We start from the raw sequence: 55,067 nt of genomic DNA, 5'->3' as shown, positions 1-55,067 counted from the left end.
CGATCGCGGCCGACCCCAGCATGCGGATCCGCTGGACGCCGGCCGCGAACCGCTCGGCCAGGGACACGCGGAACCGGTTCTTGGCCGCCGCGTCTTCGTCCACCGAGTAGTCCCCCATCGAAATGACGGCCTCTTTGAGATCGGTGGTCGCGCTCGCGTGAATGCGACGGTCTCCGACATGGGCACCGGCACCCTCCGCCGCGTGATACCGCGTCCCCAGGAACGGCAGGTCGATGACCCCCACGACGGGCCGTCCCCGCCGGAGAAGCCCCAGCGAGAAACCGCAGAGCGGGATGCCCCGGGCGAAGTTCGCCGTCCCGTCCACAGGATCGACCGCCCAGACCAACTCGCTCCCGGCATCACCGGTCATCCCCTCCTCTTCCCCGAGAATGGCGATGTCGGGCGTACTCTCGCGCAGGTGCTCGCGCACCGCACGCTCCACTGCGTAGTCGACCTCGGTCGCCATGTCGCGGTCCCCCTTGACCGTGACCAGGCCGGGCGCGCGGGTGCGCATGAGATCACCCGCGATACCCGCCGCCCGCAGCGCGACAGGCAGCAGCGATTCGGACACATCAGACATAGGGACCACCCCATCGCCGGGAGAAGCAAGATCCCCTCGACGGTGCCACACCCCGTCCCCCGACCACGCCACCGGACCCCGCCACCACGCCGGCCCGTGCAGCCCCCTCGGCTCTAGCGTGTCTCACGTGGATCTGAGGACATCGGTATGAGCAGCCGAACGATGTTGGTGATCGTCCTGCTGGCGGTGTGTGTGCTGGCCGTGCTCGGGGCGTTGGGCTTGTGGTTGTTGTGGTCGTGGTTCGACTACGACATGCGAAATCCGCAGGAGTCGGGCTGGATGGACTAGATCCGCGGAGAAGCTCTGGGCGGACGTGGAGCTTTCCAGCCAGGGTGCGAGCCGCCAGGCGAGCCCCTGGGCCGGGGTTGCAATGAACACAGTCTGCCGCAACCGTCACGGCTCGCGCCCGATGCCACCAGAGCCGGAGTGCCTAGCTGGAGATTCGTACCCCTCAGATGCATGTCGATCCTCGTTGTCCTCGCACGGTCATGTTCAAGGCCTCGAAACAAGAGGCGTCAAAGCAAGGCAACGAAGGAGGGACCGAGATGTTGGGACTCGGGTACTTCGAGAAACTGTTCACCTTTCTGGCATTCTTCGGAATCTATTGGGTGATGCGGAAAACGGCCAAGAGGGTCGGCCACCTGAGGTGGGCGTCCTGTGAGGCCCTTGTGAACAAGGGCCGGAACGGAAACGGCTACCTGAAGGTAGGAGACACCAAGCGCGCCTTGGCCTGGCACGTGACGCTGTACACCGCTTGCACGGCTGCCGTCGTCTACGTGGTGGGGAACCTGGTTGGTGCCCCCCTGGGCATCAGCTTCAACCTGGCCGGCATCCTGCTGAGCCAAATGGTCATCGCTGGCGGGCTGCACTACTGGGTGGACCACCGCGCGACCTTCAAGGTGGACCTCCGTGGGACCCTCGACGACAAGAGCCCGTGGAAGCCCTCAAAGGAGACCCCGAACTGGAGCACGACCCCGGACGGGAAAAAGTACAAATCGGTGACGAAGGAGTGGACCAGGGAGGGCCCGTCTGGGCTCACCTTGCACGGCGTCGAGACCGTCATCATGGCCCCGGACGGGAGCATGATGCACAAATCGTGGTGGCACGAGTACATCGCCGAGGGGCCGTACGGTCTCACAAAGTGCAGCTGGACCACCACCTGGGGCCCGGACGGGATCCCGCACACATCACCAGGGTCGTGGGAGGTCATCGAGATCTCCATCGACCCCAAGAAGCACCAGAGCTGGCTCAAGCTCGTGGCCTGGGTGGCCGCGTTCTTCACCGTGAAGATCTGATCCATGCGGCCCAGCTGAGCAACTGTTCGGCTGGCGCTCCAAGACTGAGTGATCGAGCGATCGCTCGAACAGGGAGGTCCGGTCTCGTACCGGACCTCCTTCCCTTTGGAAGCTCATGTCCGGGCGGTTCAGGGCGCTGACACTACCTCGCAACTGCGGGGGGCGGCGGGGCAGGCTGGGACGCACCCCTGACCTGCTGGCTCACGCTGGGGTGTCTGGTCCAGATGCGGCAGAAAGAACCGGTCATGGCGTTGATGTGCTGCGGCCGGTCTACGCCAAGCGGTCGTGAATAGGCGGATCGACGCGATCCTCATCCCGCGGGCAGCGGTGTGAGCCGGGGAGATGCTGGTCGGCGGAGGCTGTGGGATTCGAACCCACGGAACCGGGGTTACCGGCTCTACGGTTTTCAAGACCGTTGCACTCGTCCACTATGCGAAGCCTCCTGGAGCAGCCCCCACGATAGCGGGTCTGGACGGGAGGGTTCACCGGGCTTTTGCCAGGGGGAACCCCAGGATGGGGCGTACTGCCTGAGCCGGGACGAACGCATCCGTTACCCTCGTCCGCATGTCTGATACGCCCAATGACCCGGCCGGGACGACCCACCAGTTCCAGAACTTCGCCGCGCAGCAGCCGGCCGCCGAGAAGCCCAAGCAGGTGAACACCGGGCTCATCATCGGGATCGTCGCCGTCGTGGCTCTCGTCGTGATCGTGGCGCTCGGCGTGGCGATGTCGATCTGAGCCCGGCTCAGCGGCCCGAGCTGGAGAAGTGCTGGTAGTCCCAGGGGCCGCCCCACTCGCCACCCCAGCCCCAGCCGATCGAGGCGAAGGCCTTGACGACGCGGTCGCCGGCGTGGATGACGCCGGGATCGCGGCGCTTGCGGTTCTTGAACTTGACGCAGTCCTTGTGCGCCACCGTGCCGTCGGCCGACACGTAGGGGTTTTCGCAAGGGTTGAGGTCGATCGCCAGGCCGAAGGCGTGCTGCGACCAGTTGCCGGAGCCGGTGGCGCTGCGGCAGTTGAACGCCGAGGTGTTGTTGGCCTCGATCGAGTCGAAGTCGCTGCCCTTGTAGACGTCCACGGGCTCCATGCGCTCGATCGGGTAGCGCATGTCGTAGAGCTTGCGGAACACCTTGACCAGGTCCTTGGCCGCGTCGGCGTTGACGACCAGGCGCCCGTTGGCGTGCGGCTTCTTGTCCATCCCCCAGTACGTCATCTCGATCATCCGCAGCCCGGACGGCGCAACCGGGCAGCCCCGGCGCCAGGAGTGCTTGAGGTCGGACGCGGTGACCTTCTTGATCTGCGCCTCGAACTCCTGCCGGGTCGGCGCGGGCGAAGCCGCGGGCGCGGTTCCGGCGGCGGTCGGCGGCGCGGCCCCGCCCGTGGGCCGGCCCGTGTCGTCGGAGCCGCGGCCACATCCGGACACGCCGACGGCCAGGGCGGTCACCAGTACCGCTGTGCTCGTTAGGCGACTACCAGGCATAACACCAGGATGACATGCCGCGGCGTCTTCGCGTGGGACCCGTCGTTCGCTACGGTGCGTCTAAGGGCGTGCCCGTCGTTACAGGGGACGGGGGCGAGCACGCCGCGCCGATTCGTTCACCCCCGGCCGGGGGCAACCCCGGCGTCCCCCGGCCAGGGAGCCGGCATGGGCGAGCCGCAAGAACGGGACCCGCGAGCGACCGCGGGCGAGGACGCCAGCCTGGAGGACGAGATCTTCGCGGTGGCGGCCAATGTGGAGGTCGAGGACGCCGAGCGGGCCGAGCCGCTGCTGCGGTTGCCCAAGCGGAGTCCGGTGGTGGCGCCGCCGCGGCGCGAGGGCGTCGCCGGTTTCCTCACGTTCTTGTTCGTGGACGCGGTGATGATGTACGCCCCGCTGATGAACAGCAAGCGGCCGAGCACGCTGCCGCAGATGGTGACGCTGCTGGTGCTGGCGTTCGGACTCGGCGGCCTGCTGGCGTGGCACGTGCGTGGCGCGTGGCGGCCGTTCGGGTTCGGGATGATGCTGGGTTGGGTGTTCCTGACTCTGGTGTCGGTCGGTTTCCTGACCGGTCTGCCCCTTTAGCGGGCGTCGCCGATCCGGTCGACCACGGCGGCGAAGGCCCGTCCGATGGCCGCCAGGTCCGCGGGGTCGATCACGTCGATGAAGTAGGTGCGGACGGTCTCGACATGGTCGCGGGCGGCGCGTTCCAGCGTGGCGAAGCCCTCGTCGGTGAGATGGGCGAAGACTCCGCGCTTGTCGTTGGGGCAGTTGTCCCGCTTGACGAGGCCCTTGGCCTCCAGGCGGGAGCAGGTGTGGGACAGTCGGCTGCGGGACTGGCTGGCGTGCTCGGCCAGTTCGGCCATCCGCAGACGGCGGTCGGGCGCCTCCGAGAGCCGGACTAGGATCTCGTACTCCGAGACCGATAGGCCGTGCCTGCTCTTCAGGTCGCGGTCCATCATCTCGGTGAGCCTGATGCTGCCGTCCACGTAGGCCCGCCAGTGCTGCTGCTGGGTGGCGTCGAGCCATCGTGGTTCGCTCATGTGCCCAGTATACGGCCAGTTGAATCTTCAATCACTTCGGCGGAATAGTTTATCTTTCAACTAGGTTCTACGGGGCACCTGCGAGTGAAAGAGGAGAGTCCCATGCCAGCCGTCATGGCCGACCCGCTCACGCTGCCCCGCCTGCCCCGGCTCCCCGAGGCCGGCACCGACTGGCGGCGCGTGGCCAAGGTCGTCACCGCCCAGCGCCATCTCGAGGGCGAGGGCTTCCAGGTCCGGCGCCCGTTCCCGGGCGTGGACCTGCCGATGGCCGACCCCTTCCTGCTGCTCGACCACATGGGAGCGGTGGACTACGGACCGGGAGAGGCGAAAGGCACCCCCTGGCACCCGCACCGGGGGTTCGAGACCGTCACCTACATCATCGACGGCGCGTTCCAGCACCAGGACACCACCGGCGGAGGCGGGCTCATCTCGGACGGCGCCACCCAGTGGATGACGGCCGCCTCCGGCATCCAGCACATCGAGCAGCCGCCGCCCGAACTGGTCGCCAAGGGCGGGCTGTTCCACGGCGTCCAACTGTGGGTGAACCTGCCCCGCGCCCAGAAGTGGGTCAAGCCGCGCTACCAGGACATCGAGGCGCGCGACGTGAAGCTGCTCGCCGCCGACGACGGCTCCTCCCTGGTACGGGTGATCGCCGGCTCGCTGGCCGGGTACGACGGGCCCGGCGTGACGTACACGCCGATCAACTACCTGCACGCGACCGTGGCGCCCGGGGCGCGGCTCGCCCTGCCGTGGCCGCGCGAGTTCAACGCGCTGGTGTACTCGCTGTCCGGGCGCGGCACCGCCGGGGTGGAGGAGGCCGCGGTCGACGAAGGGCAGCTCGCCGCCTTCGCCGGATCCCACCACAAGGGGGACGGCGACGGGCTGCTGCTGCGGGCCGCCGCGAGCCAGCCCGCCGCGAGCCCGAACGGCTGGGAGGTCCTGGTGCTGGGCGGGCTGCCGATCCGCGAACCCGTCGCACGGTACGGGCCGTTCGTGATGAACACCCGTGAGGAGATCGTCCAGGCGTTCGAGGACTTCCAGGCGGGACGGATGGGGACGGTCCCGGCCGAACGCGTCCCGCACCAGTCGAGCGCGGACGAATCCATGGCCTGACCTGCGCTTCCGGAGGCGTACCCAGGAAGAGGGCGCGCGGCCGTTCGTCGCGTTCCGGGTGACGGACGGGGCCTCATGCGCTACTGTGTTCGAACAGTCGAACAGAGGTTCGACCAGCTCGTTCGCACGCACGCGCGCCCGGGGAGGTGGCACATGGCGGCGACGGTGACCCCGATCGGCCGGGACGCGGCGGCGCGCTGCGCGCGGCGGCGGGACTCCCACGCGACACGCCGTACGGGTTTCTACGCAAATCTACGTCCTCAGCTATATCGGCTCATAGAGTCCGAGAGCGTGGACCCCGTGCGCAATCCCTATGCCCCGGGCGCCGGGCAGCGCCCACCGGAGCTGGCCGGCCGCGACCGCGAGCTGCAGCAGTTCGAGGTGGTCCTCGAACGGGTGGCGCGCGGCCGTCCCGAGCGCAGCATGGTCGTCACCGGGCTGCGCGGCGTGGGCAAGACCGTGCTGCTCAACGCGTTCCGCTCGATGGCCATCCAGCGGCTGTGGGGCACCGGCAAGATCGAGGCCCGTCCCGACCAGTCGATCCGGCGGCCGGTGGCCTCCGCCCTCCACATGGCGGTGCGCGAACTGGCCCCGCGGCACCGCGCGCCCGACCGGATCGCCGAGTTCCTCGGCGTGCTCAAGGCGTTCGCGCAGGCCGGCGAGGAGACCGGCGGCACCGGGCGGGGCAAGGCCCGCGCGCACCGCTGGCAACCCGGCATCGACGTGCCCGCCGCCCGCGGCCGCGCCGACTCCGGCGACCTGGAGATCGACCTCACCGAGCTGTTCGTCGACGCCGCCTCGGTGGCCACCGACGTCGGCGTCGGCATCGCGCTGTTCGTGGACGAGATGCAGGACATCCCCGCCGACGACGTCTCCGCGCTGTGCGCCGCCTGCCACGAACTCTCCCAGGTCGGCGGCCCCCTCATCGTGGTCGGAGCGGGCCTGCCCCACCTGCCCGCCGTGCTGTCGGCCAGCAAGTCCTACTCCGAGCGCCTCTTCCGGTACGCCCGCATCGACCGGCTCGACCGGGAGTCGGCCGACTTCGCACTGATGGCCCCGGCCGAGCGCGAGCACGTCACCTTCACGCCCGAGGCCCTCGACGAGCTGTACGGCGCCGCCGACGGCTACCCCTACTTCGTCCAGGCGTACGCCAAGGTCGTCTGGGACGTCGCACCCGACACCCCCATCACCGCCGATGACATCAAGGTCGCGGCCCCGGAGGCGGAGAGCGAGCTGGCGGTCGGCTTCTTCGGCAGCCGGTACGACCGGGCCACCCCCGCCGAACGCGACTACATGCGGGCGATGGCGATGCTGGGCGACGACCCGGTGCCCACGGCCGCGGTCGCCGAGGAACTGGGCCGCAAGCCCTCCAGCCTGTCACCCGCCCGCGACGGCCTGATCAAGAAGGGCCTCATCTACAGCGCCGAGCGCGGCCTGGTCGCGTTCACCGTCCCGCACTTCGGCAAGTTCCTGCGCGCCCAACCCGCCTGACCCGAGGAATCTCTAAGGCTTTCTAGCATGCGAGCTAGAAAGCCTTACAAAGCTGCATCGAGGGGACCCGTAGGTCTCTCTAAGGCTTTCTAGGTTCAATCTTAGAGAGGCCTATATTTTCCAATGCCCGTCGTCTGCCACTTTCTAGTCGTCTCTAGCAGCACACCTAGATGGGCCTAGAGACTCATAGCGACGATCAGTATGCTTACTCTGCGAATTTAGGGTATGACGCTGGGTGTTTGCGCCAAAGATGGCGCACTGTCCATGTCAGGGGGAGACATGAGCAAGCAAGAGGGCCGGCAGAACAAGCAGCGGACCGCGGGCCAGTACGCGTCCGGCCGGCAGGACGCCGCGCGCCGCGCCTCGGCCGCCCAGAACAAGGTCTCGCCGGAGCACGACGGCCAGAGCCGGCGCAGGTCTTCCCGCGAGAGCAAGGACCAGGTCTCCGCCAGCCGCAACGACCAGCGCTCCCACGAGCGTGACGAGGAGCGCATGACGAGCTCCGAAGGGGGCAACTCGTAAGGCAAGCAGCAGCGACCGAGGGCCGCATCCGAACCCATCCACCGGATGCGGCCCTCGATTCCCCCCCCCGGATCCCCCCGGACCTTGGCTTGTGAGGTGCGGGTTATCTATGAGGTTCTAGCGAACACCCAAGAGAGAGCTAGAGAACCTCAGAGAGAGGTGGAGAGCGCCGTCGGACAGGCCTCCAAGGCAGAAAGCGGGCTGACTCCCTCAGCAGCAGCCACCTTCAACGACTCGATAGCAGCCCCAGCAGAAGACGCTCCCCCAGCGTGCAGAGGGTCCGTCGTAGCAGGTGGGTCTGAAGTGGTGAGGGGGCCCTGAGCAGCGGACTTGCGGGTTTTAGTGGCGGCAGGCGCGCCCGGCGGGGCGGGGGTGGAAGTCGGGGTTGATGTGGTTTGCGGGGCTGAAGGTGCCGCTTGGGTGGGAGAGGCAGGCGGGAAGTGAGCGGCCTTTACGGTTCGGTCTCGTTCGGCCGTGGAGACGGCGAAGACCAGTTCGGTGTCGCGGCCGTCCAGCCGTGCCGGGAACACCACGAACCGCCAGCAGCCCTCCCGCCACACGTCCAGCGGGACGGCGCTGGAGACCGAGTTCTCCGCGTCCAGCCAGGCTCGGCTCTCGTACAGGGTCGTGTACGTCTCGGCCAGTGGGCTTCGGCGGCGCTCGCACGGTGTCGTGGGACGGCGTCGCAGCCGGCCCCGTCCGGCGAGTACCGACAGTTCGGGCGAGAGTGCGGCGAACAGGGCCAGCTCGACCGCGAACACCAGCGCCACCTGGGCCGGGACCTCGCGGAGCACCTCGACGCCCGCGAGCGGCGCGCCCAGTGACAGGACGGCCGCCGCGGTGAACAGCATCGCGCGCAGCACGCTGCGGCGGCGGACGCGTTCGGTGCTCAGCCCGCCGAAGCACCCGCAGCCCGCGTCCGGGCGATGCACCCGCAGCTCCCCCACCGCCCAGGTGGCGGCGGCGAACGCGACGGTCGTGGCGACCCGGACGGACATGTGCGAGGTGACCAGCAGTGCCAGGGCCAGCGTGCCTTCGGTCAGTCCGAGCCCGACGCTCACCCGGCGGCTCTGCCGCAGCGCGGTGACCCGCCAGGGCACGCCGTGCACCTGCTCGGCCGCCGCGGCGACGGGCCGGCGGACGATGAGCTTGGCCAGGCAGGCCGCGAACAGGACGGTGGCGAGCAGCAGTACCTGCGTGTTCTGGATGTCGTGCAGCATCGGTCAGCCTCCCGGCGCGCAGTGGCGCAGGACGGTGTTGAAGCAGCCCGCGTCCAGTTCGCCACCCAGGCTCACGAACGCGGCGGGGGTGAGTTCGACCAGGCGCCCGCGCGGGGAGGTGCCGCATTCGACGCACCGGTCGCAGTAGCCGGCCGCGACGCAGCCGCATTCGATCACCGGGAGCGTGCCGGTGAGGCCGGTGCATTCGTTCCGGACGACCAGTTCGCTGCCGAGCGAGAGGTACGGGAGCGGCGCGCAGCCGGGCGGGGGCGCCTCGGGGCAGCCGCCGCCCGCGCCTTCGGGGTCCAGCGCGGGGTAGGCGACGCCCGGCAGCCCGCCGGTGAGGCGGTACGCCGGGCCTGCCGCGCGCGGGTCCGGCCGTTCGGGGGTGCCGGCGGCCGGGGCGGGACGTGTCGTCGTGCGGCGCTTGCGGGTGGGGGCGGCGTGCCGGGGAGCCGGGCACTGGACTTTGCCCGGGGGGCCGGTGTCGATGCGGGGGAGGGCCGCGGCGTCCGGGCCCGGCTGGACGAGTGGCCGCCGGACGGGTTCCGGGGCGCCGCCGGTCTCGTGTGTCGCGCCGCCGAACCAGGTGGCCGTCCCCTGGACGGCTTCGGGTACCGGGGCGTCCGGCGCGGGCGGGGCGAGGTCGGCGGCGCGGTGGCCCGGCTGGGACGTGCCCGGCCGGACGGCCTGCGGCCCGAGCGGTGACCGCACGCAGATGACGTCGATGAGGTAGCCGGGTTCGAGCCGCGGGTGGCGGACCAGGACGCGGCCGAGGGCGTGCGGGGGGATCACCACACGGGTGTGTCCGCGATGCGGGCCCATGTCGACTTCTACGGTGTCCCCGCCGCACGCCAGGATCGTGCCGGTCACGCGGCCGATGTCGACCCAGATCCGGTCGGCGCCCAGGCCGTCGGGGGTCGGCCGCACGATCACCTCCCGGCCCGGTCGCAGCGCGGCGAGGCCCCCGCGCCCGCCATGCCAGACCGTGGTGGAGGAGGTCAGTGGCAGCCTCGTCTCGGCGTCGGCGCCGCCGGGTTCGGCTGCGCCGCGCAGCACCAGCAGGTGCGGGCTGGCGTCGAGAATGGACCCTGCCAGAACGCGCGGGGGACAACGCTCCGCCGCGGAGGGGTCCGGGGGAGCGAACTCCCCCAGGACGACCTCCCGGTATCGGCGGCGTTTTCCTCCACGGCATCGGGGTGGAAACGGCATGGCGGTACTCCGGCGTCGATCTTCCTTCAGCTCGTGGCCACGGCTGTTAGGACAGCGTGTCAAGATTCACCGGCGCCCACGCGGCTGTCGACGGATTTGTCGCGATAAATCGACCAAGGGTTGGTGTTCTTTTTACCCGGGTTGAATATTCTCCTCCGGTTGACCCGAATATGTCTTTTCTGATGACCCAGAATTACGATCTCCGTGCCATCGTCGAGGCAGCGGGATCGCGCGTTCGATACCGCTCGAGAACAGCCCTTCGCTCGGGTCGACAGAAGGCTCCCAACCCCTGGCTCGGTGGTGACGTGAACAGCACGCGGCACGAGGAGTTCCGCGACTACGTCGCGGCTCGCGGGCCGGCGTTGCTGCGCGTGGCGATGCAGCTCACCGGTGATCGCGCGGAGGCCGAGGACCTGCTCCAGGCCGCCCTGGCCAAGACCTACCTGGCCTGGGACCGCATCGTCGACCGCGGCTCGATCGACGGCTACGTGCGGCGCGCCATGGTCAACACCCAGATCTCCTGGTGGCGCCGGCGCAAGCTGGAGATCTACCCGACCGACGAACTTCCGGACCAGCCGGTAGATGATCATACGCGGCGGAGCGAATTGCACGACGCGCTCGGCCGCGCGCTCGATCGGCTCCCCGAGCGCCAGCGCCTGGCGGTGATGCTCCGCTACTACGAGGACATGCCCGAGGCCGAAATCGCCGAAGTCCTCGGAGTCAGCATCGGAACGGTCAAGAGCACTGTTTCCCGAGCCATGGCCAAACTCCGGGACGACGCGGGCCTGGAGGCCGACTTCCCCGACATTCCGTCCCAGAACGCCGACAAGCGCCCCCAGGACGACCCGAACGACCCGAGCGATCCGGACGACACCCCTCCGAAGGACCGCTGACGCGCCCCCCCGAGCCGCCGGCGCCCCGCTCGTGACCGCTCACGCCCCGCCCCGGGCGGATCGGGCGAGAAAACGGCGACCGAGTACTGACATCGCCGGCGAGTCGGGCAAGAATCCGGTTTTGGGATCCACCGAGCTGGAGGTGCGCCGTGTGGAGCACGATGCAGGATTTCCCGCTGACCATCACCACGATCATGCGCTTCGCCGGCCGCGTCTTCGGCGAGAGCGAGGTGATCACCTGGACCGGTGACGGGGCGCCCCGGCGGCAGGACTGGACACGGCTCGGCGAGCGCGCGGCACGGCTCGCGGGAGCGCTGCGCGGGCTCGGCGTGGACGGCGACCAGCGGGTGGCCACCTTCATGTGGAACAACGCCGAGCACCTGGAGGCCTACCTGGCCGTCCCGTCCATGGGCGCCGTGCTGCACACCCTCAACCTCCGGCTCTTCCCCGACCAGCTGGTCTACATCGCGAACCACGCCGAGGACCGGGTCGTCATCGCCGACGGCTCGCTGATCCCGCTGCTGGCGCCCGTCCTGCCGCGGATGAAGACGGTCCGGCACGTCATCGTGGTCGGAGAGGGCGACACCGCGCCGCTGGCGGAGGCGGGCAAGGAGCTGCACTCCTACGAGGAACTGCTCGCCGCCGCGCCCGCCGGCTTCGACTGGCCCGAGATCGACGAGCGCTCGGCCGCGGCCATGTGCTACACCAGCGGCACCACCGGCAACCCCAAGGGCGTGGTGTACTCGCACCGTTCCGCCTACCTGCACTCCATGGCGGCCGCGACGGGCAACGCGCTGGCCCTGGACGCGACCGACCGGGTGCTCCCGGTGGTGCCGATGTTCCACGCCAACGCGTGGGGCCTGCCCTACGCGGCGCTGATGGCCGGGTCCTCGCTGGTCATGCCGGACCGGTTCCTGCAGGCCGAACCGCTGGTCAAGCTGATCGAGACCGAGCGTCCCACCATCGCCGGGGCGGTGCCCACGATCTGGGCGGACGTGCTGCGCCACACCCGCGAGCACGGCTCCGACCTCAGCTCGCTTCGGCTGGTGCCGTGCGGAGGATCGGCGGTGCCGGAGTCGCTGATGCGCGGGTTCGACGAGATCGGCGTGAAGATCGTCCAAGCGTGGGGGATGACCGAGACCTCGCCGCTGGCCACGGTGGCGCACCCGCCGGTGGGCGCCGGCGACGCGGACGCCTGGCGGGCCCGGATCTCGCAGGGCCGCATCCTGGCCGGGCTGGAGATGCGGATCGTCGGGGACGGCGACGTGGTGCTGCCGCACGACGGCGAGGCGGTCGGCGAGGTCCAGATCCGCGGGCCGTGGATCACCGCGGCGTACCACCTGGACGAGGATCCGGCCAGGTTCCACGACGGCTGGCTGCGCACCGGCGACGTCGGCACGCTCTCCCCCGACGGCTACCTGGTCCTCACCGACCGGGCCAAGGACGTCATCAAGTCGGGCGGGGAGTGGATCTCCTCGGTGGAGCTGGAGAACCGGCTGATGGCGCATCCGGACGTCCTGGAGGCGGCCGTGATCGGCGTGCCCGACGACCGCTGGCAGGAGCGCCCGCTGGCCTCGGTGGTCGTGCGGGACGGCGCGACCGTCACCGCGGACCTGCTCAAGGACTTCCTGACCGGGCTGATCCCCAAGTGGCAGCTGCCCGAGCGCTGGACGTTCATCGAGGAGGTCCCCAAGACCTCTGTGGGGAAATTCTCAAAGAAGACGATCCGGCAGTGGTACGCCGACGGTGAACTGGAGATCATCCGCGTCGAGTAGGGGACGAACAGGCGGCGACCGGCGTCGGCCACGGGCGGAGGCGTACGGTGCGCGGATCGTTCCGGCCTGTGGTCGGCCGCGTCTGGCATGGTTGGTCCGTGGAACCCACACCAGAAGGCCGCCGGGGCCTCGGCCGGCATGTGCGGCGAAGGCGGCTCAGCATGGACCGCACGATCGCCTGGGTCGCCGGGCAGGCGCCGATGAGCCCCACCACCTGGAGCAAGGTCGAGCAAGGCGGCAAGGTGCGCGATCTCACCTACAACGCCGTCGACCGGGTGCTCCAGTGGAAGGAGGGCGCCTGCGAGCGGTTCCTGCGCGACGCCGAGGAGCCGCAGCCCGCGGACGGCGTCGCGACCGGAGGCACGGCACCGCCGGGGCCGTCGCGGGCGCTGCCGGCCGGCGCGGGCGTCCAGAAGGACGACGCGATGATGGCGGGACCGGTCAGGTCGCCGCTGGACGGCGGGGAGATCCGGGAGTGGCGCGTCCTGCCCGGTGCGGATCCCGACGCCGAGGAGACCGTGGTGGTGTTCTGGGTCGGGCCGGCCGACGCGGACATGCACGAGGTCGCCAAGGAGGCCACGGAGCGCCGCCGCCGGAGCCGCGCCCGCGAGGCCGAGGCCATCGCCGCGCAGGACCGGTGGGAGGCGCTCTTCGCGGCCGAGCGGGCCGAGGCGGCGCCCGCGCCCGGGGACGGCGAGACCGGCGAAGTCGACAGATTCGACCTGGTCGACAAAGAATCGGAAGGACCGTCCCCGGAATGAACTTCCGCGTCGCTCGCCGGAGTCCATTCCCGACGCGCTGAAGATAAGCTGTTCGCCCGAATTCTGCCGCACCCCTGGCCAAAGGCGTTCCGATGTGCTCGAATCCTTATTCGAGTTATCGGGCTCCCCCGAGAGCATGTGAAGGAGATAGCCGATGACGCACGGGTCGCCGGCCGCACCCGAGACCATGCGGCGGTTGCGCTTCGTCCCGGTCCGCGAGCGCCTGCCGCTCAGCCAGCCCGTGAATCTCGTCTTCCGCCCGGACGGGCTGATCATCGTCGAGATCAGCCACCGCATCAACACCATCGACGAGTTGTGCAAGGTGTTCACCGAAACCGGCAGCAAGGCGATGAACGACCCCGTGTGGTCGCACAAGAGCGCCCGCGGGTTCCTGTCGTTCGACGTGATCCCGGTGCGGCGGCTCCCCCAGCCGGCCGTTTACCACGAGCTGAACGGGCCCGCGATCGTCCAGCTCCGGGCCGAGCTGACCGTGGACGAGGCCATCGCGCGGCTGATGCCGTTGTTCAGCGCGGTGATCAACCAGCACTGGACGGTGAACCTGCCCGCTTCCCGGTACGCCGCCTGACGCGGAGCGGCGCCCCCGCGAAGCCGTCCCCTTAACCGCCCTCGCAGCCGTGCCTTGAACAGGTGCGGCCCGTCATCGAGTGGCCACGCGATGACGTTCCGTCGGACACAAAGGGATGTTCACTCATCACCCCAGTGTCACCATCATCGCCATTTCCAGGGATCAAGTGGTGCGGATGGGGCAGAGGGGTGTATGCAGGGTGGGCCGAATACTCAGACGGCCCCGCGAGGGCGGGTCTCCCACATGCCGGTGCCGGGAGCGCGTATGCCCAGGTGGTCCTCCTTCGACGTGACAGCCGACCGACGTCTGGTCGGCAAATTGAACGAAGGCGACGAGGCCGCCCTTGCCGTTCTCTACGACGGGTACGCTGAGCGCCTGTACGACTACGTGCTGTCCCTGTCCGGCGATTACAAGACCGCCGCGGACATCGTGCACGACACCTTTATCGACGCCTGCCGCCGCGCGCCCCGTATGCGCCACCACTCGCACCTGCGGCCCTGGCTGTACGGGGCGGCCCGGCGCCGGTGCGTCCAGCGGGGCCGGGGCCGGGCGCTGTTCTGGGAGCCCGACCTCGACTTCGGCGAGCTGCCGGCGTTCGCCGGCCGCCCCGAGGAACCGTCCGGCACCGCCACCGGTCCCGGCGGCCGCGGCCGTCCGGGCGGGACGGCGCTCCGGCGCAGGCTGCAGACCCCGGCACGGCCGCAGCGCGGTGGTCCGGATCGGCGCGCGGCCGCGCCATCGGCCGCCGGCACCCGCGAACCGTCCGCCATGCTCGAACCGCCGTCCTCCGCCGAGCTGCGCAGGCTGCTCGAGGCCGTCCTGTCCAGGCTGGACGCCGGCGAGCAGGAGGCGCTGCTGCTCGCCGTGCGGCACGGCCTCCGGCCCGCCGAGATCGGCATCGTGCTGGGCATCTCCGCGCGGCGCGCCGCAGCGCGTGTGGCACGGTCCCGGACCGAGCTGGAGGAGGCGTTCGAGACCGAACTCCTGCTGCTCACCGAGCGCTGCGCCGCCCGTCGCCGCCCGCAGCCCGCCGTGGACGTCGCCGACGCCGAGGCCGAACTCCTCGCCCGTACCGAGACCATGGACGCCGACGCGGGCGGGACCGGATCCGCGGGCACCGTCGTGAGCGAGGCCGCCGCCAAGCCACCGCCGCACGAGCCGCCCGCCGGCGAAACGGCGCCCGCCGGCCGTCCAGGCCCCGCGCCCCGGCGCGGGAACCCGTCCGGGCGCAAGCGCCGCACCGGGCAGCGCACGCCCGCCGCACCGGGCGACGCGCCGTTCGCCGACCACCGGTGCGACGACTGCGACCGCCGCGCCGCCGTGTACCCCGCCGCGCTCCTCGCGCTGGCGCCCGCGCCCGTGCTGCCCGCCGCGCTGCGGCACCGCGTCGTCCACACCGCGACCGACCCCGAGCTGGCCGGCTACCGGGCCGACATCGCGGCCCGCGGCGGCGGGCTGACGCCGGCCGGGCTGCCCAGCCAGCCGGACATGCCCTCGCCGTTCACCAAGCGGTGGCTGTTCGCCGGGGGCGGGATGGCCGGGGCGCTGGTCACGGCGCTGCTCGGCGCGCTGCTGATGGGCCCCGGGCTGGGCAACCCGACGATCTACTGGCCGCCGTTCCAGACCCGTCCGCAGCCGTCGATCACCGAACAGGGGCCCACCGGCAAGGGCAAGGAGCGCGACAGGCGGCAGCCGCCGCAGGGCCGGGCGCCGTCCGGACCGGCCGCCGCGCCGTCGTCCGGCCCCGGAACGCAGGAGCGCCGGACGCCGCGGCCCTCCCCGAAGGTCCCGGTCTCCCCGCCGCCGACCGGCCCCGGCATGCTGGCGGTGAGCCCGGCGAAGGTGGAGCTGTACGGGACGAAGACCGGGAACATCAAGCTGACCGCGATGCGCGGGCCGGTGGCGTGGAACGCGGTGTCCTCCTCCGAGCAGATCTCGGTCTCGCGCCCGCAGGGCGACCTGGACCGGGGCGCGACCACCGACCTCACGATCACGCTGGCCCCCCGCCTGCTCAACCTGCCGGGCGAGGCGACGGTCACCTTCATCGACCCCACGACGGGCGACGAGCGCCAGATCACGGTCGTCTGGGACGCGTCCCTGTTCTGACCGCCCGCGCACCGGCGGAGGGGCAGGTCGATCTTCGGATCCGGGGGTAGAGATGCGGGCATGGCCGACAACAGGGAGATGGCCGGTCGCGCGAGCGGCACCGCCCCGGACGCCACCGTCTCGGACGCCGAGCGGGACGCCGTCGTCACGCGCCTGAACCGGGCCTGCGGCGAGGGGCTGCTGAGCCTGACCGAGTACAGCGACCGGGTCCAGGAGGCGCGGGTCGTCCGGACGCGTCCCGAGTTGGACCGGCTGGTGGACGACCTTCCCGCGTCCGGCCGTGGGACGCCTGAGGTCCGCACCGAATGGCATGTGGTTCCGGTGGGCGGGCTGCGGCGGCACGGGCGCTGGCACATGGACCGGCATCTGGTGTCGCTGACCGTGCTCGGGGGCACCCATCTCGACCTGCGGGACGCCGAACTGGCCGCCCCCGAGGTAACGGTGACGAAGGTCTCGGTGTTCGGCCGGGTCACCGTCTGCGTCCCGCGCGGCGTGCGCGTGGTCCTGGAGGGAGGCAGCTTGCTCGGTCTTCCCGCCGGCCTCATCGGCAGGGGCGGCGCCGGCCGCGCCTGTGGCGACGCGGCCCCGGACGCGCCCACGCTGCGAATCCGGACGTTCTCACTCCTGGGAGGGGTGACCGTCCAGACGCCCGGCCCTTAGGAGCGAGAGCGCGTCACGAAGTCACTGGGGCTGCCCGCATTGTTCCCCGCCCGGGTCACCTGTTACGCGAAAGAGCAGGTATGAGACGTGCGGGGGAGGGCGCATCCGGCTCCGGACGGCGATCCCCGTCCGCATCTCCGACCGGGAGGATCTGGACATCGCATCGGCATCCAGGAGACGTTCGTGGACTTCCGACTCGCAGGCCGCATCCGGGGCCTCGACACGCTGACCCGCTTCGCCTTCCACGCCGCGCCCGCGTGCATGCTCGCCTACGGCGTCGCCCGCCTCCTGGACGGCCTGGACGGGCAGCACGGCCCCGGCCCGGCCTGGACGATCGGGCACGTCTTCTTCCTGGCCGCCCTGCTGCTGTTCGGCGGAGTGATCGTCGGCCTGTACCGGTGCGTTCCGGCCGCGGCCGGCGCCGGTCCGCGCACGCACGGGCGGCACGCGGGACGCGCCCCCCGGCCCGGCCGGCCCATCGCCGCCGCCGCGGCCGCGGTCGGGCTGGCCGGGCTGCTGGCGTTCATCCGCATCGCCGTCATCGACGTCATCGTCGGGCTGCGCGCCGCCGACGCGGCCGAGAAGCGCGCGCTGGCCCGGCGGTACGCCGACGTCCCCGCGCTCCCCAAGGTGCTGTACGAGATCGGCCCGGTATTCTTCGAGGTCGGCCTGCTGGCACTGCTCCTCCACCTCGCGCTCGGACGCCCCCAGCGCGTCTCCTGGTGGTCGCTGTCGCTGATCGCGGTCGGCCTCATCGCCCTCATCCTCGAACTGGACCTGCTTCCCGTCAGCGCCGCCCTGGTGTGGCTGGGCCTGGCGTCCATCGCGCCCCGTCCCGCCGCCGCGCGTCACGTGGAGCGGGCAGAGCCGCACAGCCGGCGAGGTCTTCATCACACCGGTGAAGTAGTGGCGGAAAGGCCGCCCAGCAGGTGATGTAGCTCACGGACGAGGTGCCGGAGACTGGTGGTACGGCGGGGTTTCCGGTTACCCGGGTGGGAAGCGGGCATAAGCAGGTACGTCGACGACGTTATGCTGGAGCAATCACTTCTACGACGCCGAACGCGTCTGGCTCGTCCTTGCAGCCCACTGATCGCAACGATCGCTTCGTGGTGCCTCCCGAGACGTGCCCCCCTCTCGGAAGGTAATGCGTGTCATCTGTGCCTGCTAGTGCCCTGCCCGACGACCTCCGCACGGAGAACCCCTCCCCCGCCGACTCCGGCACCGACGTGCCGACGTTCGCCGAGCTCGGCCTCCCCGAGCCGCTCGTCACCGCCCTCGCCCGCCAGGGCATCGAGTCGCCGTTCCCGATCCAGGCCGCCGCCATCCCGGACGTCATGGCCGGACGCGACGTGCTCGGCCGCGGCAAGACCGGCTCCGGCAAGACCCTGGCCTTCGGGCTCCCGCTGCTGGCCCGGCTGTCGGGACGGCGGGCCGCCCCCAAGCGCCCGCTGGCCCTGATCCTCGTCCCGACCCGCGAGCTCGCCCAGCAGGTCCAGCAGAACCTGGAGCCGCTCGGCCGCACCCTCGGCCTGCACTTCAAGACCGTCATCGGGCAGACCTCGATGTTCAAGCAGATCGACGCGCTGCGCCGCGGCGTCGAGGTGCTGGTCGCCACGCCCGGACGGCTCAAGGACCTGATGCGGCAGGGCGCCTGCGACCTGTCCGACATCGAGATCGCGGTGCTGGACGAGGCCGACCACATGGCCGACATGGGCTTCCTGCCCGACGTCACCGACATCCTCGACCAGGCCCGTCCCGGCGGCCAGCGGCTGCTGTTCTCCGCGACCCTGGACAAGGACGTCGACGTCCTGGTGAAGCGCTACCTGGACGCCCCGGTCACGCACGCGATCGGCCCGGTCGACGAGCCGGTCGCCACCATGGACCACCACCTGCTGCTGGTGGCGCCCAAGGAGAAGGGCGCCATCACCGCCGAGATCGCCAACCGCGAGGGCCGGACGATCCTGTTCGCCCGCACCAAGCACGGCGTCGACCGGCTGGCCAAGCAGCTCACCCAGGTCGGGGTGCGGGCGGCCGGGCTGCACGGCGGCAAGAGCCAGGGGCTGCGCACCCGTACGCTGGCCGAGTTCCGGGAGGGCTCGATCAGCGTGCTGGTCGCCACCGACGTCGCCGCCCGCGGCATCCACGTCGACGATGTGAGCCTCGTCATGCACGTCGACCCGCCCGCCGACCACAAGGACTACATGCACCGCGCGGGCCGTACCGCGCGGGCCGGGGAGCGCGGCACCGTCGTGACGCTGGTGCTGCCGCACCAGGTGCGCGCGACCTCCTCGATGACCCGGCGGGCCGGCATCAACGCGCCGCGGACGCGGGTCGCGGTCGGCGACGACGAGCTGATGCGGCTGACCGGCGCGCGGGCGCCGTCGGGCGTGCCGATCGAGGGCCCGATCATCCCCGATCGCCCGCGTCGCGAGAACGGCCGTGGCGGCCGCTCGGGCGGCGGCCGCCGCAACGGCGGGCGCGGCTTCGGCGGGCGCGGTCCGCGCTCCTACGACCGCCAGGACGGCGGCGGGCGCCGCGACGAGGGCGGCGAGGGCGCGTCGTACGGCGGCCGGCGCGAGGGTTCGTACCAGGGGCGCCGTGAGGGCGGCTACGGCGGCGAGCGACGCGGTGGCGGCTCCTACGGCGAGCGGCGCGGCGGTGGCCCGCACAGCCGCGGCTCGTACGGCGGTGGCGGCAAGCGCCGTGACGGCAACGAGCGCCGTCCCGCCCGCTCCAGCTGAATCTCCCGCAAAGGGCGGGGCCGCGACGCGCGGCCCCGCCCTTTGCCTGTGCCCATTGCCGGTGCCCTTTGCCGGGGCTCTCAGCCGGCTTCCTCGCGGAGCTCGTCCCGCAGGATCTGCAGGCCCTCCAGTCCGTCCACCGACAGCTCGGCGAGCTCGTCCAGGGCCACCAGCGTCTCCTTGCGCAGCGGCGGCTGCCAGCCCAGCTCGGCGTCATAGCTGCGCAGCACCTTGGCGGGCACGCCGCCGATGACCGCGTTGTCGGGGAACTCGCCGCGGACGACGGCCCCGGCCGCGACCGCCACGTTCCGGCCCAGCCGGGTGCCCGGCAGGATGACCGCGCCGGTGCCGATCCAGCAGCCACTGCCGATCACCACCGGGTTGTTCTGCGGCCACTGCCGCCCGATCGGCGTTCCGGGGTCGTCGTAGGCGTGGTTCTGGTCGGTGACGTAGACGTTGGGGCCGGTGAAGACGTCGTCGCCGATGTCGATCGACTTGTGGCCGACGACGTGCGTCCCGCGGCCGAGTGAGCAGCTCCGCCCGATCCGTACGATCACGTCCGGGCCGAGGTCGAGCCCGGGGACGAACCCGGCCGAGATCGTGCAGTGCGTGCCGACCAGCGTGTGGTCGCCGATGGAGATCCACGGCTCGCCGTAGACGGCGCCCACCGGGAAGCCGATGCAGGCGCCCTCGCCCAGGTAGGCGAACTTGCGCCGGCCCGGCGTCTGCGGCGTGATCTCGCCCTGCCGCCGGACCCACTCCCAGCCGAGGTGCACGGCGGAGTGCAGACCGCGGCGTGCCTGGACGGCCAGGCGTTGCCGGATCGAACCGCTCTTCGGCGCCATGGCGTTACGGTACCGGTAAGTAGGCAGCCCCGATAACCGGGGCCTTACCAGCGGCGTGCACGCTCGCCGGCCGCGCAGGGCGAGAGCCCGGCCGACGTGGCCGGGCTCTCCCTGGTGCGTGTTACGACGTACGTACCTGCCTGTCTTCGTCGGCCGAGCCCGTTTCGGACGTCTCGGCCTGATCCGCGGTCGAGGGCCGGTCGCCGCGTCGTGACAGCAACGCTCCGGCGAGCCCCACCGCGGAAACGGCGGCCACCATCGTCACCGCCGCGTTCCGGCCCCTGCGGGCCCGGTTCGGCGGTTCCACACGGCGGGCGGCGTGCGACAGCATGCCACCCATCCGCGGGCCCAGCTCGCGTTCGACGTAGGTGCCGGCATTGCGTAGCCGGGGCGCACTCCAACCACGGGCGACCAGAATGCGACCGGCTGCGGCGTCACGGGTGTTCCGTGCCGCCGGTGCGATCCGCCCGGACGTCCGCGACGCGCGCTGGCGGAACGTCCGCCGAACCCGGTCCACCCTGGAAAGAGGGGCCCGGCGCTGCTTCCGACGGATACTCATCTTTAGGGACACGCTAACCTCCCTGTTTGCGAGGTCCTGCACAGCAGCCTTCCCGACGAGCGGAAGGTAAACACCGAGGAGGGTGACGCCTCTATCACTCTCGGTGGCGTGTGCGGGCGAGACAGGCCGGAGACGGCTGACATCCGATTCGAGGAGGGCGGCCCCAAGTGGCTGAACAACTCTTTGCGACGCTCAACACCAACCTCGGCAAGATCGTCGTGCAGCTTTACCCGAACGAGGCGCCGGTGACGGTGGAGAACTTCGTCTCCCTGGCGGAGGGCACCCGCGTCTGGACCCATCCGGCGACCCGGGAGAAGAAGGAGGAGCCGCTCTACAACGGGACGGTCTTCCACCGGATCATCAAGAACTTCATGATCCAGGGCGGCGACCCGCTGGGCCAGGGCACCGGCGGCCCCGGCTACGAGTTCCAGGACGAGTTCCACCCGAGCCTGAAGTTCGACCGGCCGTACCTGCTGGCCATGGCCAACGCCGGGCCGGGCACCAACGGCTCGCAGTTCTTCATCACCACCAACGTCCAGGCGACCGCGCACCTCACCGGCCGGCACACCATCTTCGGCAAGGTCATCGAGGGCACCAACGTGGTGGACGCGATCTCGGCGGTGCCGGTGGGGGCGAACGACCGTCCGGTGAACGATGTCGTCATCGAATCGGTGACGATCGAGCGGCGCCAGTCGTAATAAGGAGTAAGACCCGCCAGGCCGACGGAGCGCCCGAATGAGCACAGACCCCACGCCCGCCACAGGGCCCGACACCCCGGTGCCGTCCTGCTACCGGCATCCGGGACGGGAGACCTACGTCCGCTGTACCCGCTGCGACCGCTACATCTGCCCCGATTGCATGCGGGACGCGGCGGTGGGGCACCAGTGCGTGGAGTGCGTGTCCGAGGGGCAGAAGGGCGTACGGCAGCCGCGCACGGCGCTGGGGGCGCGCGCCTCCGGGACGCAGGCGCCGGTGGTGACCTACACCCTGATCGGCCTCTGCGTCCTGGCCTACCTGGGCGAGGTGGCCTCCGACGGGGTCGTGCGCGACTTCATGATGCTCGGGCTGGGCGCGTTCCAAGGCGGGACGCTCGGCGGGGTGGCCGAGGGCGAGTGGTACCGCCTGGTCACCTCGATGTTCCTGCACCAGCCGCCGAGCAACGGGTCGTTCGGCATCACCCACATCCTGTTCAACATGTGGGCGCTGTGGGCGATCGGCCCGTCGCTGGAGCAGGTGCTGGGCCGCTGGCGCTTCCTGGCGCTGTACGTGCTGTCGGGGCTGGGCGGCTCGGTGCTGCTCTACCTGGTCGATCCGTTCGACTCCGCGGTGGGTGCCTCGGGGGCCATCTTCGGCCTGTTCGCCGCGTTCTTCGTGATCGGCAGGAAGATGGGCGGCCAGGTCGGGCCGATCGTGTTCCTGCTGGTGCTCAACCTGGTGATCACCTTCGCGGTGCCGAGCATCTCGTGGGAGGGGCACATCGGCGGCCTGGCCACCGGCGCGCTGCTGGCGCTGGCGTACGCGTACGCGCCGAAGTCGCGGCGGCAGCTGGTGCACGTCGGCGCCTCCGCGGCCGTGCTGGTCCTGCTCGTGGCGCTGGTGCTGGTGAAGACCGCCGACCTGACGTCGGGCGTGGCCTGATCGCGGGCATGGGGACGTGCCCTCGCGCACAACGCGCGAGGGCACACCCTGTGGAAAACCTGTGGATAAGATGTGCACTCATCCCCAGGCTGTGGATAACAATCGTGGATTAGCCGGCGCGGATCCGGGGTAACCCCGGAATCCGGCACGCGCACGACACCTCAGGGACCGGTCCGGTCCCCCGCGCGGCCCCGTCCCGTGCGACCGCCGTTCACCCGGCTCAGCGCCAGCGTGTGGACAGACCCACGCCCAGGATGATCGCGGCGAAGCCGATACCCAGGTTCCAGTTGCCCAGATCAGTCATGAGCGGCACCTTGGTTCCGGTGCTGGCCGTCACGTAGAACGTGGCGATCCACGCCAGCCCGACCAACCACAGGGTGAGCATCGTCGGCACCAGCCAACGCGGGCTGACCTGCGGTGCCTGTGACTTCTGCGGCGGAGTGTAGACCGCCTTCTTGCGCACTTTGGACTTGGCCACGGTGAGTTCGTTCTCCTCGGGCGGCGGCGGCCGGAGCGCCGGTCCGCGCATGTGTGGATTGTCGGTTAGCGTAGACGCTGGTGAGCAGCGTACGGCGTCCGGCGTGGGGAAGCATCATTCCAGTCCTCACGCTTCTTGCGGGAACCTTGTTCGCGGCCGGCGCGAGCACGGCCCGCGGCACCGGCCTGCGCGCGGACGGCCGCACCCGGATCACCGAACTGATCGGCACCGAGCAGCGCCGCAGCCGCCAGACCCGGGCCGACTACCGGCGGCTGCGCCACGAGGTGGACGCCATCTCCCGCCGGGCGGGCCGGCACGACGCCCGTGTCAAGGACGCCCAAGCCCGCGCCGACCGGCTGGCCGCGCGCTCCGGCTTCGCCCCGCTCAAGGGCCCCGGTGTGCGAGTCGCCCTGGACGACGCCCCGCACACCGGAGACTACCCCCGCGACACCAATCCAGACGACCTCGTGGTGCACGAGGCCGACGTCCAGGCCGTCGTGAACGCGCTGTGGGCGGGCGGCGCGCAGGGTATGCAGATCATGGACCAGCGGGTGATCTCGACGAGCGCGGTGCGCTGCGTGGGCAATACCCTGATCTTGCAAGGAGTCGTCTACTCGCCGCCGTTCCGGATCACGGCCGTCGGCGACCCGGCGCGGCTGCGCGCCGCCCTGGACGCCTCCCCCGAAGTGACGGTCTACAAGAGGTATGTGCGCGAATACGGTCTGGGCTATGCGGTCCGCGGCACGGGACAGGCCACGCTGCCCGCCTACACCGGGAACGTGACGATGAAGCATGCGACGGTCCTGGACGATCCGGGACGGAACTAGCGGCGGACGGGGCGAAAGGGGACGCGCGTGCGGGTGATCATCCGTGGGCTGGGCGAGCTGTGCATCACCGCGGGACTGATCGTGCTGCTGTTCGTCACCTACCAGCTGTGGGGGACCGGCCGCTACACCCAGGGCCAGCAGGACCGGCTCGGCCGCGAGCTGACCGACTCCTGGCGGGCCCAGCAGGTCACCCGGGAGCAGGTGAAGCTCGGCGAAGGGCTCGCGATGATCCGCGTGCCGCGGTTCGGCGCCAAGTACCGGTACGTGATCGTCGAGGGCGTCCAGCAGTCCGACCTGCGCAAGGGGCCCGGCCACTATCCCGGCAGCGCACTGCCCGGGCAGGTCGGCAACTTCGTCGTCTCCGGGCATCGCACCACCTACTCGGCGCCGTTCAACCGGGCCGGCGAGCTGCGTGCCGGCGACCGGATCCTCATCGACACCCGCGAGAAGCAGTTCGTCTACCGAGTCACCGGGCGCAAAATCGTCAAGCCGACGGCGGTGGAGGTCACCGCGCCCGTCCCGGGCCGCCCCAGGGAACGGCCCACCCGCAAGCTGATCACGCTCACCACCTGCCATCCGAAGTACTCCGCCGCGGAACGGATGATCATCCTTGGCGAGCTGGACTCCGAGCTGCCCCGGGCCGCCGCGCCGTCCGCGGCCCGGGGCCGTTGAGGAAGGAGGCGACCGATGTACGCCTGGATCTGGCGGCACCTGCCCGGACAGTGGCAGACCAGGATCGCGATCGCGGCCGGCCTCGTCGCGGCCGTCTGCCTCGTCCTGTGGTTCCTCGTCTTCCCCTGGGTGGAACCCAAGGTGCAGTTCGACCGGGGCGTCGTCGAGCACGGCACGTCCGGCTCCCCAGGCCCCGCCCCGGCACCCGAACGGCCGTGAGCGCGCCATGCCCCGCGTCCTGGTCGTGGACAACCACGACAGCTTCGTCTTCAACATCGTCCAGTACCTGCGGGAGCTGGGCGCGGACTGCCGGGTCGAGGACCGCTCGCACCTCACCCTCGCCGACGCGGACGGCGCCGACGGCGTGCTGCTCAGCCCCGGCCCCGGCCACCCGGCCGACACCGGGATCTGCCTCGACCTCGTCCGGCTGACCGAACGGCACGGCGGCCCGCCGCTGCTCGGCGTCTGCCTCGGCCACCAGGTGATCGCGCACGCGCACGGCGCGACCGTGACCCGCGCGCCCGAACTGGTGCACGGCTTCACCAGCCCCATCCACCACGACGGCCGCGGCGTCTTCGCGGGACTGCCCGACCCGTTCGCGGCGACGCGCTACCACTCCCTCGCCGTCACCCCGGCGACCATCGCGCCCCGGACCGGCGCCGGACGGCTGCTGGAGGTGACCGCCCGCACCCCCGACGGCGTGGTGATGGGCCTGCGGCACCGCTTCCGTCCTCTGGAAGGCGTGCAGTTCCACCCGGAGTCGGTGCTGTCCGAGCACGGCCACCGGCTGCTGGAGAACTGGCTGCGGACCTGCGCGTCCACCCTGCGAGCGCGCACCCCGTGACCCGTTCGCCAAATTTTTTGGTGAAACGCGTAACACTTCCAGTCCGCTCCACGAAGTCCATGATGAGAGCTTCCGCCATTGCCCCCGAGTGGCGGAAGCTCTCTCCTTTTCGGCACAACGAACGGGCCCCGTCCTCCTCAGCGGAGGGACGGGGCCCGTTCGTGTCAGCGCGTCACTACCCGTTCGGGCCCGGCTGGCCCGGAATCGAGATGGTCGGGCCCGGCGGCGACGGCGGCGCCGACGGCCGCTCCGCGACATGGATGGTGATCGTGTCGCCCGGCGCCACGGTCGCGTCCGGGCCCGGCTCGTGCGCGAACACCTGCCCGGGAGCGACCTGCTTGTCCGGCGGCGCCGGCTCGACGATCGGCTTGCACTTCAGCCCCAGCGCCGCCAGCTGGCCGCACGCCGACCGCTGGCTGGCGTTGAACAGGTTCGGCACCTTGATGTCGCTCGGCCCCGCCGAGACGTACACCGTGACGGTCTCGCTCTTCGGCACCCTCTGACCCGCCACCGGATCGGTGCGGATCACGCTGTTGCGCGGCACCGTGTTGTCCGTCGCGATCTTGCGCTCGACGTCGAAGCCCTTGCTCTCCAGCAGCTGCTTGGCCGAAACGTACGGCTTGTTGGCCACGTCGGGGACCTCGACCAGCGCGGGCGGCCGCTTGCCCTTGGACACCACGAGCTTCACCGCGGTGCCCTTCTCCACGTTCGCGCCCGGCGCCGGGTCGGTGCTGATGACGTGGTCCTTCTTGACCTCGTTGTTCCAGTTCTCGGTGACCGAGCCGACCTCCAGGCCCACCTTCTGCAGCTCGGCCCGGGCGTCGGCCTGCGAGGAGTTCACGATCGCGCTCGGCACCGCGACCGTGTCGCGGTCCGAACCGCGCGTCACCGCCCAGCCGATCAGCCCCGCGCCGCCGATGAAGACCACCGCCAGCGCCAGCCACAGCGCCGCCTTCTTGCCCGTGCCGGCCCGCTCGGGAGGCCGGTCGTCGTAGTGCACCGGCGGCAGGTCGTACCCGGTGTGCCCCGGCCGCTGCGCCTGCGTGCGCGCCGGAACCGAACCCATCACCTGCGTGCCCTGCGGGTGCGCGCCCATCATCATCGTCGAGGCCGCGGTGGACGCCACCGGCTGCCCCTGCAGGACGCGCTGGATCTCCTGCCGGAACTCGGTGGCGTTCTGGTAGCGGTGATCGGCCTCCTTGGCCATCGCCTTCAGCACGATGGCGTCGGCCCACTGCGGGATATCCGGATCCACCTGCGACGGCGGCACCGGCTCCTCCCGGACGTGCTGGTAGGCGATCGCGACCGGCGAGTCGCCCGTGAACGGCGGCTTGCCGGTCAGCAGCTCGTACAGCACGCAGCCGGTGGAGTAGATGTCGCTGCGGGTGTCCACCCGCTCGCCCCGCGCCTGCTCCGGCGACAGGTACTGCGCGGTACCGATCACCTGCGCGGTCTGCGTCATCGTCGCGGCCGAGTCGGCCATGGCCCGGGCGATGCCGAAGTCCATGACCTTCACCTCGTGATTGCGGGTCAGCATCACGTTGGCGGGCTTGATGTCGCGGTGCACGATGCCGCCGCGGTGGCTGTAGTCCAGCGCCCGCAGGATCCCGTCGGTGATCTCCAGGGCCTTGTCGGGCAGCAGCGCGCGGTTCTCGCGGAGCAGGTCGCGCAGCGTACTGCCCTCGACGTACTCCATGACGATGTAGGGGATCGGGGTGTCGCCGATCATGTCCTCGCCGGTGTCGTACACCGCGATGACGGAGGGGTGGTTGAGCGAGGCCGCGGACTGCGCCTCCCGCCGGAACCGGGCCTGGAACGTGGGATCGCGGGCCAGGTCCGAGCGCAGGGTCTTGACCGCGACCACACGATCAAGGCGCTGGTCTCTGGCACGGTAGACCTCGGCCATGCCGCCGCGCCCGATCACGGTATCGAGCTCGTAGCGACCGCCGAGCAGCCGAGGTTGGCTCATATGTGTACTTTCCCTCGTACCTCTACACCTTGTCCTCCGAACCTAGCCCCCTGCTCTCGGTAGGTGAGGGACCCGGGCTCGGAGTTGACGGAGTCGTGGTGCTCTCCGTCGGTCTCGGTGTTGGATCTGGGGCGCTAGGAGTCGCCCTGGGCGGTTTCCTGGTTGGCTTATGTGAAGGGGACGCGCGGTGGTACCGGGGCGTTGACGTGCGACGGTCGCGAGTCGGGGAGGGCCTGGTCTCCTGGCCGCGACGCTCGTGCAGTCGTGTCGCGGGATCGGCCGGGAGCGGCCGGGCGGGGTCTCCCTCGCCCGGTTGTACGGCCGGGAGCCTCTCCTGGTTCTCCCGTTGGGGCTCGGCCGTCCCGAGCCCCCGCCACATTGTGCCCACCACGAAGACACCGAGCAACAGTGTGCCGGCGGCAACCGAGGCATAAGTCACGGCCGCGCGCCGTCGCGCGGCCGTTTTCCCTGGGGTGAGGCTATCCGGACTGGGCTCCCCGTCAAACTCCGCCCAAGCACGCGGCCGGTCGCGACCGCCCCCCGGAGGCCCGCCAGGCCCCGCCCCGTCGGTGTTCCAGACCCGTGCGGGCCCGTCAAGCAAAGCTTTCCGAATCGGCCTGCCCGCCTGATCCCCCGCAGCGACTCGTCCGCCAATAGAGGCGCCCGCACCAAGGCGGCCGTCAGCGGCAGACCACCGCCCTACGGCAGGCCGGTCATCGGCGGCAGGCCGGTCTTCGCCCGCAGATCGCCCACCCGTGGCGGACCGGTCAGTCGCAGAGGGCCAACCACCCCCAGCGGAAAAACCGCGCGTCGCGGACCGCTCACCTGCGGCGGGCTTACCGCCCGTGCCAGGCTGGTCGGCCGTGGCAGGCCGGTCTTCGCCCGTAGGTCGGTCACCCGTGGAGGGCCGACCAGCCTCGGCGGGAAAACCGCCCGTCGCGGGCTGGTCGCCCGCGTCGGACGGACTTCCGGAGACAGGGCGACCGTCGGGACGGGTGTTCGGGGTGGGGCTGTGCGGGGTTGCCGTCGGGGGGTTTGACCAGCGGCTCAGGCCTGTGCCGGGCAGGGCGGAGGAGTCTCGGATGATCAGTGCCCGGTCGGCGACCTCGTCGGCATCGGCCGGACGTCCTGAGGGGTCCTTGGCCAGCATTTCGCCGACCAGATCCCGCACCGGCGCCGGGACCCCCGCGGGAAGCGGCGGCGGGGCGTCCCGCACCTGCTGCAGGGCCACGTCGACCGGCGTCCAGCCCTCGAACGGAACGCGGCCGGCGAGGCATTCGAACGCCACCACGCCCAGCGAGTACAGGTCCGCGGACGGCGTCACCTCCTGCCCGGAGGCCTGTTCGGGTGAGATGTAGTACGCGGTGCCCATGACCATGCCGGTCCGGGTCTGCGACTCCGCCGCCAGCCGCCGCGCGATGCCGAAATCGGTGATCTTGATGGTGCCGTCCCGGGTCACCATCAGGTTGGCCGGCTTGATGTCGCGGTGGACGATCCCGGCCGCGTGCGCGGCGGCCAGTGCCCGTCCGGACTGGGCGACCAGGTCCAGCACCGCGTCGGCGGGCAGCGTCCCGGCGCGGGCGATGATCTCCGCCAGCGGCTCGCCCCGCACCAGCTCCATCACCAGGTAGGCGCGGTCTTCCCCGGTCGTCTCGTCCGGGGCGGTGCCCGCGTCGTAGACCTGGGCGATCCCGCCGTGCCGCAGCGCCCCGGCGAACCTGGCCTCGGAGCGGAACCGCTCCCGCGCCGAGGCGTCCGACATCAGCTCGGGCCGCAGCAGCTTCACCGCGACCTCGCGGGCCAGCGCCTGGTCGGCGGCCCGCCAGACCTCGCCCATCCCGCCGGTCGCCAGCCGCTCCTCCAGCCGGTACCGGTCGTTCAGGACGAGGCCATGACTCAACTGCCCAGCACCGCCCGCATGATGGCGCCCGCCACGGGGACGGCGGCCTCGCCACCGCTGCCCGTGCCCTCGGTGACGACGGCGAAGGCGTACCGCGGCTTGTTCATCGGAGCGAACCCGGCGAACCAGCGGGCGTTGGGGTTACCCGGGCCCTGCTCGGCGGTGCCGGTCTTGCCCGCGATGTTGAACGCCGCCGCGTTCTTCGCGGTGCCCTCGGTGACCACGGCGCGCATCATGTCGGCCAGCTGGTCGGCGGTGTCGCCCTTCATCGCCTGCGCGTATTCCTTGGGGTCGGCGCTGTAGAGCTCGCTCTGGTCCTTGGCCCGGACCTTCTGCACCAGGTACGGCTTCATCATCTTGCCGCCGTCGGCCACGGCCGCGCCCACCATCGCCATCTGCAGCGGGGTGGCGCGCACGTTCTCCTGGCCGATGCCGGAACGAGCCGTGCCGTCCTTGCCGGTCGGGATGGTCTCGTTGGTCTTCGGGTTGCGGATCGACACCGGGACGTCGCTCTCGGCCGCGAACAGGTCCGGCTCGAGCTCCAGCTGCTTGTTGAACCCGAACTTGCTGGCGCCCTGGTTCAGCTTCTCGATGCCCATGTTCATCGCCAGCTCGCCGAAGGTGGTGTTGCAGGACTCGGCGAACGCGCCGCGCAGCGACGCCGACCCGGCGCAGTTGCCGGTGTCGTGCGAGTTCGGCAGCGGCCGACCGGACTCGGGCAGGACCAGCTGGCCGGTCTTGACCGTGCTGGCGCTGTTGAGGCCCTGCTGCTCCATCGCGATCGCCGCCGTCACCGTCTTGAACGACGACCCCGGCGGGAACGTCTGGCTCATCGCGTTGTCGATCAGCGGCTTGATCACGCCCGCCTGGTTCTCCAGCTGCTGCAGCCGCTTGCCGCCGGCCTCGCCCTTCTGCGGCGCGATCTCGTTCGGGTCGAATGAGGGGAACGACGCCAGCACGACGATCGCACCGGTCTTGACGTCGATCACGGCCGCGCCGGCCCGCCGGGACGTGCTGCCCTTCAACCGCGAGTAGGCGACCTTCTGCGCCTGCGGGTTCAGCGTCAGCTCCACGTTCGCGCCCTCGGCCGGCTTGCCGATGAAGGTGTCGAACCACCGCTGCTGGGTGATCCGCTTGTCCTTGCCGCCCAGCAGCGAGTTGTAGGCCATCTCGACCTTGCCCGCACCGCCGTTGAAGAACCCCACGGCCGGCGAGAAGATGGCCCCGTCCTGGTAGTCACGGCCGTACTTGGGGTTGCTCTTGCCGGTCTCCTTGGACTGCGCCAGCACCACCCCGCCCGCGGTGATCTGCCCGCGCGGGTTGTTGAACACATCGGCGTACTGCCGCGAGTTCTTGTCATCGGTCCGCAGGCTCTCGGCCTGGCTGCCCTGCACGTAGTTCACCTGGGCCATCAGCCCGAAGAACAGCAGCAGTCCGAAGATCGCCACCCGCCGCAGCGGCTTGTCCATGTTCACGGAAAGCTCACCTCACGCTCACGATCTGGGTCATGCCCTCGTCCTGGATGGCCTGCGGCGCCGGCTTGCGCGCGTCGTGGCTCATCCGCACCAGGATCGCGATGAGGATCCAGTTGGCCATCAGGGAGGACCCGCCCTGGGACAGGAACGGCGTCGTCAGACCGGTGAGGGGGATCAGCTTGGTGACACCTCCGACGATCACGAACACCTGTAGCGCCAGGACGAACGACACGCCACCCGCGAACAGCTTCAGGAACGGGTCCCTCGCCGCGACGGCGGTCTTCATTCCACGTTGCACGATCAACGCGTAAAGCATCAGCAACACCATCAACCCGGTCAGGCCGAGTTCCTCGCCCATCGAGTCGAATATGAAGTCGCTGAAGGACAGGGGTGTTCGCCAGGGTTCCCCCTGGCCCAAGCCGGTGCCGAGCACCCCGCCCGCGCCCAGCGCGTACAGCCCCTTCAGCAGCTGCGCGCTGTCGTTGTACTTGCCGCCGAGCTTCGTGCAGGCGGCGAAGCCGGGGCCCGGGCTGCCCGCGGCCTGCTCCTGCTTGTAGAGGTCGCTGTCGGGGTCGACCGGGACGACCTTGCCGCTGTCCAGCATGCAACCGCCGTCGTAGTACGGCTTGGGGTTCTGCCAGATGCTGATCCGCTGGTTCACGTGGCTCATGAAAGGCAGCTGCGTCGCGACGAAGATGCCCATCGCCAGCATCCCCACGCCGATCACCACCCACGACACCCGCTGCGTGGCGATGTAGAGCATCGACACGAACAGGCCGAAGTACAGCAGCGCCGTCCCCAGGTCCTTCTGGACGAACAGCACGCCGAGGCAGAAGATCCAGATGACCACGATCGGGCCCAGGTCGCGGGCCCGGGGCAGGCTCAGCGGACCGAGCTTCTTCCCGATCAGCGACATCGCCTGCCGCTTGTTGACCAGGTAACCGGCGAAGAAGGCGACCAGCAGCAGCTTGGCGAACTCGCCCGGCTGCAGCGAGAACGGGCCTATGAAGATCCATACCCGGGCGCCGTTCACCTGGCCGCCCAGCCCCGGCACGATCGGCAGCAGCAGCAGGATGATCGCGGTCAGCCCGATCAGGTAGGTGTAGCGCTGCGCGGTCTTCGGCGTGAACGACAGCGGCGCGTCCGTCTTCTCGGTGTCGCGCATGATCAGCACGGCGACCACGAACAGCGCGATCCCCACGAAGGTCCAGATCAGCTGGCCCGACGCGGACGCCTCGTCCTCGGCCAGCTTCTGCCCACCCGTCTGCACGGCCTTGAGGTTGGCCTGGATCTTGGTCGCGCTGGTGTCGAGGTCGAGCCGGTAGATCATCGCCAGCCCGAGGCCGTTCAGCGCCACCGCCAGCGGCAGCAGCAGCGGATCGGCGTACGGCGCGAACCTCATCTGCACGAAGTACGCCGCGGCGGCGAGCACGACCAGGCCGCCGCCGTAACCGAACATGCCGGCCGGGATCTTGCCGTCACGGGCCAGCCCCACCTCCGCGAACGCCGACAGCGTCAGCACCATCGCGAAGACCAGCAGGATCAGCGACGCCGCGTTGCGGCGCTGATACGGCAACTGGGCCCGGATCTGCTCCCCGATCGAGCTCATCTACGATCCACCCCCGCTGGCCGGACAATCCGGAATCGACGGACGGGTCTCCTTGCACTCGGCGCGCCGCCCGTTCAACCGGTTCAGCTCCGCCTGCGCCGCCGCGAGGCTGGGGTAGACGCGCGCCCCCTTCTTCACGGCGGTGGCGTCGCTCTCCGGCAGGTCGCTGACCGCGATCTGGCTCGGCTGCACCTTCGCCTGCTGGCAGTCCTGCTGGCCGCGGCCCTTCACGATGACGACCTTGCCGCCCTCGTCGGCGAGCGCGTACTTGCAGACCATCTTCCGCAGCTCCTCGATACCGGACGGCCCCTTCACCGTGTAGGTGTCCTTGACCTGCTGCTGCTTGTCCTGCGGCAGGTCGCTCACCATGATCGGCGGGTTGGGCTGGTCCTTGGCGTCGGCCTTGCGGGACAGATCGAACCCGGGCACCTCCTGCGTCGTGCCGCGGAACAGCACGACCTTGCCGCCCTCCTGCCCGATGTAGTAGCCGCCCTTGACGTTCTGCAGCGCCACGAACCCGACGGCGGCCACTCCGACCACCACCAGGCCCGCCGCGCCGATCAGCCACGCCCACTTGCGGACGCCGCCCGATCCCCGCCCGACGGGCTGCTGCATCGCCCCCGCCGGCTGCGGCGGACCCGAACGCGGATCGCCCATCGGCTCCTGCATCGGCATCGGCGCCGGCGGCGGCATCTCGTCCACCGCGACCGGCTGCTGCGGCATCGTGTCGCGCAACTGCGCCGCACGCCCCGCCGGTGTGTCGGGCGCGGTCGCCGGCGGCGGCCCCGGATTGCCCGGAAGCTCCGGCGGACGGGCGGTCGCCGCCGCGCCCACGGCATGCCCCTGAGCGGCGGACGGCGGCTGCTGACCCAGCTCCACCACGTCCGCGACCACGCAGGTGATGTTGTCCGGCCCGCCGCCCCGGTTCGCCAGGTCGATCAGCTGCCGGACGGCCTGCTCCGGATCGTCCACATCGGTCAGCACCTGGAAGATCGTCTCAGCTGTGACCACGCCCGACAGGCCGTCCGAGCACAGCAGGTAGCGGTCGCCGACCTTCGCCTCGCGCAGCGACAGATCCGGGTCGACCTCGCCGCGGCCGTCCAGGGCCCGCAGCAGCAGCGAGCGCTGCGGGTGCGAGGCCGCCTCGTCGGGGCTGATCCGCCCCTCGTCCACCAGCGACTGCACCAGCGTGTGATCGTGCGTGATCTGGAACAGGCTGCCGTCCCGCAGCAGGTACGCCCGGGAATCCCCGATATGGACCAGTGCGATCTGGTTGCCCGCCCACAGCATCGCGGTCAGCGTCGTGCCCATGCCCTGCAACGCCGGATCGGACTCCACGATCCGGTGCAGGTTGTCGTTGGCCGCCTTGACCGTGTGCTCCAGCGCCGCCAGCAGCTCCGGCGCGGGCAGATCCTTGTCCAGCTTGCGCAGCTCCGAGATCGCCGCGGCGCTGGCGATCTCACCGCCGACATGGCCGCCCATGCCGTCGGCCACCGCGAGCAGGTGCGCCCCCGCGTACGCCGAGTCCTCGTTGCCCTCGCGCAGCATGCCCACGTCGGAGCGCGCGGCGTAGCGGATTCCCAGAGTCATTTGCGGAGCTCGATCACGGTCTTACCGATACGGACCGGCACGCCAGGAGGGATCGGCATCGGGCGGGACACCTTGGTACGGCCCAGATACGTCCCATTGGTCGAGCCGAGATCTTCCACGATCCACTGACCGTCCTGCGAGAAAATTCGGGCATGCCGGCTCGAAGCGTAGTCGTCGGTCACCACCAATGTGGAGTCATTGGCCCGACCGACGGTGATCGGAGCTCCCGTGAGGTCGATGACGGTGCCCGCTCGCTCGCCCTGCACCACCACCAGCTTGGACGGGGCACTGCGCTGCGGCGCCCGCTGGGCCTTGGGCTGTTTGGCGGCCTTGGCGGGACGCGGCCGGGCCGCTCGCTCGGCGGCCTTGGAGCTGAACATGTCAGCCCGGATCACACCGATGGCCGCGATGACGAAGAGCCAGAGCACCGCGAGGAACGCCAGCTTGATCAGCGTGAGGGTGAATGGGGTCATCGGAGTCGGGGTTACTCCCTGTCGCGGCGGAATACGAGTGTCGTGCGGCCCATCGTGACACGCGAGCCGTCGACGAGTGTGACGCGTCTGATCGGCTGACCGTTCACGAAAGAGCCGTTGGTCGACCCTAGATCGACGAGAGCGATTTCGGGTCCTTCTACACGGATCTCGGCATGATGCCGGGATACGCCCGGATCGACAAGCCGCAGGTCGCAGTCCGTACCGCGGCCCAGCAGCGTGACCGGCGTATTGATCTCGTACGTGCGCTGGGTAGAGTCGCCTCCCTCCACCGCCGTGGTGACCAGCAGCCGCGGATGGCCGCCGAACACCCCGCCCCGCCCTTGCGGGACGTCGCTGACCGGCCGGCGGATCTCCCCGCCCTCGACCGTCGAGCCCCGGATGACCCCGGACCGGATACGGAACATGCCCGTGGCCAGATCGCCGGCGTTCTCGAAACGTACACGCACCGGCCCCACGAAGGAGTACCCCTGCTCCTTCGCGTACTCGCGCGCCAAGTTCGCCAGCTCCTGGCTCAGGCTGTCGGCGTACACCTGCAGCCTCTCCCCGTCCTGCTGGGAGATCTCGACGACGAAGTCGTTCGGCACCAGGGTGCGTCCCTGTGCCACGATCGCGGCCCGGTCATCCATCTCGCGCTGCACAGCACTGGCCACCTCGACCGGCTGCAGCTCCGACTTGAAGGCCCGGGCGAAGGCTCCTTCGACCATGCCTTCGAGCCGTCGCTCGAAGCGCTGAATGACGCCCACGGGCACCTCCCTTCCCCACTGGTAGACGATCGTATCGGTGCGAAGGTTCGCTCGGAGTATCTGGATACCTAACCACCCCTGCCACCGTGCTAGCCTTTTCGAGCACCCCGACGAGGGGTCGCTCACCCGGGGCGGGTGGCGGAACGGCAGACGCGCACGGTTCAGGTCCGTGTGTCCGCAAGGACGTGAGGGTTCAAATCCCTCCTCGCCCACTCGGAGTTTCGGAGGAGTATGGTCGCGGCTTTTGGCCGCTTCCCTGCTCCTCCTCGTCGTGTTTGCCCAGGGGGGCGACCCCCTGGAACCCCCGATTAGCCGGGGCTCCGCCCCTCTTGGGGCTTCGCCCCTTGCCCCCGAGGGTCCGGGGTTGAGGTGGGCTGGCTGTTTGTTCATGTGGCCGTTGGTGCTCGCCCCGCGGGGTCGCGGGTGCATTCGTCTCCTCCTACTCTCCTCTGCATTTGTACGTGATCGCCACCCTCAGCCGTTCCCGGAATGCGCCAGCGCCTGGCACCGGTGGCGGCATCCAATACGGACAAGGTGCGTTCGCTTCTGGCGATCAAGCTCCCGGCGCGGGCGGAGCCCCGGCCTCCTGCGACCCGTCGGCCAGGACGTTCACGACCACGGTGATCGCCGCAGCCAGGGCCGCCGCAGCCGTGCCTCCTCCACCGCCCACAGGAGCGCGTGCTCGCTCTCCTCAGACCCGTCGTAACCGGCGAGCACGTACCTCCCCATGGTCATCTCCTCCGCGTTCGACGCCGGCAGGCCGCAAAGGTCTCGAATCCGAAGGAGCTGCGCCCACGGCGCGACGGCCTCGGCGCCACCGCCGGGCGTGGACATCGATGCGGGCGGTGGCCGGCCAGGACGGGTCGGCGTCGCGTAGTGGCCGCTGGAAGTGTGGGTGTGGATCATCACCTTGATGGCCGCGAGCCTGCCGCCGCGGGGGGACGAGTTGTCAGCCGAGGATGCCTCGGTCGTAGGCGGCGGCGACGGCGGCGGCGCGGTCGTTGACGCCGAGCTTCTCGTAGATGTGCGTCAGGTGGGTCTTGACGGTGGCCTGGCTGATGAAGAGTTCGGCGGCGATCTCGCGATTGCCGGTGCCCTTGGCGACCAGGCGCAGGACCTCGCGTTCGCGGGCGCTCAGGGTGCTGCCCTGGGGGGCTCGTACGCGGTCGACCAGGCGGGACGCGATGGCGGGTGAGAGGACGGTGCGGCCCTCGGCGGCGGCGCGGACGGCGGTGAAGAGCTCGTCGCGGGGGGCGTCCTTGAGGAGGTAGCCGGTGGCGCCGGCCTCGATCGCGGGGATGGTGTCGGAGTCGGTGTCGTAGGTGGTGAGGACGAGGATCTTGGAGGGCAGGCCGCGGGCGATGATCTCTGTGATGGCCTCCACGCCGTTGCCGCCGGGCATGCGGAGGTCCATGAGGATGACGTCGGGGCGGAGGCCGGTGGCCAAGGCGACGGCCTCGCGGCCGTCGGCGGCCTCGGCGAGGACCTCGAAGCCGGGGGCGCTGGTGAACATGCCGCGCAGGCCGTCTCGGACGACCGGGTGGTCGTCGACGATGAGCAGGGTGATGTCAGGCATGGCGGACCAACGGTACGCGGGCGGACACGGCGGTGCCCTGGCCGGGTTCCGACTCGATCTCCAGGGTGCCGAGGACGCGTTCGGCGCGCTCGCGCATGCCGTTGAGACCGAAGCCGCGGGTGGGGCGGGCGAAGCCGCGGCCGTCGTCGCGGACGTCCAGGGTGACCTCGTCGTCCATGTAGGAGAGGGTCACGCCGATGCGCCGGGCGGCGGCGTGGCGGGTGGCGTTGGCGAGGGCCTCCTGGGCGATGCGCAGGAGGGTGGCCTCGATCTCGTCGTGCAGCGGTTCCACGGTTCCGGTGATGGTGAGGCGGGCGGTGGGATGCGTGGTGACGATCTTCTCGAGGGCTTCGGGGAGGGTGTCGTGTTCCAGGTGGGCGGGGGCGAGGTTGTGGACGGAGCGGCGGGCCTCCCGCAGGCTCTCGCGGGCGAGGCCGGCGGCGCGCTGGACGTGCGCGCGGGAGGTGCCGGTGTCGGTGGTGTCGGACGCGGCCTGGAGTTGGGTGATGATGCCGGCCAGCCCTTGGGCGATGGTGTCGTGGATCTCGGCGGCGAGGCGGCGGCGCTCGTCGTTCACGCCCGCCTCCCTGGCCTGGACGAGCAGCTGGGCCTGGAGGCTGGCGTTCTCGTTGAGGGCCTGCTCGAGGCGGGCATTGGTGCGCTCCAGCTCTTCGATCATGGCGGTCTTGGCCTCGGCGCGCTCGTCCTCGCGCTTGCCGAGGTTGGCGAAGATCAGCAGTAGGACCACGTGCAGGGCGAGCACGGCGCCGAACGCGACCCAGCCGATCCCGTCGGCCGGTGGGAGGCCGCCGATCTGCGAGCCGGCCAGCGTGACCGCGTTGGCCAGGGCTCCGGCCACCCCCCAGCGGTAGGGCAGGAGCCGTCCGGCGTCGAAGTAGCTGATGACGGCGTACATGCCGAACAGCGGGTTCAGCCACGAGAGTGTGAAGACCAGGGCGGTGCGCGTCCAGAAGTAGAGGGCGTCCGGGACGCGGCGCGCGCTGCGCAGCAGTTGCAGGGCGAGCGCGGCCGCCAGGACCGGCACCGCGACGCGCTGCTCCACCGGGGTCATCAGCTCGTCGCGGGTGAGGAACGCGAGCGGTGTCGACAAGGCGAGCATGCCGTACGGTCCCCAGCGGAAGAAGCGGGCCCATTGCTCCTCGATCGCCGTCACGGTGCCAGTGTGCGTCATTCCCAGCGGAACCAGCGGACGGCGGCCGCGATCAGCAGCGCGGTCCACAGGGTCATGACGCCGAGGTGCGTCCAGTCCGGCCAGGCGCCTCGGGCAGCCTGGTCGAGGGCCTGGGACGCGGCGCCGAACGGGGTGAACTCCATGATCCGCTGGAGGGCGTCGGGCAGGACCTGCACCGGCACGTAGACCCCGGCGGTGAACATCGTCGGGAAGAACACGATCGAGCCGACCACGGTGGTGGCCTTGGTGGTGGACGAGACGGCGGCGATCGCGGCTCCGGTGGCCATGGCGCCCAGGGTCGCGAGCAGCAGGGCGGCCAGGTAGCCGGGCAGGTGGTCGGGAAGCTCGACGCCGAAGGCGATCCGTCCGAGGGCGATGACGAGGATCGACGAGGCGAGCCCGCCGGCTCCGTGGAGGAGCAGCTGGGCGCCGAGCAGCGATCCGGGACGTACCGGGGCGGTCGACATGCGGCGCAGGATGCCGCGTTCGCGGTAGCCCGACAGGACCGGCGGCAGCGCCTGGATCCCCGCCATGATCATGGCGAGCAGCACGCTGATCGGGACGTACAGGTCCACGACCCGTCGCCCGCCCAGATCGGCGGACTCCTCGCGGAACGAGGGGATCAGGCCGAGGATGGTCAGCAGGATCGCGGGGAAGGCGACCATCCAGAACAGGCTGTACGGTTCGCGGGCGAACAGCCGGGACTCGGCCTTCAGAACGGCGGTGGACGCGGTCAACTCGGGTCTCCTGCTTTTTCGGTGAGGTCGAGGAAGGCGTCGTCGAGGGTGGCGTCGTCGACGCGCAGCTGGTGCGCGGTGATCTGGTGGCGGGCCAGCAGGGAGATGACCGCGTTGACGGTCGCGTCGGTCCCGCTGATGGTGATCCGGCCCGCCTGCCGGTGGACGGTGTCGAGGTCGGGCAGCGCCTCCAGGTCGGCGTCATCCAGCGGCCGGGACGGGGTGAAGGCGATGACGGTGTTGCCCGCGGACCGGCGGATCAGCCCGGCGGGGGTGTCGAGGGCGGCGACGCGGCCGGCGTTGATGACGGCGATGCGGTCGCAGAGCCGCTGCGCCTCCTCCATGAAGTGGGTGACGAGCAGGACGGTGACGCCCGAGTCGCGGATGTCCTCGATGAGGCTCCAGGTGTCGCGGCGGGCGCGCGGGTCGAGGCCGGTGGTGAGCTCGTCCAGCACGACGACCTTGGGGCCGCCGATGAGGGCGAGGGCGATGAACAGGCGCTGCTTCTGGCCTCCGGAGAGGTCGGCGAAGCGGGTCGTGAGCTTGCCGGTGAGGCCGAGGCGCTCGGCGAGGCCGCGCCAGTCGGCGGGCGCGGAGTAGAAGGAGCTGTACAGCTCCAGTGCTTCCCGGACGGTCAGCTTGGCCTGGAGTTCGCTCTCCTGGAGTTGCGCGCCGAGGAACCGGGTGATCTTGTCGTGGTCGGTGATCGGGTCGAGGCCGCCGACCCGGACGGTGCCGGCGTCGGGGACGCGCAGGCCCTCGACGCATTCGACGGTGGTGGTCTTGCCGGCGCCGTTCGGGCCGAGGATCCCGAAGATCTCCCCTTCCTCGACGGCGAAGGAGACCCCGTCCACCGCCGGACGGCCCCCGTAGGCCTTTCTCAGGCCGCTGACTTCGATGATCGGCATGTGTTCGAGCATCGCCGGGGACGGCGCCGCGCGGTATCGGCCGGGGCGCTCGTCCTGGCATCAGCCGATCGGCCGATGCCGCCGTACGACCTGCGCGGCGAGCGCGAGCGCGGCGGGGACCAGGAGGTGCACGCCGCAGGTGAGCAGGACGGCGGCGGTGAACGCGGTGGCGGTGCGGGCGAGGGCGCGGCGGGGCAGCAGCCGGACGGCGGCGGCGGCGCCCACGAGGGTGACGGCGGCCAGGCAGGCGGCGGTGGCGCGCATCAGGGCGTCCAGGCCGAGGCCGGTGGGCAGGACGGCGACGGCCACGAGGAGGGTGAGGGCTTCGAGGAGGAGCAGGCTGCGGTGCGGGATCTCCCCGGCGCGGTGGCCGCGGGCGAGCCGGGCGGGCAGCGCGCCGTCGCGGGCCATTGCGGCGCCGAGGCGGGAGCCGCCGGCGATGTAGGTGTTGATCGCGACGAGGCTGAGGACGAGGGCGGCGGCGGCCGTGCCGGCGCGGGCGGCGGGCCCGATCCCCTCGTCCATGAGCAGGGCGAGCGGGACGGGTGAGGTCGCGGCGCGGTCGCCGAGCACGGCGGTGACGGTGACGGCCAGCGCGAGGTAGAGCGTCCCGACGATGGCCAGGGTGAGGACGGTGGCCCTGGGCAGGAGGCGGCGCGGGTCGGCGAACTCGGCCGACAGGTGGCTGGCGGCCTCCCAGCCGGCGAACGCGAAGAACAGGACGCCGGCCGCGTGCGCGACGCCGAGGCCGCCGTGCGGCGCGAACGGGGTGAAGTTGGCGGACGAGGCGTGCGGCCCGGCGGCGGCGATCGCGATGACGAGGAGGGCGGTGAGGCCGGCGACGAGGGCGAGTTGGATGCGTCCCGAGGTGCGCAGGCCGCGGTGGTTGGCGGCGAATCCGGCGGCGAGCAGCGCGGCCGCCACGGCCAGGGCGCCCGGCCTGCCGAGGCCGAGCGCGGCGGCCACGTAGTCGCCGCCGATCAGGGCGCCGGCGAGCACCCCGAGCGGTACCGCGCCGTAGAACCACCAGCCGACCGTCGCCGAGATCCGGGGGCCGAACGCGCGGGCGGCGAAGGTCGCGACGCCGCCGCCGTCCGGGAACCGGGCGCCGAGGGCGCCGAACGTCAGCGCGACCGGGACGCTGAGCGCCAGCAGCGCCGCCCACGCGATGATCGACGCGGGTCCGGCGGCGGCGGCCGCGAGGTGGGGCAGGGCCAGCACGCCCGGTCCGAGGACGGCGCCGGTGAACAGCGCCGTCCCCTGGCCGAGCCCGAGCCGGTGCCGCTGTACGGGGGTGGACGGCTTCCGCTGCCCGAGGGTCGGAGAAGCCATGGTGTTCCTCTCAAACGGTCATGTGCGCCGTCGGAAAGCTATGCAATCGGGCGGCGGACACGTCCTTGCATCGATCGTTTGATCGGAACCGATGTGATAATCCGTCCATGGACGAACTAGATACGGAGATCGTGCGGCTTCTCCAAACGGATGCCCGGCAGTCCAACCGGGAGTTGGCCCGCAGGCTCGGCATCGCGCCGTCCACCTGCCTGGAACGGGTGCGCACCCTCACGCGGCGGGGCGTCATCCGCGGCTACCACGCCGACATCAACCCGGCGGACCTGAACCGCGGGGTGCAGGCCCTGGTCTCGGTGCAGATCCGGCCGCTGAGCCGGACGGTGATCAACACGGTCAAGGACGACGTGTCGGGGATGCCCGAGGTGATCAGCGTGTTCGTGGTGGCGGGCGGCGACGATCTGGTGCTGCACGTCGGCGTGCCGGATCTGGACCGCCTGCACGCGTTCCTGCTGGACCGGCTGAGCAAGCGCAAGGAGATCGTCGGCTTCCGCACCTCTGTGATCTTCCAGCACGTCCACAACACCGCCCTCAGCCGACTGGAAACCTAGGGCTGCCATATGCGGCTGTTCAGATCCGTGCCTCGGACGACCTGCACGCGCCACGGCTCCAGCCGCAGTACCGCGAACTTGGGGTCGGTGGGCCCCTTCCAGAACTGGCCCGGGTCGTAACCGGCCCCCGGTGGGCTCCCCTTTATATAGAGGTCCCACACGTGCCGCTTGATGTCGTCGTCATCGGTCCACTCGGCGACCGTGTCCACGTACACCGCGTTCTGCCTAGGACTCCAGTAGGAGAAGGTGGTGTGCGGGTTGGCGGCGAGGTGGGCCGTCTTGACCGGGGTCTTGAACGTGCAGAGCCACCCCAGGGGACGGTCGTCGACCATCTCCCAGACAGGGATGAGCACGCGCGCGCGTGGGCGGCCCTTGGTGTCCACGGTCGTCATCGTCGAATAGACGATGTCGCCCACGTAGGTGTCGAACGCGTCGCGAATCGCGGAGAAGTCCTTCACCTTGGTCGTCATCGGGTGGCTCCTGTCGTTTCCGCAGCGGCGGGGGTCTCGGTGACGGCCGCGGGCGTCGTACGGCGGGCACGCAGCCCGGACCCGATGACGGCCGCGCCGAGCACGGCCGCCACGGCCGGGACGAGCAGCGCCATACGGATCGAGTCGAAACCGGCCGCGGCGGTACGGTCCGCACCGAGCGCGGCGACCTGCACCGCCGTCGCCGCCGAGATCCCGAAGGCCGCACCGAACTGGAACGCCGTGTTCAGCAGCCCGCCGGCCAGCCCCTGCTCGCGCTCCTCGACGCCGTCGGTGGCGGCGATGGTGATCGGGCCGTAGGCCAGCGCGAACGACAGCCCGATCAGGAAGAGGGTCGGGAGCATCGCGGCGTACACGGTGTCCGGGCCGACCGGCAGGAACAGCGCGTACCCGGCGACCGCGAGCAGGAACCCGGTGAAGATCACCCGGACGTACCCGAAGCGCTGGACGAGCCGCGGTGTGAGGGTGGGCGCCAGGACGGCGTCGATGCCGAGGAACAGCAGCGCCAGCCCGGTCTCCACGGTCGACCAGCCGCGCAGTTCCTGCAGGTAGAGGGTGGCCAGGAACTGGAACCCGAAGAAGGCCCCGGCCAGTAGGACCGCTCCGGTGTTGGCCCGGACGAGCGCGGCTCGCCGCAGGATCCCCAGGCGCACCAGCGGCGCCGGGGCCCGCCGCTCGGTCGCGATGAAAGCGGCCAGCAGCGCCAGCCCGGCGGCGAACACGGCGAGGGTCACGCCGGGACCGTGCCCGGGGTCCTCCAGCCTGACGACCCCGTAGACCAGCAGCAGCATCGCACCCGTGATCGTGACGGCGCCGGCCGCGTCGAAACCGGCCGCCCCCTTCCCGGGACGATCCGGGACGCCGGTGTCCTTGATCAGCGGGATCGCGGCCAGCAGGATCACCAGCGCCAGCGCGACCGGCGCGAAGAACACCCACCGCCAGCCCGCCGCGGCCAGCAGCCCGCCCGCGACCAGGCCCAGCGAGAAGCCGCCGGCCGCCGTCCCGGCGTAGATCAGCAGCGCCCGGTCGCGCTGCGGGCCCGCGGCGAACCCGGTTGTGATCAGCGACAGCCCGGCCGGGGTCATGAACGCCGCCGACACTCCCGTCACGAACCGCGCGACCAGCAGCATCCAGCCCTCGGTGGCGAACCCGCCCAGCCCGGAGAAGACCAGGAACACCGACAGCCAGAACAGGAACATCCGGCGCCGGCCCAGCAGGTCGGCCGCGCGCCCGCCGAGCAGCATGAACCCGCCGTAGCCGAGCACGTAGGCGCTCACCACGCCGCTCAGCATCCCGGTGGACAGCCCCAGATCGGCGCGGATCGCGGGCAGCGCCACGTTCAGCATGGCCACGTCGATGCCCTCAAGGAAGATCGCGCCGCACAGGACGAGCAGCGCTCCCCAGGCTCGCCCGTCCATGCGGGCCGGTGGCGACTGCGATGTGGACATGATGGCTGTCTCCTCTCGGCCCGCACGGTTCCCCGCGAGCCTGCCGGTTCCTTCTTGTTACCGACAGCATCCTGCGGCACCATTGACGACCATGGAAGACGGGACTTTCGAGTCACCCGGTAACTGCCGGTATACCGAAGCCGGGTTCGACGTCAAGAACTGGGACACCCGCGAGGACTGCGAGGTCCGGCAGATCCTCGACCGGATCGCCGACAAGTGGTCGCTGCTGGTCATCGCGCTGCTCGACCAGTGCAGCATGCGCTTCACCGAACTGCGCCGGGAGATCGACGGGATCTCCCAGCGCATGCTCGCCCGCACCCTCCGCCACCTGGAACGCGACGGGCTGGTCAAGCGGACCGTCCATCCGGTCGTCCCACCCCGGGTGGACTACGAGCTCACCCCGCTCGGCGCCGACCTGCACTCCACGATCAAGGCGCTGGTCACCTGGACCGAGGAGCACCGCGCGCAGATCGCCGCCGCCCGTACCGCCTACGACGCCCGCACCTCAGCGGACGAGAACGCGCCGGCCGCGGCCACGCGCTGAGCCGGCGTCCACATGTGACGCGCCACGTGCCTGCGGCAAAACCACAACCGCCGACAGCGCTTCCCGGTCCAGGCGTCGGCCGCCTGGAGCGGGAAGCGCCGCCGCCCGGACCGTCTAGGGCGCCCGCACCGGCTCCAGCTCCTCGGCCTCGCGCGCACCCGGCCGGGCCGCCGTCCGATCACGATCCCGGCGCGGCAGGAACAGCGCCGCCAGCAGTGCCAGCGCCATGAACAGGACAGCCCAGACATAGGTGTGCTGGAACGCGTCGGCCAGTCCGGGCGCGACCGCCTCCCGGGCGTCGGGGGAGAGCCGCTGCAACGCCTGCAGCCCGCCCTCGCCCGCCACCGGCACCCGGGCCGCCATCGCCGCGGAGAGCAGCACCGACGCCACCGCCGTGCCCACCGCGCCGACCGTGGTGTTGATCAGGTTGAGCGTGGTGCTGGCCGCCGGCGCCTGGTCGTGCGGCATCCGCCGGGTCGCCGCCGTCATCAGCGGCATCATCGTCGAGCCGCCGCCCGCGCCGACCAGCAGCAGCGCGCCGCCCAGGCCCCAGTACGAGGCGTCCGCGCTGAGCTGGAGGACGAACAGGCCGAACCCGGTCGCCGAGACCGCGATCGAGACCGGGACCGTCCGGCCCGGGCTCACCTTGTCCGCCAGCCGTCCGGCGAACTGCATGACCGTCCCGGACGCCAGCGCCAGCGGCACGCCCAGCAGGCCGGCCATCGTGGCGCTCTCGCCCCGCACCACCTGGAAGTACAGGGGAAGCAGCAGCATCGAGCCGAAGTAGCCGATCGCGAACAGCGTCATCGTCCCGGTGGCCGCCGCGAACGCGCGGTCGCGGAAGGGCCGCAGGTCCAGCAGCGGATGCCGGGCCGTCAGCGCCCGTCCCACGAACGCCAGGATCAGCACCCCGCCCGCGACCAGCGGCACCAGCGCCCCCGGCTCGGCGAAGTCGCCTCGCTCGCCGCCGGAGGTCACGCCGTAGATCAGCGCGGCCAGGCCGGGCGACAGCATGAGCAGACCCGGAAGGTCCAGCGGCCTCGGGTCGCGTGCACCGTCCCGGGGGAAGATCCGGGACGCCAGCGCGACCACGACCGCCCCGATCGGCAGGTTGACGTAGAACATCCACCGCCACGACACCTCGTCGATCAGCCAGCCGCCCAGCACCGGCCCGGCCAGCGGGCCCACCAGGATCGCCAGGCCCAGCGTGCTCATCAACCGGCCCAGCCGGTCCGGGTCGGCGGCGCGGATGAGGATCGTCATGCCGACCGGCATCACCAGCCCGCCGGCCAGCCCCTGCACCACCCGGAACGCGATCAGCGACTCGATGTTCCAGGCCAGCCCGGCCAGGACCGACCCCGCCGCGAACAGGCCGATCGCCCCCAGGTACAACGGTCTGGCGCCGAACCGTCCGACCGCCCAGGCCGACAGCGGGATGACCGCGCCCAGCGCCAGCGAATAGCCCGTCGCCACCCACTGGATCGTGGCCAGCGGCGCGTCGAAGTCCTCCGAAAGCCGGGCGATCGCGACGTTCACCACGGTCATGTCCAGCGTCACCATGATCGACCCGAGCACCAGCACCAGCGCGACCGCCATGGCCCCCCGGCCGCGCGGGACAACGGTCCCTTCCATCACGTCTTCTCCTCTCGGTTCAAGCGCTGTACGGCCGGACGGCGCGGGCGTCCCGCAGGGCGTGCCCCCACCAGGCGAGCTGGTCGAGCATGGTCTTCGCGGCGGCGTCGGGGGCCTCCGGATCCAGGTGCCGCCCCTCGTCGTCGAACTGCCCCCAGGGGTTGTGGAGGCTGACCGTGTCGCGGATCGTCACCGCGTGCAGTTCGGCGAAGACCGGCCGCAGGTGCTCCACCGCCCGCTGCCCGCCGGCCATCCCGCCGTACGACACGAACGCGACCGGCTTGGCCTGCCACTGTGTGAAGTGCGCGTCAATGAAGTTCTTCAGGCTGCCGGGGAAGCTGTGGTTGTACTCGGGGGTGATGATCACGAACGCGTCGGACCGCTCCAGGGCCTCGGTGGCCTTCGCCAGGACCTCGCCGTCCTGCGGGCGTCCCAGGATCGCGGGCAACTCCAGCTCACCCAGGTCGACGATGTCCGGCCGCAAGCCCTTGTGGCGCTCGGCACGCTCGGCGAACCACCGGCCCACGGTCGGCGCGAACCGGCCGTTGCGGTTGCTGCCGATGATGATCGCCACACGCAGCGCGTTCTCGGTCATGGTTCCGCCCTCCATCCATGCAGGTCATCCCGTCGAAGGACGGGCATCCGTCACGTGACCGGCCGCGGTGGCCGGCACGGACTCAAGCCTGAAACCTCAACAATGGTTGATGTCAACTGCCGGTGCTTGGAGCGTCCACGCGCTCTCGCGCCGATACGGGCAGGGAAAGGAGCCCGGGCCGAGGACTGCACTTAAACGGGGACATGTCCGTCACCGTCTTTCCCGTGCATCCGTGTGCTGACGGCCGGCCGTCAGCACACGGAGGAGGCAACAATCGGGGAGCCCCGACATCGGCGACGCCTTCAGCAAGGGCGATCGGCCGGCGGGGCATGCTGGAACCTCGGCCATGCCGGGACGAGGAGCGAGATGATCGTCTGGCGTAAGAGCGGCGGAACGGGCGCAGGGCGCCGTTCAACCGCCCCAGAGAATCCAGAGCAGGCCCAGGAGCATCGCGGAGATCATCCCCACCGCTTGGGCGACCTTGCCCCACGCAGGGAGCGGCGCCTCAGCGCTGGACGTCGAACGTTTTGCGAAGACGCTGAGCACCAATGAGATGATGACGATGGGGCCGAGCAGCAGAGTCAGCCAATCGACGAGCACTGGCATGTTCATCGCGGTTCTCCTCGTCGACCTCGGCGGCTGATCGCCCATCGTCCAGGGAACGGGCCGGGACCCCTCCCGGACGCGGGTGAGGACGGCGGTATGTCGGGACCGGCGGTCGGGTTGTGGCTTTTCGAGGCGTGCGGGTTCGACGGCATCCTCGCCAAGGTCGTCCCCTGGCTGGAGACCTTCTGCGATCCGGTCGACGTCGAGCCTCGCGGCGATCTCGCCTTCTGGCCACGGGACGGCGCGGCCATTGGTCTGGACGGCTACTCCCCTGGTGAGACCTGCGCCTTCTTCCTGTCCGAGGACGAGTGCATTCCAGCGGACGACGACGATTACTCGGCCTTCGCGCGTCCACCCGTGCAAGGGCTGATTCTGGACGCCGGATGCTCGGGCCGGATGAACCACATCGTCCTGGGCCACCTGGCGCTCGCGCTCGCCCCGCGGCTTGACGCGCTCGTGGACTTCGACGGCGTCCTCGGCTATCCCACCCCGCGGGACGAGACGAGGAACGAAGCCGACCTCGTCCGGGCCCGGGCGCTGATGACCTCCCTCCCGGGGCGGATCGAAGAAGTCTCGTACGACACCGGCGGAGGCGGCCGCTGGTTCCGGCACGTCGGCGACGCCGAATTCCTGGCCGCCTGGCTGCACCACCCCGACTTCCACCTGGTCAAGTAGCCCGCTCAAGGATCTCCATCATCGCGGGAACCGGCAGGCTGGGATTCGCGGCGGCCGCGGCGGCCGTGTCCGGGTCCGCCAGGAGCACGACAAGCCTGGCTGTGGAAAGACGTGGATCGTGCGCCATGGCCGCCCGGACGCTCCTATCGCCGTCCCGGCTGAGCTGTTCGATCACTTCGGCCGGGGTCGTGGGATCCATGGCGACGAGCCTGCGCTCCTTCGGTTCGGAGGAGTCCGCGAATCTTCGCAGGCCGTGACGCGGAGAGTTCGGATGCCGCAGCATCGCGGCAACGGAATAGCCGTCGAACTCCAGGACGGTTCTGAGCAGCAGCAGCCCGGGCGCATCGGGATGGTTCTCGGCGAGGAACAGCCTCACGAGGAAGTCCTCATCGTCGGCGAGGCGCTCGGTCAGGTCGGGTGGCAGATGAGGGCAGAACGCGGCGCTGCGTCGCAGCGCCGGATGTGCGGACACGGCGCACTCCCGCATGGCCTGCTCGTCGTCGGAGAGTGCCAGCACCCACGGCAATGGATAGAACCTCGCGCGTGGCTCGAGGTGGTAATCGATGGCCGCGCGCTCTCGTTCGCTCAGGCCGGGGCGGGTCGAGACCGCGAGCCGGACGTCCGGGTCGGCGTCGACCGCCAGTTCGGAGACCAGGTCGTCGTCCAGGTTGGGGTTGCCGGCGACTTTGGCGCGCGTTCGCGGGTCGGTGTCCCGGGCCAGGCCCTCGGCCTGCGCCCTGGAAAGAATGCCGATCCGCGTTTCCTCCTCGGACAACCGAGCCACTGGTTTGTCGGCGGCGACCGCCGAGCGCTCCCTCTGCCGCTCATGATGGGCCGCCTCCCGGACCTCCGCGTCACGATCGGCGAGGAGCATGCCCTTGACCTCATCGGTGAGATGCCGCCAAAGGTCCAGGAGCAGGATTCGCACCTCTGGACTCGGGTCCGCGGCCAGCCGCGTCCGAACGTGGTCGGGCGTGTACGGGTGGAGCGCGACCTCTTCTCGGACGCGGGACTCCGGATCCGAGGCCAGCCGTTCATAGGCTTCGATCGTCAACGGCCGGGGCGCCGACGTGGAGCGCTTCCAGAAAAGGCCGCTGTTCTCGACGACGGCGGCCCGGACCCCGGCGTCGGGATCGTCGGCCAGCCGTGACCGTATCCGTGGCCCGATTCGAGAATTACCGGCGAACGACCGTCGGACGGTCCGATCGGGATGGGCCAGGATCGCGTCGATGACTTCATCGGGCAGTTCGGAACGGCCGCACAGCGCGAACCGGACTTCGTCAATACCCGTCGCCAAGAGACGCAGCAGGACCTCCGCCGGTGCGGACGCATTGCGCGCCAGCCCGGCCAGGCGAGGGTCATGGGTTCCGCACATGCCGTTGTCCGCCTCCGAGAAAATCGATGTGCAGCGATCATGTGGCCTGATAGGGGTGTCTGTCATGGCGTGGGGGATCGGCGCCGTCCCGCGGCCCGGCACCCGGCCGACGGCCAAGCCGCTGTTGTACCTGGACGTAGACGGGGTCCTGAATCCCTTGTCGCCTTCGGAGCCGGAGCGTTTCGTCCAGCACTCGATCGGAGATCTCACCGTCCGGCTCTCGTCCGAGCACGGTGCCTGGCTGAGGGAACTGGCCGACCACTACGAGCTGATCTGGGCGACCACCTGGGAGCATCACGCCAACGAACATCTAGGGCCGCTGCTGGGCCTGCCGGACCTTCCCGTGGTGGAGTTCTCGACGTACCGGCGTCAACGGGGCGACCCGCGCTTCCGGATCATCCAGCTTCTCGAGACGCACAAATGGGCGCCCATCCTCCGCCACGCCGACGGTCGCTCCTTCGCATGGATCGATGACGTCATCCCGATGCGAATCAAACGTCAGGCATGGCCGTACCGAGGCATCAAACTCGTCCACGTGGATTCGCGCGAGGGCATCACGCGCCGCCACCTGGACGACCTCCTCGCATGGTCGCCACCGGGCCGTTAGCCCGCCCCCTTGGCGCGTCCCAGGAGGCTGACGGTGCGGTCACCTTTTCTCCGATCGGTCCGTCATAGCAGCGATCACATACAGAACCCGATGGGAGATCACGACATGTCGGCTCGGATGAAGAATCCTGCGATGGGCCTGCCCGACGCCACGAAGGGCATCCAGAACCTGTTCAAGGCCATGTACTCGAGCGGTGCGCCGCAGACGTTGCTGGACCTGGTCCACATGCGGGCGAGCCAGATCAACGGGTGCGGGGCGTGCATCCACGCTGGGGTACAGGCCGCGCGGAAGGCCGGGGAAAGTGACGACCGGCTGCTGCAACTGCCCGGGTGGCGGGACGCCGACTGCTTCACCGACGCCGAACGGGCCGCGCTGAAGCTGACCGAGGCCGTCACCCGGCTGGCCGACCGGGGCGAGGTGGTGGACGACCAGCTCTGGGACGAGGTCGCCGACCACTTCGACGAGCGCGAGCTCTCCGCGGTCATCCTGATGATCGCGACCACCAACATGGTCAACCGCATCAACACCACGATCAGAGTGCCCGCGGGCACCACTTGGGAGTGACGGGACCAGGCGGCCGTACCGCACGCTAAACGGTCGCCGTCGCTTCCCCGGCGGGGCGAGAGCAGCGCCGCCGTCGCGAACGGCGGCTTCACCGCCAAGGAGTCGGGAGCCCACCGGGGGCCGGTACGCACAACACCGCTGCCACTTCGGGTTCTCGGCCTCCGAGGCTGTGTTTTCGCAGCCCCGGCCCAGGGCACTCGCCTAGCGGCTCGCACCCTGACCGAGCCTGGGCAAGCGCGACATCGCTTCGCGATCTGCCCGGCGAAGCTCGCCTCCGGCATCGCCTCACCGGCCAGGTAACGCGCTCGCGCGGTACCTGAGGCCACCGAGACAGGCCTTTGAACCCGCGAGGCGATCCTGCCGGATGCTTCACGTGAAACGGTGGTGCGGTGGTCGGCCACGTTGAGGCGGCTGCCGCAGAGGTTGCGGGGCGCAGCGGCGGCGGCCAGTGTCGAGGACCACGCCGCAGGGCAGGGCGGCGCTGGAATGGTTGGGCGCCCAGGCCTGCGAGGACTGGCGGTTCGTCGGCCATGAGGTACTGCTGCCGGCGGCGCCGTGCTGGCCCGGCCTTGACGGCGTGTCCCTCGGTGGGCGCTTCGAGGACGGCATGTACGTCGTCGCAGAAAGCGCGCAGGCCGTCGGTGCGGATGTCGTAGGCGGCGTGGAACTGCTCCTTCGAGATCGTAACCGGTGTAATCCATCTTCAGCACTTACTTGCTGCTATGGTAAGGATAGAAAATTAGTTTTACCCCTTACCGTTGGAGGATGTCGTGAGCGTGGAGTCCGGGACGTGGAGGCTGCCGGATCGGGTGCGGGTGTCGGGCGGTGAGGTTGCCGCCGGTGTGTTCGGGGACGGGCCGCCGGTCGTCCTCGTGCACGGCAGCCCGGCCTGGTCGTTCCTGTGGCGCGATGTCGTCCCGGAACTGGCACGCGAGCACACCGTCCATGTGTGGGACCTCCTCGGTTACGGCGGCTCGCGCCTCGCGCCCGGATTCGAGCCGTCCATCGAACGGCAGGCCCGCACTCTCGCCGAACTGGTCGAGCACTGGGGCATCGACCCCCCGGCCCTGGTCGGACACGACATCGGCGGCGCGGTCGTGCTGCGCGCCCATCTGATCCACCGGGTGCCCGCACGCCGGATCGCACTCCTGGACGCCGCCATATTGGAGCCGTGGCTCACCCCGTTCACCGAGCACATGCGCCGCCACCAGGACGCCTACCGCACCATGCCCGAGCACGTCTTCGCCGATATCGTCGGCCCGCGTATGCGCACGGCGACCCACCGTCCGATGGCCGACGCCGTCGCGCGCGCCTACCTCGCGCCGTGGGCCGGGCCTGAGGGGCAGCGGCGCTGGGTCGACCAGGCCGCCGCCGTCACCGCCGATGACACCCGCGAAGTGGTCGCGCGCCTGGACCGGATCGCCGTTCCCACCCTGGTGCTCTGGGGTGAGCGGGACGGCTGGCTCGCTCCCGCCACGGCGGACCGCCTTGCCGCCGCGATCCCCGGAGCCGGGCGGACCACGATCGCGGACGCGGGACACTTCCTGCCAGAGGACAACCCACAGGACACCGCCGCCATGCTGCTGCCCTTCCTCCGCTGAGACGGCCCACGAGCGTGAGCGCCGCGCCGGGCAGGCCGGTGACCGGGGCTGTCGCCGCGCGCGTTGCGGCAGGCGGTCGGGGCACAGCATCCCGCCCAAGCCCACGGCGGTCATCGTGCGGACGGGCGGGATGGTGCGGCCGCCCGGCGTGGCCGGCGGCGACTGCGCCCCGCGCCAGTAGCGCGGGCCCGCGATCGTGATCAGGAGGTGCCCGGCGAGTTCCTCGGCGTCGACCGAGGTATGTGCCGCGGGACGACCCGGGCCTGATCAGCGCGCTTCCGCTCGTCTGCAGCGTCGCGGGCATCGCAGGGACGGTCGGCCACGCTGGTGCTGTGGGGCGTGGCCTCCGGCGGGGGGACCTCCGGGGCTCCGGTGACGTTCGGGAAGGACGTGATCACTCGGATGTGGCCGATCGTCCCGTCGCTCCTCGGTGGGGCGTGGGAACAATCGGCCGGTGCCCGTGGTTACATGTGATGGCCGGTGTGCCTGGAGTCCCCGGGCCTCACCTATCGCCTTCGCGGAATACCGTTCGGCTGGAGCCGCGTTGTGCCTTTCGCCGAGAGGCGACCCGCACACCGGCTTAGACCAGGCCCCGCCAGGGCTATGACCAGGCGGGGCCTGGTCGTTTTCCGGGCTGGCACACTGTGCGGCATGACTCTCGCGGCGCATCTGGAGAAGCTCGGCCGGCCGCTGGTCGAGGAGCAGTTGGAGCATCCGACCGTGGCGGGCATCGCCCGGGGCGACCTCGACGAGGCGGTGTTCCGCTCCTGGCTGGAGCAGGACTACCTCTTCCTGCACGACTACGTCCGTGTCTTCTCACGGCTGGCCTGGCAGGCCCCCGCCGCCCACCTCGGCGACCTCGTCGACCTGGCGCACTCCACCTACCACGAGGAGCTGTCGCTGCACCGGTCGCTGTCGTCGGAGTTCGGCGCCGATCTGGACGGGGCGGAGAAGGGTCCCGCGTGCGTCGCGTACACCGGGTTCCTGCTGGACAGCGCCGCCTCGTACGGCGAGGGCCTGGCCGCGCTCTACCCGTGCATGTGGGGGTACTCGACGCTCGGGAAGCGGCTCGCCGAGAACCCGCCCGCCGAACCGCGCTACCGCCGCTGGGTCGACACCTACGCCGATCCGGGCTTCGCCGAGCTGACCCGCCGCGTCGCGCACATGATCGACGAGACGGCGCCGGACCGGGAGGCGGCAGAACGGGCCTTCCTGGAGGGGATGCGTCACGAGCTCGCCTTCTGGGACGTCCCGCGCTGAGCCGTTACGCGCTGGCCCCGTCCAGGGCGGGGTAGTCGATGTAGCCCTCGGCGCCGCCCCCGTAGACGAGGTGCTCGACATGCCGGTTGAAGGGGGCGTCGGCGGCGATGCGGGCCGGCAGGTCGGGGTTGGAGATGAACAGCCGGCCAAACGAGAAGACGTCCGCCAGGCCCGCGTCCAGGACGCCCTCTCCAGCGCGCCGCGTGGTGGGCTCCGGCCCGTTGAAGTTGGCGATCAGGGTGCCGGGCCACAGCGGGCGCAGGTCGGCCAGCGCGCCGTACGCGCCACGCTCGATCACATGCAGGTACGCCAGTCCGAGGGGGGCGAGGGCGGAGACCAGGGAACGGTAGGTGCCCTGCGGGTCCTCCTCAGCGATCTCGTTCTCAGGGTTGTCGGGGGAGATCCGCAGGCCGACGCGTTCGGGGCCGATCTCCGCCGCGACCGCCTCCACGGCCTCGACCGCGAAGCGCAGCCGACCGTTGCGCGAGCCGCCGAAGCGGTCGTCACGGAGATTGGTGTTCTCAGCGAGGAACTGCTGGATGAGGTAGCCGTTGGCGCCGTGCACCTCGACGCCGTCGAACCCGGCGCGGATCGCGTTGCGGGCCTCGGCGGCGAACGCGGCGATCAAGGCGTCGGCCTCGGCGGTCGTCATCGCGCGCGGGGTGACGTGGTCGAGCGAGCCCTCCCGGGTGTAGATCGGCTCCGAGGCGATCCGGACCGGTGAGGGCGCGACCGGCAGCTCGCCGTCCGGCAGCGTGACGGGGTGGGTCATCCGGCCGACGTGCCAGAGCTGCGCGAAGATCCGCCCGCCGGCGGCGTGCACGGCGCCGGTCACCTCGCGCCAGCCGGCCACCTGTGCGTCGTCCACCAGGCCGGGGATGCCGGGGCCGCCCTTGCCGAGCCGGTCGGGCCAGATCCCCTCGGTGACGATCAGCCCGGCGTCGGCGCGCTGGGCGTAGTAGGTCTTGGTCAGCGGGCTCGGCACGGCGGTGACGTCGTCGGCCCGGCCGCGGGTCATCGGGGCCATCGCGATCCGGTTGGGCAGCCGCAGGTGATCGCTCTGGTAGGGCTGCAACAGGGGGCTCTGGGTGTGGGACATGGTCAGGCACCTCCAACGACATATGCATGTACCTGCATGAATTGTATGTACATGCAGATGTTGGCATTGCATGTATTCTGTGTCAAGAGGAGGCGCCACGATGACCACGACGATGGACGGGGCGGCCTGGGACAGGGTTGTGACCCTGCACGGACGCGTCGAACACGAGCTGGCCAAGGCCGTTCAGCGGCAGCACGGCATCGGACTCTCGGAGTACCGGGCGCTCTGCCGCCTCGCCGCCGCCGAGGACGGCGAGCTGCGCATGCAGGAGCTGGCCGACCTCATCGGACTCAACCAGAGCTCGGTCAGCCGCCTGGTCGCACGGCTGGAGTCGTCCGGCCTGACCCGTCGCGCCCACTGCCCCAACGACCGGCGCGGCGTCTACACGGTGATCACCGACGAGGGACGTGCCGTCCAGGAGAAGGCCGCCCCCACCTACCACGAGACCCTCGGCAAGGCCCTCGACGCCGCCGCCGGCGACGAGCGCGTGGGTGTCCTGGTCAGCGCCCTCCGCGCCTGAACCGGACGGCGTCACGCCGGGGCCATTGTGTTTTCAGCCCAACGATGACCGTAGGTGAGGTTCGGGATACGTAGCGAGATGTAGAGTCCGTTGCGTGGGCATGAGTCGGCACCGTCCGATATCGACCGATCGCTCGCCGCACGCGCGGCTGATGAGCCTCATCGTGTTCATCGCGTTCGTCCTACTGGCCGGGCTCGGCGGCACCACCGGCGCGCCAGACGGGCCGGGCGGCGTTCTCCGCTCGGTCGACGACGGCAGGGGCCGCGGCCAGGACGACGGCCGCGGGCAAGAGGACCCCGGACGGACGACACGCCCCGCCGAACTCCCGTCCGAGATCAGGGACGGGGTCCGCCAGGTGGGCCGATGCCGCTTCGTATGGCAGCGCAAGCCCGGCGGGATGCTCCGCTGCGCGCCCACACCAGAGCGTCCCTGAGCGGACGGCGCCGCAGGCGGGCGCCGTCCGCTCAGGGACGGATCAGCGGGTGACGGAGGTCTTGGCCGGCGGCTGCGGCCTCGGCGCCGCCGCGACGCCGCCGTCGGACACCTCTTCCGCCCTGTACGGCTTGAAGCGGCGGAGTCGGAGGCTGTTGCTGACGACGAAGACCGAGGAGAACGCCATCGCCC

The 55,067-nt window shown here is 70.7% G+C and carries 57 protein-coding genes and 2 tRNA genes (1 of these 59 running past the window's edge); 31 read left to right on the top strand and 28 right to left on the bottom strand.

What is annotated here, in order from left to right; translation table 11 throughout:
- Nucleotides 1-580, bottom strand: the 5' portion of a protein-coding gene (locus ABD340_RS44110) for an inositol monophosphatase family protein (RefSeq protein WP_344597701.1). The gene continues 224 nt to the left of window position 1, outside the view; 580 of the gene's 804 nt are visible here — the first part of the coding sequence; the start codon lies at nucleotides 578-580; its stop codon lies off the left edge, out of view.
- Nucleotides 581-727: 147 nt separating this feature from the next.
- Between ABD340_RS44110 and ABD340_RS44105 the strand changes: the two genes are divergently transcribed.
- Together ABD340_RS44105 and ABD340_RS44100 are read left to right on the top strand one after the other, a co-directional pair.
- On the top strand, nucleotides 728-868 hold the full coding sequence (locus ABD340_RS44105) for a hypothetical protein (RefSeq protein ID WP_344597699.1): 141 nt from the start codon (nucleotides 728-730) through the stop codon (nucleotides 866-868).
- 257 nt (nucleotides 869-1,125) lie between these two features.
- Complete coding sequence (locus tag ABD340_RS44100) at nucleotides 1,126-1,875, top strand: hypothetical protein (protein WP_344597698.1); 750 nt, start codon at nucleotides 1,126-1,128, stop codon at nucleotides 1,873-1,875.
- Between the two features lie 353 nt (nucleotides 1,876-2,228).
- Here the strand turns inward: ABD340_RS44100 and ABD340_RS44095 are convergent.
- A tRNA-Ser gene (locus ABD340_RS44095) sits at nucleotides 2,229-2,318 on the bottom strand.
- 121 nt (nucleotides 2,319-2,439) lie between these two features.
- Here ABD340_RS44095 and ABD340_RS44090 point away from each other — a divergent pair.
- Nucleotides 2,440-2,613 carry a hypothetical protein gene (locus ABD340_RS44090; protein ID WP_344597697.1) on the top strand — a complete coding sequence of 58 codons (174 nt, stop codon included), beginning with the start codon at nucleotides 2,440-2,442 and terminating at the stop codon, nucleotides 2,611-2,613.
- A gap of 7 nt (nucleotides 2,614-2,620) precedes the next feature.
- Here ABD340_RS44090 and ABD340_RS44085 read toward each other — a convergent pair whose 3' ends face one another.
- Nucleotides 2,621-3,319, bottom strand: coding sequence for a M15 family metallopeptidase (locus ABD340_RS44085; protein ID WP_344597695.1), 699 nt, complete (start codon nucleotides 3,317-3,319; stop codon nucleotides 2,621-2,623).
- Nucleotides 3,320-3,520: 201 nt separating this feature from the next.
- Here ABD340_RS44085 and ABD340_RS44080 point away from each other — a divergent pair, with 201 nt between their 5' ends.
- Nucleotides 3,521-3,937, top strand: coding sequence for a hypothetical protein (locus ABD340_RS44080; protein WP_344597694.1), 417 nt, complete (start codon nucleotides 3,521-3,523; stop codon nucleotides 3,935-3,937).
- Here ABD340_RS44080 and ABD340_RS44075 read toward each other — a convergent pair.
- Entirely contained in the window at nucleotides 3,934-4,395 is a 462-nt protein-coding gene (locus ABD340_RS44075; protein WP_344597692.1) for a MarR family winged helix-turn-helix transcriptional regulator, read from the bottom strand. The genes ABD340_RS44080 and ABD340_RS44075 overlap by 4 nt on opposite strands.
- 102 nt (nucleotides 4,396-4,497) lie before the next feature.
- On the opposite strand from ABD340_RS44075, the gene ABD340_RS44070 reads away from it, so the two are divergent.
- From ABD340_RS44070 to ABD340_RS44060, 3 genes are all read left to right on the top strand, one after another.
- Nucleotides 4,498-5,508 (top strand): pirin family protein, encoded by a 1,011-nt coding sequence (locus ABD340_RS44070; protein WP_344597690.1) that lies wholly within the window; start codon nucleotides 4,498-4,500, stop codon nucleotides 5,506-5,508.
- Between the two features lie 300 nt (nucleotides 5,509-5,808).
- Nucleotides 5,809-6,999, top strand: coding sequence for an AAA family ATPase (locus ABD340_RS44065; RefSeq protein WP_425547536.1), 1,191 nt, complete (start codon nucleotides 5,809-5,811; stop codon nucleotides 6,997-6,999).
- 279 nt (nucleotides 7,000-7,278) lie between these two features.
- Nucleotides 7,279-7,521 (top strand): hypothetical protein, encoded by a 243-nt coding sequence (locus ABD340_RS44060; protein ID WP_344597687.1) that lies wholly within the window; start codon nucleotides 7,279-7,281, stop codon nucleotides 7,519-7,521.
- 149 nt (nucleotides 7,522-7,670) lie between these two features.
- Here the strand turns inward: ABD340_RS44060 and ABD340_RS44055 are convergent, their stop codons facing one another.
- Nucleotides 7,671-8,741, bottom strand: a complete 1,071-nt coding sequence (locus tag ABD340_RS44055) for a MauE/DoxX family redox-associated membrane protein (protein WP_344597685.1) — start codon at nucleotides 8,739-8,741, stop codon at nucleotides 7,671-7,673.
- Nucleotides 8,742-8,744: 3 nt separating this feature from the next.
- Nucleotides 8,745-9,953 (bottom strand): hypothetical protein, encoded by a 1,209-nt coding sequence (locus tag ABD340_RS44050; protein ID WP_344597683.1) that lies wholly within the window; start codon nucleotides 9,951-9,953, stop codon nucleotides 8,745-8,747.
- A gap of 305 nt (nucleotides 9,954-10,258) precedes the next feature.
- Between ABD340_RS44050 and ABD340_RS44045 the strand changes: the two genes are divergently transcribed.
- From ABD340_RS44045 to ABD340_RS44010, 8 genes are all read left to right on the top strand, one after another.
- On the top strand, nucleotides 10,259-10,846 hold the full coding sequence (locus ABD340_RS44045; protein WP_344597682.1) for a SigE family RNA polymerase sigma factor: 588 nt from the start codon (nucleotides 10,259-10,261) through the stop codon (nucleotides 10,844-10,846).
- Nucleotides 10,847-11,007: 161 nt separating this feature from the next.
- On the top strand, nucleotides 11,008-12,621 hold the full coding sequence (locus tag ABD340_RS44040) for a long-chain fatty acid--CoA ligase (protein WP_344597680.1): 1,614 nt from the start codon (nucleotides 11,008-11,010) through the stop codon (nucleotides 12,619-12,621).
- A gap of 47 nt (nucleotides 12,622-12,668) precedes the next feature.
- A complete protein-coding gene (locus ABD340_RS44035; protein ID WP_344597678.1) occupies nucleotides 12,669-13,382 on the top strand; it encodes a helix-turn-helix domain-containing protein in 714 nt (237 codons plus the stop codon).
- A 154-nt stretch (nucleotides 13,383-13,536) separates the two neighbouring features.
- Nucleotides 13,537-13,968 (top strand): hypothetical protein, encoded by a 432-nt coding sequence (locus ABD340_RS44030; RefSeq protein ID WP_344597676.1) that lies wholly within the window; start codon nucleotides 13,537-13,539, stop codon nucleotides 13,966-13,968.
- A gap of 318 nt (nucleotides 13,969-14,286) precedes the next feature.
- Entirely contained in the window at nucleotides 14,287-16,074 is a 1,788-nt protein-coding gene (locus tag ABD340_RS44025; RefSeq protein ID WP_344597674.1) for an RNA polymerase sigma factor, read from the top strand.
- Between the two features lie 60 nt (nucleotides 16,075-16,134).
- Nucleotides 16,135-16,734, top strand: a complete 600-nt coding sequence (locus ABD340_RS44020; RefSeq protein ID WP_344597672.1) for a DUF1707 SHOCT-like domain-containing protein — start codon at nucleotides 16,135-16,137, stop codon at nucleotides 16,732-16,734.
- A 183-nt stretch (nucleotides 16,735-16,917) separates the two neighbouring features.
- Nucleotides 16,918-17,667, top strand: coding sequence for a hypothetical protein (locus ABD340_RS44015; RefSeq protein WP_344597670.1), 750 nt, complete (start codon nucleotides 16,918-16,920; stop codon nucleotides 17,665-17,667).
- Nucleotides 17,668-17,960: 293 nt separating this feature from the next.
- Complete coding sequence (locus tag ABD340_RS44010) at nucleotides 17,961-19,475, top strand: DEAD/DEAH box helicase (RefSeq protein ID WP_344597717.1); 1,515 nt, start codon at nucleotides 17,961-17,963, stop codon at nucleotides 19,473-19,475.
- An 80-nt stretch (nucleotides 19,476-19,555) separates the two neighbouring features.
- On the opposite strand, the gene ABD340_RS44005 is transcribed toward ABD340_RS44010, so the two are convergent.
- On the bottom strand, nucleotides 19,556-20,320 hold the full coding sequence (locus tag ABD340_RS44005) for an acyltransferase (RefSeq protein ID WP_344597668.1): 765 nt from the start codon (nucleotides 20,318-20,320) through the stop codon (nucleotides 19,556-19,558).
- A gap of 121 nt (nucleotides 20,321-20,441) precedes the next feature.
- Entirely contained in the window at nucleotides 20,442-20,891 is a 450-nt protein-coding gene (locus tag ABD340_RS44000; protein ID WP_344597666.1) for a hypothetical protein, read from the bottom strand.
- A 155-nt stretch (nucleotides 20,892-21,046) separates the two neighbouring features.
- Here ABD340_RS44000 and ABD340_RS43995 point away from each other — a divergent pair, with 155 nt between their 5' ends.
- Together ABD340_RS43995 and ABD340_RS43990 are read left to right on the top strand one after the other, a co-directional pair.
- Nucleotides 21,047-21,577 carry a peptidylprolyl isomerase gene (locus ABD340_RS43995; RefSeq protein ID WP_344597664.1) on the top strand — a complete coding sequence of 177 codons (531 nt, stop codon included), beginning with the start codon at nucleotides 21,047-21,049 and terminating at the stop codon, nucleotides 21,575-21,577.
- Between the two features lie 37 nt (nucleotides 21,578-21,614).
- Nucleotides 21,615-22,517 carry a rhomboid family intramembrane serine protease gene (locus ABD340_RS43990; RefSeq protein ID WP_344597662.1) on the top strand — a complete coding sequence of 301 codons (903 nt, stop codon included), beginning with the start codon at nucleotides 21,615-21,617 and terminating at the stop codon, nucleotides 22,515-22,517.
- 220 nt (nucleotides 22,518-22,737) lie between these two features.
- Here ABD340_RS43990 and ABD340_RS43985 read toward each other — a convergent pair whose 3' ends face one another.
- Nucleotides 22,738-22,995 carry a cell division protein CrgA gene (locus tag ABD340_RS43985; RefSeq protein WP_344597716.1) on the bottom strand — a complete coding sequence of 86 codons (258 nt, stop codon included), beginning with the start codon at nucleotides 22,993-22,995 and terminating at the stop codon, nucleotides 22,738-22,740.
- 80 nt (nucleotides 22,996-23,075) lie between these two features.
- Between ABD340_RS43985 and ABD340_RS43980 the strand changes: the two genes are divergently transcribed.
- Genes ABD340_RS43980 through ABD340_RS43965 form a run of 4 tightly spaced genes read left to right on the top strand, consistent with a single transcriptional unit; the run spans nucleotide 23,076 to nucleotide 25,338 of the window.
- Nucleotides 23,076-23,822: a DUF881 domain-containing protein gene (locus ABD340_RS43980; RefSeq protein WP_344597661.1), complete on the top strand. Its 747-nt coding sequence runs from the start codon at nucleotides 23,076-23,078 to the stop codon at nucleotides 23,820-23,822.
- A 27-nt stretch (nucleotides 23,823-23,849) separates the two neighbouring features.
- Nucleotides 23,850-24,494: a class E sortase gene (locus ABD340_RS43975; protein WP_344597659.1), complete on the top strand. Its 645-nt coding sequence runs from the start codon at nucleotides 23,850-23,852 to the stop codon at nucleotides 24,492-24,494.
- 15 nt (nucleotides 24,495-24,509) lie between these two features.
- Entirely contained in the window at nucleotides 24,510-24,713 is a 204-nt protein-coding gene (locus tag ABD340_RS43970) for a hypothetical protein (protein ID WP_344597657.1), read from the top strand.
- A 7-nt stretch (nucleotides 24,714-24,720) separates the two neighbouring features.
- Entirely contained in the window at nucleotides 24,721-25,338 is a 618-nt protein-coding gene (locus tag ABD340_RS43965) for an anthranilate synthase component II (protein WP_344597655.1), read from the top strand.
- Nucleotides 25,339-25,513: 175 nt separating this feature from the next.
- Here the strand turns inward: ABD340_RS43965 and pknB are convergent, their stop codons facing one another.
- From pknB to ABD340_RS43930, 7 genes are read right to left on the bottom strand one after another with little or no spacing between them, the layout of a single operon-like run.
- Complete coding sequence (gene pknB / locus ABD340_RS43960) at nucleotides 25,514-27,307, bottom strand: Stk1 family PASTA domain-containing Ser/Thr kinase (protein ID WP_344597653.1); 1,794 nt, start codon at nucleotides 27,305-27,307, stop codon at nucleotides 25,514-25,516.
- A gap of 22 nt (nucleotides 27,308-27,329) precedes the next feature.
- On the bottom strand, nucleotides 27,330-29,207 hold the full coding sequence (locus ABD340_RS43955; protein ID WP_344597652.1) for a serine/threonine-protein kinase: 1,878 nt from the start codon (nucleotides 29,205-29,207) through the stop codon (nucleotides 27,330-27,332).
- Nucleotides 29,204-30,676 (bottom strand): peptidoglycan D,D-transpeptidase FtsI family protein, encoded by a 1,473-nt coding sequence (locus ABD340_RS43950; protein ID WP_344597715.1) that lies wholly within the window; start codon nucleotides 30,674-30,676, stop codon nucleotides 29,204-29,206. Before ABD340_RS43950 ends, ABD340_RS43955 begins: the two co-directional genes overlap by 4 nt.
- 13 nt (nucleotides 30,677-30,689) lie before the next feature.
- Complete coding sequence (locus ABD340_RS43945; RefSeq protein ID WP_344597650.1) at nucleotides 30,690-32,291, bottom strand: FtsW/RodA/SpoVE family cell cycle protein; 1,602 nt, start codon at nucleotides 32,289-32,291, stop codon at nucleotides 30,690-30,692.
- On the bottom strand, nucleotides 32,292-33,881 hold the full coding sequence (locus tag ABD340_RS43940; protein ID WP_344597648.1) for a Stp1/IreP family PP2C-type Ser/Thr phosphatase: 1,590 nt from the start codon (nucleotides 33,879-33,881) through the stop codon (nucleotides 32,292-32,294).
- Nucleotides 33,878-34,354, bottom strand: coding sequence for an FHA domain-containing protein FhaB/FipA (locus ABD340_RS43935; protein ID WP_344597647.1), 477 nt, complete (start codon nucleotides 34,352-34,354; stop codon nucleotides 33,878-33,880). Before ABD340_RS43935 ends, ABD340_RS43940 begins: the two co-directional genes overlap by 4 nt.
- Before the next feature lie 11 nt (nucleotides 34,355-34,365).
- Entirely contained in the window at nucleotides 34,366-35,118 is a 753-nt protein-coding gene (locus tag ABD340_RS43930) for an FHA domain-containing protein (protein ID WP_344597646.1), read from the bottom strand.
- Between the two features lie 129 nt (nucleotides 35,119-35,247).
- Between ABD340_RS43930 and ABD340_RS43925 the strand changes: the two genes are divergently transcribed.
- Nucleotides 35,248-35,330: transfer RNA gene (locus ABD340_RS43925), tRNA-Leu, on the top strand.
- Between the two features lie 737 nt (nucleotides 35,331-36,067).
- Here ABD340_RS43925 and ABD340_RS43920 read toward each other — a convergent pair.
- From ABD340_RS43920 to ABD340_RS43900, 5 genes are read right to left on the bottom strand one after another with little or no spacing between them, the layout of a single operon-like run.
- On the bottom strand, nucleotides 36,068-36,694 hold the full coding sequence (locus ABD340_RS43920) for a response regulator (protein ID WP_344597644.1): 627 nt from the start codon (nucleotides 36,692-36,694) through the stop codon (nucleotides 36,068-36,070).
- Nucleotides 36,687-37,868: a sensor histidine kinase gene (locus ABD340_RS43915; RefSeq protein WP_344597643.1), complete on the bottom strand. Its 1,182-nt coding sequence runs from the start codon at nucleotides 37,866-37,868 to the stop codon at nucleotides 36,687-36,689. The genes ABD340_RS43920 and ABD340_RS43915 overlap by 8 nt, the downstream gene beginning before the upstream one ends.
- A gap of 14 nt (nucleotides 37,869-37,882) precedes the next feature.
- A complete protein-coding gene (locus ABD340_RS43910) occupies nucleotides 37,883-38,623 on the bottom strand; it encodes an ABC transporter permease (protein WP_344597641.1) in 741 nt (246 codons plus the stop codon).
- Entirely contained in the window at nucleotides 38,620-39,531 is a 912-nt protein-coding gene (locus tag ABD340_RS43905) for an ABC transporter ATP-binding protein (protein WP_344597640.1), read from the bottom strand. Before ABD340_RS43905 ends, ABD340_RS43910 begins: the two co-directional genes overlap by 4 nt.
- Nucleotides 39,532-39,591: 60 nt before the next feature.
- Nucleotides 39,592-40,863 carry an APC family permease gene (locus ABD340_RS43900; RefSeq protein ID WP_344597638.1) on the bottom strand — a complete coding sequence of 424 codons (1,272 nt, stop codon included), beginning with the start codon at nucleotides 40,861-40,863 and terminating at the stop codon, nucleotides 39,592-39,594.
- Nucleotides 40,864-40,970: 107 nt separating this feature from the next.
- On the opposite strand from ABD340_RS43900, the gene ABD340_RS43895 reads away from it, so the two are divergent.
- Entirely contained in the window at nucleotides 40,971-41,429 is a 459-nt protein-coding gene (locus ABD340_RS43895; RefSeq protein ID WP_344597637.1) for an Lrp/AsnC family transcriptional regulator, read from the top strand.
- On the opposite strand, the gene ABD340_RS43890 is transcribed toward ABD340_RS43895, so the two are convergent.
- Both ABD340_RS43890 and ABD340_RS43885 read right to left on the bottom strand, forming a co-directional pair.
- A complete protein-coding gene (locus ABD340_RS43890; protein WP_344597635.1) occupies nucleotides 41,426-41,899 on the bottom strand; it encodes a pyridoxamine 5'-phosphate oxidase family protein in 474 nt (157 codons plus the stop codon). The genes ABD340_RS43895 and ABD340_RS43890 overlap by 4 nt on opposite strands.
- Nucleotides 41,896-43,365, bottom strand: a complete 1,470-nt coding sequence (locus ABD340_RS43885; RefSeq protein WP_344597634.1) for an MFS transporter — start codon at nucleotides 43,363-43,365, stop codon at nucleotides 41,896-41,898. The genes ABD340_RS43890 and ABD340_RS43885 overlap by 4 nt, the downstream gene beginning before the upstream one ends.
- Before the next feature lie 91 nt (nucleotides 43,366-43,456).
- Here ABD340_RS43885 and ABD340_RS43880 point away from each other — a divergent pair, with 91 nt between their 5' ends.
- The gene (locus tag ABD340_RS43880; RefSeq protein WP_344597633.1) at nucleotides 43,457-43,909 is read left to right on the top strand and encodes a winged helix-turn-helix transcriptional regulator; all 453 of its coding nucleotides are present in this window, start codon (nucleotides 43,457-43,459) and stop codon (nucleotides 43,907-43,909) included.
- Nucleotides 43,910-44,023: 114 nt separating this feature from the next.
- Here the strand turns inward: ABD340_RS43880 and ABD340_RS43875 are convergent, their stop codons facing one another.
- From ABD340_RS43875 to ABD340_RS43865, 3 genes are all read right to left on the bottom strand, one after another.
- On the bottom strand, nucleotides 44,024-45,541 hold the full coding sequence (locus ABD340_RS43875) for a DHA2 family efflux MFS transporter permease subunit (RefSeq protein ID WP_344597632.1): 1,518 nt from the start codon (nucleotides 45,539-45,541) through the stop codon (nucleotides 44,024-44,026).
- 19 nt (nucleotides 45,542-45,560) lie between these two features.
- Nucleotides 45,561-46,136, bottom strand: a complete 576-nt coding sequence (locus tag ABD340_RS43870; protein ID WP_344597631.1) for an NADPH-dependent FMN reductase — start codon at nucleotides 46,134-46,136, stop codon at nucleotides 45,561-45,563.
- Between the two features lie 411 nt (nucleotides 46,137-46,547).
- Complete coding sequence (locus ABD340_RS43865) at nucleotides 46,548-46,748, bottom strand: hypothetical protein (RefSeq protein ID WP_344597629.1); 201 nt, start codon at nucleotides 46,746-46,748, stop codon at nucleotides 46,548-46,550.
- Nucleotides 46,749-46,838: 90 nt separating this feature from the next.
- Between ABD340_RS43865 and ABD340_RS43860 the strand changes: the two genes are divergently transcribed.
- On the top strand, nucleotides 46,839-47,417 hold the full coding sequence (locus tag ABD340_RS43860; protein WP_344597627.1) for a DUF6368 family protein: 579 nt from the start codon (nucleotides 46,839-46,841) through the stop codon (nucleotides 47,415-47,417).
- Here the strand turns inward: ABD340_RS43860 and ABD340_RS43855 are convergent.
- Entirely contained in the window at nucleotides 47,410-48,909 is a 1,500-nt protein-coding gene (locus ABD340_RS43855) for a hypothetical protein (protein WP_344597625.1), read from the bottom strand. The genes ABD340_RS43860 and ABD340_RS43855 overlap by 8 nt on opposite strands.
- Between ABD340_RS43855 and ABD340_RS43850 the strand changes: the two genes are divergently transcribed.
- From ABD340_RS43850 to ABD340_RS43835, 4 genes are all read left to right on the top strand, one after another.
- The gene (locus ABD340_RS43850) at nucleotides 48,857-49,399 is read left to right on the top strand and encodes an HAD domain-containing protein (RefSeq protein WP_344597624.1); all 543 of its coding nucleotides are present in this window, start codon (nucleotides 48,857-48,859) and stop codon (nucleotides 49,397-49,399) included. The genes ABD340_RS43855 and ABD340_RS43850 overlap by 53 nt on opposite strands.
- Before the next feature lie 132 nt (nucleotides 49,400-49,531).
- Nucleotides 49,532-49,963, top strand: coding sequence for a carboxymuconolactone decarboxylase family protein (locus tag ABD340_RS43845; protein WP_344597623.1), 432 nt, complete (start codon nucleotides 49,532-49,534; stop codon nucleotides 49,961-49,963).
- A 770-nt stretch (nucleotides 49,964-50,733) separates the two neighbouring features.
- Nucleotides 50,734-51,564, top strand: coding sequence for an alpha/beta fold hydrolase (locus ABD340_RS43840; RefSeq protein WP_344597621.1), 831 nt, complete (start codon nucleotides 50,734-50,736; stop codon nucleotides 51,562-51,564).
- A gap of 651 nt (nucleotides 51,565-52,215) precedes the next feature.
- Nucleotides 52,216-52,824, top strand: a complete 609-nt coding sequence (locus tag ABD340_RS43835) for a TenA family protein (RefSeq protein WP_344597619.1) — start codon at nucleotides 52,216-52,218, stop codon at nucleotides 52,822-52,824.
- Between the two features lie 4 nt (nucleotides 52,825-52,828).
- On the opposite strand, the gene ABD340_RS43830 is transcribed toward ABD340_RS43835, so the two are convergent.
- Nucleotides 52,829-53,923: an alkene reductase gene (locus ABD340_RS43830; protein ID WP_344597617.1), complete on the bottom strand. Its 1,095-nt coding sequence runs from the start codon at nucleotides 53,921-53,923 to the stop codon at nucleotides 52,829-52,831.
- Between the two features lie 100 nt (nucleotides 53,924-54,023).
- On the opposite strand from ABD340_RS43830, the gene ABD340_RS43825 reads away from it, so the two are divergent.
- Nucleotides 54,024-54,443 (top strand): MarR family winged helix-turn-helix transcriptional regulator, encoded by a 420-nt coding sequence (locus tag ABD340_RS43825; protein ID WP_344597615.1) that lies wholly within the window; start codon nucleotides 54,024-54,026, stop codon nucleotides 54,441-54,443.
- 94 nt (nucleotides 54,444-54,537) lie between these two features.
- On the top strand, nucleotides 54,538-54,876 hold the full coding sequence (locus tag ABD340_RS43820; protein WP_344597613.1) for a hypothetical protein: 339 nt from the start codon (nucleotides 54,538-54,540) through the stop codon (nucleotides 54,874-54,876).
- Nucleotides 54,877-55,067: the final 191 nt, after the last annotated feature.

This window comes from Actinomadura vinacea (assembly GCF_039532545.1).
In the GTDB taxonomy this organism is placed as follows: Bacteria; Actinomycetota; Actinomycetes; order Streptosporangiales; family Streptosporangiaceae; genus Spirillospora; species Spirillospora vinacea.
Note: the sequence above shows the minus strand (reverse complement) of the source record. Positions and strands in the feature narration are given on the sequence as shown.

Excerpts from the sequence above, each read along its gene's own strand:
- ABD340_RS44105 (WP_344597699.1), top strand. The coding sequence starts at position 728 with ATGAGCAGCCGAACGATGTTGGTGATCGTCCTGCTGGCGGTGTGTGTG.
- ABD340_RS44100 (WP_344597698.1), top strand. The coding sequence starts at position 1,126 with ATGTTGGGACTCGGGTACTTCGAGAAACTGTTCACCTTTCTGGCATTC.
- ABD340_RS44090 (WP_344597697.1), top strand. The coding sequence starts at position 2,440 with ATGTCTGATACGCCCAATGACCCGGCCGGGACGACCCACCAGTTCCAG.
- ABD340_RS44080 (WP_344597694.1), top strand. The coding sequence starts at position 3,521 with ATGGGCGAGCCGCAAGAACGGGACCCGCGAGCGACCGCGGGCGAGGAC.
- ABD340_RS44075 (WP_344597692.1), bottom strand. The coding sequence starts at position 4,395 with ATGAGCGAACCACGATGGCTCGACGCCACCCAGCAGCAGCACTGGCGG.
- ABD340_RS44070 (WP_344597690.1), top strand. The coding sequence starts at position 4,498 with ATGCCAGCCGTCATGGCCGACCCGCTCACGCTGCCCCGCCTGCCCCGG.
- ABD340_RS44060 (WP_344597687.1), top strand. The coding sequence starts at position 7,279 with ATGAGCAAGCAAGAGGGCCGGCAGAACAAGCAGCGGACCGCGGGCCAG.
- ABD340_RS44055 (WP_344597685.1), bottom strand. The coding sequence starts at position 8,741 with ATGCTGCACGACATCCAGAACACGCAGGTACTGCTGCTCGCCACCGTC.
- ABD340_RS44050 (WP_344597683.1), bottom strand. The coding sequence starts at position 9,953 with ATGCCGTTTCCACCCCGATGCCGTGGAGGAAAACGCCGCCGATACCGG.
- ABD340_RS44040 (WP_344597680.1), top strand. The coding sequence starts at position 11,008 with ATGCAGGATTTCCCGCTGACCATCACCACGATCATGCGCTTCGCCGGC.
- ABD340_RS44030 (WP_344597676.1), top strand. The coding sequence starts at position 13,537 with ATGACGCACGGGTCGCCGGCCGCACCCGAGACCATGCGGCGGTTGCGC.
- ABD340_RS44020 (WP_344597672.1), top strand. The coding sequence starts at position 16,135 with ATGGCCGACAACAGGGAGATGGCCGGTCGCGCGAGCGGCACCGCCCCG.
- ABD340_RS44005 (WP_344597668.1), bottom strand. The coding sequence starts at position 20,320 with ATGGCGCCGAAGAGCGGTTCGATCCGGCAACGCCTGGCCGTCCAGGCA.
- ABD340_RS43990 (WP_344597662.1), top strand. The coding sequence starts at position 21,615 with ATGAGCACAGACCCCACGCCCGCCACAGGGCCCGACACCCCGGTGCCG.
- ABD340_RS43970 (WP_344597657.1), top strand. The coding sequence starts at position 24,510 with ATGTACGCCTGGATCTGGCGGCACCTGCCCGGACAGTGGCAGACCAGG.
- ABD340_RS43965 (WP_344597655.1), top strand. The coding sequence starts at position 24,721 with ATGCCCCGCGTCCTGGTCGTGGACAACCACGACAGCTTCGTCTTCAAC.
- pknB (WP_344597653.1), bottom strand. The coding sequence starts at position 27,307 with ATGAGCCAACCTCGGCTGCTCGGCGGTCGCTACGAGCTCGATACCGTG.
- ABD340_RS43950 (WP_344597715.1), bottom strand. The coding sequence starts at position 30,676 with ATGGACAAGCCGCTGCGGCGGGTGGCGATCTTCGGACTGCTGCTGTTC.
- ABD340_RS43945 (WP_344597650.1), bottom strand. The coding sequence starts at position 32,291 with ATGAGCTCGATCGGGGAGCAGATCCGGGCCCAGTTGCCGTATCAGCGC.
- ABD340_RS43940 (WP_344597648.1), bottom strand. The coding sequence starts at position 33,881 with ATGACTCTGGGAATCCGCTACGCCGCGCGCTCCGACGTGGGCATGCTG.
- ABD340_RS43935 (WP_344597647.1), bottom strand. The coding sequence starts at position 34,354 with ATGACCCCATTCACCCTCACGCTGATCAAGCTGGCGTTCCTCGCGGTG.
- ABD340_RS43920 (WP_344597644.1), bottom strand. The coding sequence starts at position 36,694 with ATGCCTGACATCACCCTGCTCATCGTCGACGACCACCCGGTCGTCCGA.
- ABD340_RS43905 (WP_344597640.1), bottom strand. The coding sequence starts at position 39,531 with ATGCCGATCATCGAAGTCAGCGGCCTGAGAAAGGCCTACGGGGGCCGT.
- ABD340_RS43900 (WP_344597638.1), bottom strand. The coding sequence starts at position 40,863 with ATGGCTTCTCCGACCCTCGGGCAGCGGAAGCCGTCCACCCCCGTACAG.
- ABD340_RS43895 (WP_344597637.1), top strand. The coding sequence starts at position 40,971 with ATGGACGAACTAGATACGGAGATCGTGCGGCTTCTCCAAACGGATGCC.
- ABD340_RS43890 (WP_344597635.1), bottom strand. The coding sequence starts at position 41,899 with ATGACGACCAAGGTGAAGGACTTCTCCGCGATTCGCGACGCGTTCGAC.
- ABD340_RS43885 (WP_344597634.1), bottom strand. The coding sequence starts at position 43,365 with ATGTCCACATCGCAGTCGCCACCGGCCCGCATGGACGGGCGAGCCTGG.
- ABD340_RS43880 (WP_344597633.1), top strand. The coding sequence starts at position 43,457 with ATGGAAGACGGGACTTTCGAGTCACCCGGTAACTGCCGGTATACCGAA.
- ABD340_RS43875 (WP_344597632.1), bottom strand. The coding sequence starts at position 45,541 with ATGGAAGGGACCGTTGTCCCGCGCGGCCGGGGGGCCATGGCGGTCGCG.
- ABD340_RS43870 (WP_344597631.1), bottom strand. The coding sequence starts at position 46,136 with ATGACCGAGAACGCGCTGCGTGTGGCGATCATCATCGGCAGCAACCGC.
- ABD340_RS43865 (WP_344597629.1), bottom strand. The coding sequence starts at position 46,748 with ATGAACATGCCAGTGCTCGTCGATTGGCTGACTCTGCTGCTCGGCCCC.
- ABD340_RS43860 (WP_344597627.1), top strand. The coding sequence starts at position 46,839 with ATGTCGGGACCGGCGGTCGGGTTGTGGCTTTTCGAGGCGTGCGGGTTC.
- ABD340_RS43850 (WP_344597624.1), top strand. The coding sequence starts at position 48,857 with ATGGCGTGGGGGATCGGCGCCGTCCCGCGGCCCGGCACCCGGCCGACG.
- ABD340_RS43845 (WP_344597623.1), top strand. The coding sequence starts at position 49,532 with ATGGGCCTGCCCGACGCCACGAAGGGCATCCAGAACCTGTTCAAGGCC.
- ABD340_RS43835 (WP_344597619.1), top strand. The coding sequence starts at position 52,216 with ATGACTCTCGCGGCGCATCTGGAGAAGCTCGGCCGGCCGCTGGTCGAG.
- ABD340_RS43830 (WP_344597617.1), bottom strand. The coding sequence starts at position 53,923 with ATGTCCCACACCCAGAGCCCCCTGTTGCAGCCCTACCAGAGCGATCAC.
- ABD340_RS43825 (WP_344597615.1), top strand. The coding sequence starts at position 54,024 with ATGACCACGACGATGGACGGGGCGGCCTGGGACAGGGTTGTGACCCTG.